This is a genomic window from Blautia segnis, from assembly GCF_014287535.1.
Taxonomy (GTDB): domain Bacteria; phylum Bacillota; class Clostridia; order Lachnospirales; family Lachnospiraceae; genus Blautia_A; species Blautia_A acetigignens.
On the sequence record NZ_JACOOT010000002.1, the window covers coordinates 57,672 to 115,342 of the forward strand.

The window sequence follows — 57,671 nt, forward strand, 5'->3', positions numbered from 1 at the left end:
GTGGGGGAAGAAGCTGGATATTTCCACAGTTGGGGAGCTGAATGACCAGATTACCAGCCAGGGAATCCAGAAAATCCTTCTTATGCAGGAGGCAATTCAGGAGTCTCAGATTTCCAGAATCGCGGAGCAGATCGCCCAGGCTGGAAATAAGAAGTTTGTAATGATTGCAGGCCCATCTTCTTCTGGCAAGACTACCTTTTCACACAGGCTGTCTATACAGCTGGCGGCTCACGGACTGAAGCCTCATCCTATTGCAGTGGACAATTATTTCGTGAACCGGGAGCATACCCCTCTTGATGAATTCGGGGAAAAGGATTATGAATGCCTGGAAGCCATTGATGTAGAGCAGTTTAACAAAGACATGCTGGCACTCCTTAAAGGGGAGCGCGTGGAGCTTCCGGTGTTTAATTTCAAGACAGGACAGAGGGAATATAAAGGGGATTTCCTTCAGCTTGGAAAAGAAGATATCCTGGTAATTGAGGGAATCCATGGGCTGAATGACAGGTTAAGCTATGCGCTTCCGAAGGAGAGCAAGTTTAAGATTTATATCAGCGCCCTGACCCAGTTGAATATTGACGAGCACAACCGGATTCCGACTACAGACGGCAGGCTGATCCGCAGGATTGTGCGGGATGCAAGAACAAGAGGTACTTCTGCCAAGGAGACCATTGCAAGGTGGCCTTCTGTGAGACGAGGAGAAGAGAAAAACATTTTCCCGTATCAGGAAGAGGCGGATGTAATGTTTAATTCTGCCCTGATTTATGAGCTGGCGTGCCTGAAAGTGTATGCGGAGCCGCTGCTCTTTGGAATTGCCAAGGAGGATCCGGAGTATCTGGAGGCCAACAGGCTTCTGAAATTCTTCGATTACTTTGTTCCGGTGCCAAGCGAGGAAGTGCCGAATAATTCCCTGCTTCGGGAATTTATTGGAGGAAGCTGCTTCAATACCTGATCGGTCACGGTTCAATATTTTAAAATTTAGGCTTTACAGAGCAAAGGAATAATGTTAGAATAGCAGTTGCGCAAGCAAGCCAGGTGATCGCGGCTGGACAGACGAAAGGGTTCAGACGAGGAAAGTCCGGGCTTCACAGGGCAGGATGCCGGATAACGTCCGGTGGAGGTGACTCCCAGACCAGTGCAACAGAAATAAACCGCCATGGCTTCCATGGTAAGGGTGGAAAGGCAGTGTAAGAGACTACCGCCGTCCTGGTAACAGGCCGGGCACATGTAAACTCCATTCGAAGCAAGACCGAGAAGAAAGCGATACGGCTGCCCGTCGTGCTTTCAGGTGGGTCGCTTGAGCCTTCTGGCAACGGAAGGCCTAGACAGATGATCACTCAACGACATAACCCGGCTTATCGGTTTGCTTGTGCAGCAAAAAAGAAATTCTGAGAAGATTTTGTGTATGCAGAGTCTTCTCATTTTTTTATTCCGTTTGCTGTCAGAAAATAAAAAAGTTCTCGCAGAAGCACTTTCATACTTCTACGGGAACTTTGTTAGTATTGTTATTAAATTGCGCAAATATAATCAAAAATTACTTATTTCTGTGACCTCTGTATTTCTCTTCGCAATATTTGCATCTGTAAACTTCGTTCTCCTCATCGGCAAGAACAAATACCTGGTCAAGGCCCTGCTCGATGGAAGTGATGCAGCGCGGGTTCTTGCATTTGATCACGTTGACAACCTGCTTCGGAAGACGAAGGTCTTTCTTCTCAACAATCTGCTCGTCCTTGATGATGTTTACGGTGATGTTGTGATCGATGAAGCCAAGGATGTCAAGATCCAGGTCTTCGATCGGGCATTCTACTTTGATAATGTCCTTTTTGCCCATCTTATTGCTGCGGGCGTTCTTGATGATCGCAACGGTACAGTCAAGCTTGTCCAGCTTCAGATCATGATAAATAGTCATGGCCTTTCCAGCTTTGATATGGTCTAATACGTAACCTTCACGAAGTGCTCCAACATTTAACATGGCAGTTCCACCTCCAATAATGTAAGAATCAGGGCCATACGTACATATACGCCGTACTGAGCCTGTTTGAAATATGCAGCTCTCGGATCATTGTCCACTTCAACGGCAATCTCGTTGACACGTGGAAGCGGATGAAGAATGTACATATCGTCTTTTGCAAGGGAAAGCTTCTGTTTGTCCAGTATGTAGAAGTCTTTCATGCGAACGTAATCCTCTTCGTTGAAGAAACGCTCCTTCTGAACACGGGTCATGTAAAGGATATCAAGATCCGGGATGGCATCCTCAAGACGCTCTTCCTCTACGAACTCGATGTTGTTTTTCTTCAGCACGTCCTCACGGATGTAGCTTGGGATGCGAAGCTCTTCCGGTGAGATCAGCACGAATTTTACATTCGGGTAGCGTACCAGCGCCTCGATCAGGGAGTGAACGGTACGGCCGAATTTCAGATCTCCGCACAGACCGATGGTAAGGTTGTCAAGACGGCCTTTTAAAGAACGGATAGTAAGTAAGTCTGTAAGAGTCTGAGTGGGATGCTGATGACCGCCGTCTCCGGCGTTGATAACAGGAATATTGGAAACCATAGAAGCTACTAACGGAGCACCCTCCTTCGGATGACGCATAGCACAGATATCTGCGTAACAGGAAACGACACGAATGGTATCGGAAACAGTTTCGCCTTTGGCTGCGGAACTGGAATCTGCGGATGAGAAACCAAGAACCTTGCCGCCAAGGTTCATCATAGCAGCTTCAAAACTGAGACGGGTACGGGTACTTGGCTCATAGAAAAGAGTGGCAAGACGTTTGTCGTCGCAGGTATGGGCGTATTTTTTGGGGTTTTTCTCAATATCGCTGGCAAGGTCCAGAAGCTTCTCAAGTTCCGGAACACTTAAGTCCAGCGGACTCATTAAGTGTCTCATGATCTACCTCCATTTGTAATCATTATTTTATAGTTCAAAATCTCTTCGACCTATCATATACTACTTGGGATGATTTTTCAAGAAGATTTTGTAAGTATTTTTTCAAAAAATAATCCGGTGAGAAACCACACGGGAAGATAGTCCAGACGGATGATTCCCCGGTACTGGTGAGGAGCACCGGAATAGTCCCAGGGGCACATGTGAAAAGCCTGCAAAATAGAGCCGCTGGTAAATTCCCCGAAGTAAAAACCGGCAGTATACAGGCATCCGCGAAGAAAAATGGGAAGATTTTTGATCCTGCGGTAAGCAGGGATGATCAGCGCCGCACAGCCGTAAATGGGGAACATAAGAAGGGATGTGGTGCCTTTCATGGCAGCATCTCCCCGAAGCAGGGAATGAAGTCCCGTCCAAAGTATTTCCAGACACCATCCGGTGAATCCGCAGAAGAGAAATGGATGTTTGTTCATTGGTAAGCCTCCCTCGTAAAAAGTTAAAATTAACATTCCCATTCTTGCCAATTTTATACGGTAAGGGTATAATGAAGGAAATATGCGAGGCGTAGCATCGGATATTTCCGCTACGCAAACGGAGCGAAGCGGAGTTCGCGGTTCCCGAAAAGCGAGGCGCAGCATCGCATATTTCCGACAGGAGGACTTTTTTATGAACTATCAGGAGTGCCGGGCATATATTGACGATTCGGCGAAATACGGTTCCGTACTGGGACTTGACAACATGCGGGAAATGTTAGGCAGACTGGGAAATCCTCAGGATGATGTTCCCTTTGTGCATGTAGCCGGAACAAATGGCAAAGGCTCGGTAATCGCATATTTATATACCACCCTTACAAGGGCAGGCTACCGCGTGGGCAGATACATATCCCCCACCTTATATTCCTACAGGGAACGTCTGGAGGTGGCAGGGGAGCGGATCTCCAGAGAGAAATTCGCCGGGCATGTTGCCAGGATCTCCCAGGTCATCACCCAGATGACAGACGCAGGCCTGAACCATCCCACCCCATTTGAAATCGAGACAGCGGCAGCATTTTTATATTTTAAAGAAGAAAATTGTGATCTTGTCCTTCTTGAGACAGGCATGGGCGGCAATCTGGATGCCACCAATATTATAAAAAACACCAAGCTTGCCGTACTGGTTTCCATCAGTATGGACCACATGTCATTTCTTGGAAATACCCTGGAAGAAATTGCACAGAAAAAAGCCGGCATTATCAAGCCAGGCTGCAGGACGGTAACCACCAGACAGGAGTCGGAAGCTATAAAGGTCATTACGAAAACCTGTGAGCAGCTGGGCGTTTCCTGTACAATAGCAGACCCGGACGAGGCAGTTCTGGAGCAGGAGAGCGTGTTCGGGCAGAGCTTTACTTATGAGGGACAAAAATTTGACATTTCCCTTGCGGGAGTTTACCAGAAGGAGAACGCGGTGCTGGCTCTTAAGGCACTTGAAATTCTGGATGAGCTGGGATGGCATACTACCATGGAACAGCGAAAGGATGGACTTTCCCATACAAGCTGGAAGGGAAGATTTACAGTGATCTGCCGGAAGCCTTTGTTTATTGTGGATGGTGCCCACAATGCCGGGGCAGCGGATAAGATGGAAGAATCCATCCGCCATTACTTCAATGGGAAAAAGCTGATCTACATTATGGGCGTTTTTGCAGACAAGGAGTACCGCACCGTTCTTGAGAAAACCGCTCATTTTGCAGAAAAAATCTACACCATAGAGACACCGGACAATCCCCGTGCACTGCCGGCGAAAGAACTGGCAAAAGCAGCAAGGGAATTCAATCCCGGCGCAGAGAGCACGAAGAGCATTGCAGACGCAGTGGAGAAGGCATTTGCTTATGCGGGGGATGATGAGAACAGCGTGATTCTGGCTTTTGGTTCCCTGTCCTTTATCGGGGATCTGACAAGAGCGGTAGAAGAGAGAATTTCATAAGAAACTGCCGTGTGCGTGCGGCGTATTACAACAGAAATTGAGAGGACACAACATGACAGATTTGCAGGAATGCAGACGGAAAATAGATGAGATCGACAACCAGATGGTAGAGCTTTTTGAGAAGCGGATGAAGGTCTGCGAGGAAGTGGCAGAGTACAAAATCCACACAGGAAAGAAAGTGCTGGATCCGGAAAGAGAGCATGCCAAATTAGAAGAAATTCGGAAAAAAGCCCACGGAGAGTTCAATGAGCTTGGCGCTCAGGAGCTTTTTCAGCAGATCATGGCCATCAGCCGGAAGCGTCAGTACCAGCTTCTTACTGAGCATGGTCCTAAGGAAGAGGAAGATTTTCAAATGGTAGAGGAGCTTCCCAGAAACAATGTGACCGTGGTTTTCCAGGGGGTAGAGGGGGCTTACAGTTATGGTGCTATGCGGGCTTATTTTGAGGAAGATATTAAGAGCTATCACGTGAAGCTGTTCCGGGATGCAATGGAAGAGGTGGCAGCCGGAAGGGCAGATTACGCGGTTCTTCCCATTGAGAACTCCACTGCTGGAATTGTGGCAGATATTTATGATCTTTTAACCGAATATAACCTGTTTATCGTTGGGGAGCAGGTACTGAAGGTAGAACATGTACTTCTTGGACTGCCGGAAGCTGAGCTTTCTGATATTTCCTGCGTTTACTCTCATCCTCAGGGACTGGCACAGTGCAAGGAATATCTGGAGGAGCACAGAAGCTGGAAACAGACGGCTGTGAGCAACACCGCTGCTGCGGCGAAGAAGGTCAGCGAAGAAAAAGACAGAACCCACGCAGCCATTGCAAGCAGGGATGCGGGAGAATTTTATAATCTGAAGGTACTGGCAGAGAACATCTGCAAAAATGACAGCAACGTAACCAGATTTATTATCCTGGCGAAAAAGCCTGTGTACGAGAACAACAGCTCCAAGATCAGCGTCTGCTTTGAGGCACGCCATGAAAGCGGAACCCTTTATAATGTGCTTTCCCACATGATCTACAACGGGCTGAACATGACCAAGATCGAGTCCCGCCCCATCCCCGGCAAAACCTGGGAATACCGGTTCTTCGTGGATTTCGAGGGAAATCTTCGGGACAGTGCTGTGAAAAACGCACTGCGGGGAATGGAAGCAGAGACAAGTTATTTGAAGATTCTTGGAAATTATTAGGGAAAAAGATACAGAGAATTTAAGAAGATTTTATCTGTTTTTAATATAACAAAAGTAAAATAGAAAAACGGCTGCAGAGGAAGGCTCTTTTTGAAGTGACAGATCGAGCCGTATCTGCACCATGAAATTGAGAGGAAACAAAAATGGCAAGAACACAGGAATGTATCCTTTACCGTGATTTTGAAAACGGTGAGATACTGGACACAATGACATCACTGATGAACAGCTATGAGGCAAAAGAAGAAGGCTTTGAAAACCGGAAGGAAGAATTTTTCCATATGGCAGGAAGCCTGGTGGAGATGGCTGGAATGTACGGATTTTCCGGGAATCTGTGGCACAATTACCTGACACAGCTTCTGGTAAACCACGAAAACGCATTCAGCACCGCTTCTGAGATCAGAGGCGCGGTGAAGGGCAGCATCAACCATCTGGCTATGCATGACTTTGAGATTTTCAAGGAACTTTACGATTATGATCTTGCTGTTTTTGACAAAGCTTTTGGAACAGACTGCACCGATTTTCTCTGCAATTATGTGAATACAGGATGCAACAGTAAGGTGTATAACCAGAGAATCTGCGACCGCATCTGTGACACGAGTAAACGTCTGGCAGAGGCTTCCACTGTGGAAGAATTTATGGCAGATATGGTGCAGTTTTATAAGGATTTCGGGGTTGGAAAGCTGGGCCTTAACAAGGCATTCCGCATTGAGCATGGCAAAGACGGGAAGTCGGTGATCGCGCCTATTACCAGAATCGCGCATGTGAACCTGGACGATCTGGTTGGCTACGAGATTCCCAAGCAGAAGCTGATCGAGAATACAGAAGCCTTTGTAAGAGGAAGAAAAGCCAACAACTGTCTGCTTTTCGGCGATGCGGGAACCGGTAAATCATCCAGTATTAAGGGAATTCTGAACCGCTACTATGACGAGGGACTTCGTATTATCGAGGTGTATAAGCATCAGTTCCAGGATCTGAATGATGTGATCGCCCAGATCAAGAACCGCAACTACAAATTTATTCTTTACATGGATGATCTTTCCTTTGAGGAATTTGAAATCGAATATAAATATCTGAAGGCTGTGATCGAGGGTGGCCTGGAGAAAAAGCCGGACAACATTCTGATCTATGCAACCAGCAACCGGCGTCATCTTGTGCGCGAGAAATCCGGAGACAAGTTTGAGGTAGCAGATGATGAAGATCTGCATTCCTCCGATACCGTACAGGAGAAGCTTTCCCTGGTTTACCGCTTTGGCGTGCGCATCTATTTCGGGGCGCCAAACAAGAAGGAATTCCAGAACATTGTTACGACTTTGGCAGAGCGTTACGGAGTCACGATGCCGACAGAGGAGCTTCTTATGAAAGCCAATGCCTGGGAACTTTCCCATGGCGGCCTGACGGGAAGAACCGCACAGCAGTTTATCGATCATATACTTGGTACCAGCGAAGAACAGTAATCCATATGTCAGACAAAGGCTGGCGGGGGAGTCGTGACCGGCAGCCAAGAAATAACCCTTGCAGGAGGAAATAAGGTATGGCAGTAACCACATTTGCGGCAATTGATATCAGTTCATACGAGATCAGTATGAAGATTTTTGAGTTTTCCAGGAAGGGCGGGTTCCGGACCGTTGACGATATCCGGTACCGCCTGAATCTTGGCGTGGGAGTATATTCTGGCGGAACCATGGAAGTAGACAAGGTAGATACCATCTGCGAAGTGTTAGGAGATTTTAAGCGGATCATGGCGGAGTACGGGGTAAAAGAATACCGCGCCTGCACCACCAGCGTTTTCCGGGAAATGAAAAATCCCATCATCATCATCGAGCAGATCTACAGAAGAACCGGAATCCACGTAGAGGTTTTAAGCAATGCGGAACAGCATTTCCTTGGCTACAAATCTATTGCAGCCATCGAAAACGGCTTCAAGAAAATGATCCAGAAAGGAACTGCCATCCTGGATGTAGGCGGAGGAAACCTGCAGATTTCCCTGTTTGACAAGGATGCCCTTGTGACTACCCAGAGCCTGAAAATGGGAAGCGTGCGTATCCGCCAGAGACTGAAGGAGCTGGAGAAAACCAACACCAACTACGCACAGCTAGTGGAAGAATTTATCCGCAACGACCTGACCGGATTCAAGCGGCTTTACCTGAAGGACCGGGACATTAAGAACGTGATTCTGATGGGAGATTTCCTTACCGAGACTCTTTTCAAAGAGGAACGGCAGGACAACATTATCACAAAGGCGGAGTTTTTAAACCGCTATGAAAAGACGGTTTACAAAACTGAGGAGGCACTGGCGGAGGAGATGGACATTGATCCGGAATATGCGGCTCTGATCGTGCCTACCATGGTCATCTGCAAGGACTTTATTGACCTGTTCAATGCAGAAGCCCTTTGGATGCCCGGTGTTTCCCTTCTGGACGGAATCGCCTATGATTTTGGGGAAAAGAAGAATTTCATCAAGAGTGTGCACAATTTTGAAAATGATATTCTGGTGGCAGCGCATAACATTGCAAAGCGCTATTCCACCGGAAAAGATCATATCAAAGGAACTACAGAACTGGCGCTGGCTATTTTTGACAGCATGAAGAAGGTACATGGAATGGGCGACCGGGAGCGGCTGCTTCTGCAGATTGCCGTACAGCTTCATGACTGCGGAAAATACATCAGCATGGGAGATGTGGCGGAGTGCTCCTATCGGATCATTATGGCAACAGAAATCATCGGACTATCCACAGAGGAGCGGCAGATCATTGCAAATGCAGTGCGCTACAACACAACGGAATTTGTTTACTACCAGGAGATTGCAGGGGAGATCGGAATGGACCGCTCTGTTTACCTGCTGATCGCCAAGCTGACTGCCATCCTTCGCATTGCCAATGCCATGGACCGCAGCCATTACCAGAAGGTCAAGAATATGAAAGCTGTGCTGAAGGACAGAACACTGCTTCTTACGGTTGATTCTGAGCAGGATATTTCCCTTGAGCTTGGACTTCTGATGGATAAAGTTGAATTTTTTGAAGAAGTATTTGGTATCCGCCTGGTATTCAGGCGGAAGAGAAAAGTGTGAGGAGGGGCACCATGGATCTGAAAAATTTTGAAAAACCGGAATATTTTGTGAACAGGGAGTTAAGCTGGCTGAAGTTTGACGACCGTGTTCTCTCAGAAGCAAGAGATAAAAGCCTGCCTTTGTTTGAAAGGCTGAAATTCACCAGTATTGTGTCTTCCAATCTGGATGAGTTTTATATGGTCCGTGTAGCGTCTTTGAAGGATCAGGTGCATGCAGGCTACGTCAAAACAGACATTGCAGGCATGAGCCCGAAGGAGCAGTTAAAGGAGATCAGCGCACAGACCCATGAGCTGGTGCGTTCCCAGTACAGCACCCTGAACCGTTCCCTTCTGCCTGCTCTTGAGAAGGTAGGGCTTCACCTTGTGATGGAGCATGAGAAGCTGAATGAGGAGCAGCAGGCGTATGTGGACCGTTATTTTGAGGATAATGTGTATCCGGTGCTTACCCCTATGGCAATGGATTCTTCCAGACCGTTTCCGCTGATCCGAAATAAGACTCTGAATATTGGAGCCCTGATTTCCAAAAAAGATAAGAAAAAAGGCAAGGAGGTTCTGGTGTTTGCCACTGTTCAGGTGCCTTCTGTGCTGCCCCGTGTGATTGTGATTCCTTCTGCAAAGAAAGGGGATACTACCGTGATCCTTCTGGAGGAGATCATCGAGCGGAACATTGACAAGCTTTTCCTTGGTTATGATGTGGTCTGCGCACATCCTTACCGTATTATGAGAAATGCAGACCTTTCCATTGACGAGGACGGAGCTGAGGATCTTCTGGTGGAGATCCAGAAGCAGCTGAAAAAGCGCCAGTGGGGCGAGGTGATCCGCCTGGAAGTGGAGGATAAGATCGATTCCAGACTTCTTGGCATTCTGAAAAAGGAATTTGACATTAAGGAAGAGGATATTTTCTACATCAACGGGCCGCTGGATCTGACTATGCTGATGAAGGTGTACGGCCAGGATGGCTTCGACCAGTATAAAGAGCCGAAATATACCCCTGCTGTAGTTCCTGCATTTGCGGATGCCGGCAAGGACATTTTCCAGGTGATCCGAGAGGGAGATGTGTTCCTTCACCATCCATATATGAGCTTTGACCCGGTTGTAAATTTCGTGCGCCAGGCTGCCAAGGATCCGGATGTTCTGGCCATCAAGCAGACTCTGTACCGTGTCAGCGGCAATTCTCCGATTATTGCGGCTCTCGCACAGGCAGCAGAGAACGGCAAGCAGGTTTCCGTTCTGGTGGAACTGAAGGCCCGTTTTGACGAGGAGCACAACATTGTGTGGGCGAAAATGCTGGAAAAAGCAGGCTGCCACGTTATTTACGGTCTGGTTGGACTGAAGACCCACAGCAAGATCACTCTGGTGGTGCGCCGTGAGGATACGGGAATCCGCCGTTATGTGCATCTTGCAACCGGTAACTACAATGATTCTACAGCCAAGCTGTATACAGACTGCGGTATTTTCACCTGCGATGAGCGGTTCGGGGAAGACGCAACTGCTGTATTCAACATGCTTTCCGGATATTCTGAGCCGAAGAGCTGGAACCGTCTGATCGTGGCGCCGATCTGGATGAAGGACCGTTTCCTGAAAATGATCGAGAGGGAAGCGGAGCATGCCAAAAAGGGAATGCCTGCCCTGATCGTGGCCAAGATGAACTCTCTTTGCGATCCCAAGATCATTGAGGCACTGTATCATGCATCCTCCTGCGGCGTGCAGATCTATCTTCTGATCCGTGGAATCTGCTGTCTGCGAGTGGGAATTCCAGGAGTCAGCGAGAACATTCACGTGCGCTCCATTGTAGGAAATTTCCTGGAACACAGCCGTATTTTCTACTTCAAAAACGGCGAGAGTGATGAGATTTACATGGGAAGTGCAGACTGGATGCCCCGTAACCTGGACCGTCGTGTGGAGATTGTTTTCCCGGTTGAGGACGAGCGGATCAAGGACGAGATCAAGCATGTTCTGGATCTGGAGTTCAGGGATAATGTGAAGGCTCATATTCTGCAGCCAGATGGAACTTATGAGAAGACAGACAGACGCGGAAAGGTGCAGATCAATTCCCAGATGGAATTTTGCAGGGAGGCCACAGAAAAAGCACGTGCCCTGAAGAAAAAGGAGAAGCATGAGAACTCCAGAGTGTTTATTCCGGCAGAGCCTGCAGAGGATATTGAGGAGTAAAAAATAGGTGGCTGCCGCGAAAAAATGAGCGGCAGCTAAGAATGTGAAACAGGGAGCAACGGTGAAGTGCGGGGATGATTTTTCAAACACGCTCTAATGACGGTTGTTCCCTTGTTTTGTTTCTAGGAAAATATTCGCAGAGCAAGAAACTGTCTGATGGAGCGTAAGTACGGCGTCCGCATATCTTTTTATACAACAAAAAAACTTCCGAATCACTTCGGAAGTTCCTAGCAGCCAGTACGAGAATCGAACTCGTGTTTTCGCCGTGAGAGGGCGACGTCTTAACCCCTTGACCAACTGGCCATGTAAGCAGTTTGCTTAACATCTGTATTCAATTTGTAGGAAAATGGAGCAGCCAGTACGAGAATCGAACTCGTGTTTTCGCCGTGAGAGGGCGACGTCTTAACCCCTTGACCAACTGGCCATGTAAGCGGTTTGCTTAACATCTGTATCAATTTGTCGGAAAATAAAGCAGCCAGTACGAGAATCGAACTCGTGTTTTCGCCGTGAGAGGGCGACGTCTTAACCCCTTGACCAACTGGCCTTGTCAACCGACTTGCATAGTATAGCCTACTTTCCGGAAGAATGCAAGTACTTTTTTCAAATTTTTTTAAATTTTTTCAAAAACTACGAAAAAACCCGGGAAACATGCGGGTTTCCGGGCACAAAAATTTTTCAAAAATTTCTTTCAAAAGACAAAAAAGCACTGTGGGCGGCCTGGAAAATTTTCTGCTTGCAAAATTACCATAAAGTGGGGTATTATATAGAACGAATGTTTGAACATAAGATAAGACCAGAAGAAGCGGACAGTTGTGTCCGCTTTTCATAACCATTGAAATGATGATGATATCAGGGGCCAAAGGTCTTTTGTCCCTAATTTGAAATCTATGCTGTCAAAGCAAAGAAAGGAAATAACACCATGGCAAAGAAAGACACTTACGACGCGGGGAGTATTTCCGTCCTGGAAGGACTGGAGGCTGTCCGGAAACGTCCGGGAATGTACATCGGAAGTGTATCCCGGAAGGGTCTGAACCATCTGATTTATGAGATTGTGGACAATGCGGTAGATGAGCATCTGGCTGGTTACTGCTCCAATATAGAAGTAACCCTGGAGAAGGACGGCTCCTGTACCGTAAAGGATAACGGACGAGGAATCCCTGTTGATATGCATGCAAAAGGCGTATCCGCAGAGCGTCTTGTATTTACCACGCTTCACGCTGGAGGCAAATTCGACAATTCTGCATACAAGACAAGCGGCGGTCTTCACGGCGTTGGATCTTCTGTTGTAAACGCCCTGTCTACCTATCTTGACATTAAGATCAGCCGTGACGGCTATGTGCATCACGACCACTATGAGAGAGGCGTTCCGACCATCGAGCTGGAGGAGGGACTTCTCCCCAAGCTTTCCAGAACCAGACAGACCGGAACCTGCGTCAATTTCCTTCCGGACCCGGAGATTTTTGAGAAAACAAGATTTTCCTCCACAGAGGTAAAGAGCCGTCTTCATGAGACTGCTTACCTGAACCCGGAGCTGACCATCCATTTTATGGATCTTCGCGGGGACACGCCGGAGGACATTACTTATCATGAGCCGGATGGAATCGTAGGCTATATTAAAGATCTGAACCATAATTCAGAAGCTCTTCACGAGCCAGTGTACCTGAAAGGGGAAGCGGACGGAATCCAGGTGGAAGCTGCATTTCAGTACACCAATGAATTCCGTGAGAATGTACTGGGCTTTTGCAACAATATTTACAATGCAGAGGGCGGCACCCATCTTACTGGATTTAAGACAACCTTTACCACCGTTATGAACAGTTACGCCCGTGAGATCGGCGTCCTGAAGGAAAAAGATGCCAACTTTACAGGTGCGGATATCCGTAACGGGATGACTGCCGTAGTTTCCATCAAGCACCCGGAACCCCGCTTTGAGGGACAGACCAAGACCAAGCTTGACAACCAGGACGCTGCCCGTGCAACAGGAAAAGTGATGTCAGAGCAGCTGGTGCTTTATTTCGACCGTAATCTGGAAACCCTTAAGACCATTTTGTCCTGCGCAGAGAAGGCTGCCAAGATCCGCAAAACAGAGGAGCGTGCCAAGACCAATCTTCTCACCAAGCAGAAATATTCTTTCGACTCCAACGGCAAGCTGGCCAACTGTGAGAAAAAGGATCCTTCCCTTTGCGAGATTTTCATTGTAGAGGGAGATTCCGCAGGCGGCTCCGCCAAAACAGCCAGAGACCGTAACTACCAGGCCATCCTTCCCATTAGGGGAAAAATCCTGAATGTTGAGAAGGCAACCATTGACAAGGTGCTGGCCAATGCGGAGATCAAGACCATGATCAATGCCTTTGGATGCGGATTTTCCGAAGGATACGGAAATGACTTTGATATCACCAAGCTTCGCTATGACAAGATCGTGATCATGGCAGATGCGGACGTGGACGGTGCCCATATTTCCACCCTTCTTCTGACTTTGTTCTACCGGTTTATGCCGGAGCTGATCTATGAGGGACATGTCTATATTGCTATGCCGCCTCTTTACAAGGTTATGCCAAAGAAGGGCGCGGAGGAGTACCTGTACGATGACAAGGCGCTGGAAAAATACCGCCGCAGCCACAAGCCGGGAAGCTTTACCCTTCAGAGATACAAAGGTCTTGGAGAGATGGATGCCCAGCAGCTCTGGGAGACCACACTGAACCCAGAGACCAGAAGAATGAAGCGTGTGGAAATTGAGGATGCCCGTATGGCATCCAGCGTTACAGAGATTCTTATGGGAAGCGATGTACCGCCGCGAAAAGCATTTATTTATGAGCATGCCACAGACGCAGAACTGGATATATAAAGAAGCGCACGCCTGGGAGGCCCAAAATGCCTGCAGGCTGCATCAGAGAGGAATATAAGCGATGGAAACAAAACAGGAAAATGTAATTGCCACGGACTATGCGGACGTGATGCAGAAATCCTATATTGATTATGCCATGAGCGTTATCATTTCCAGGGCACTTCCGGATGTGCGGGACGGCCTGAAGCCGGTACAGAGAAGAACCCTGTATGATATGTATGAGCTTGGAATCCGTTATGACCGACCCTACCGTAAATGCGCCCGTATTGTGGGAGATACCATGGGTAAATATCATCCACACGGCGACAGCTCTATTTACGAGGCACTGGTGGTGATGGCCCAGGATTTTAAGAAAGGCAAGATCCTGGTAGACGGCCACGGAAACTTCGGCTCTATTGAAGGCGACGGTGCCGCTGCCATGCGATATACAGAAGCAAGGCTGGAGAAGCTGACCCAGGAGGTTTTTTTGGCTGATCTGGACAAAAACGTGGTAGACTTTATGCCAAACTTCGATGAGACAGAGAAGGAGCCTGTGGTGCTTCCGGTAAAGGTTCCCAATCTTCTGGTAAACGGAGCAGACGGCATTGCAGTTGGTATGGCAACCAGCATTCCCCCTCACAATCTGGGAGAGGTTGTGGATGCGGTGAAAGCTTACATCAAGAATAATGACATCAGCGTCAAAGGCCTGATGCGTTATCTGAAGGGACCGGATTTCCCAACAGGAGGCCTTGTGGTCAATAAGGACGACCTTCTGAATATTTACGAGACCGGTTCCGGCAAGCTCCGTCTTCGCGGAAAAGTAGAAGTGGAGAAATTAAAGGGCGGCCGCCAGCAGCTGGTGATCACCGAGATCCCTTATACCATGATCGGAGCCAACATTGGAAAATTCTTAAATGATGTGGCATCCCTTGTGGAGACTAAGAAAACTACAGATATTGTGGATATTTCCAACCAGTCCTCCAAAGAGGGAATCCGCATTGTGCTGGAACTGAAAAGGGACGCAGATGTAGAGAACCTTACCAACATGCTCTACAAGAAAACCAGACTTGAGGATACCTTCGGGGTAAACATGCTGGCTGTTGCAAACGGCCGGCCGGAGACATTAAGCCTGAAGCAGATCATCGAGCATCATGTGGATTTTGTGTTTGAGGTAACCACCCGAAAATACAAAACCCTTCTTGGGAAAGAACTGGAGAAAAAAGAGATTCAGGAAGGTCTGATCAAGGCCTGCGATGTGATCGACCTGATCATCGAAATCCTTCGTGGAAGCAAGAACCGGGAGCAGGTAAAGAAATGTCTGGTGGAGGGCATCACAGAGGGAATCAAATTCAAGTCCAAGGCAAGCGAGAAGGCTGCGAAGAATCTGAAATTTACAGAGAACCAGGCAACTGCCATTCTGGAGATGCGTCTGTACCGTCTTATCGGACTGGAGATTGAAGCGCTTCAGGCGGAGTATGATCAGACCATGAAGAACATTGCTTCTTATGAAGATATTCTGAACAACTATGATTCCATGAGCAATGTGATCATCGAGGAACTGGATGGAATCAAAAAAGAGTACGGCACAAAGAGACGCACCGTTATTGAGAACGCAGAGGAAGCTGTATACGAAGAGAAGAAAATGGAAGAGACAGAAGTCTGCTTCCTTATGGACCGCTTCGGCTATATGCGTGTTATTGACAGGAATGCCTATGAGCGCAACAAAGAGGCAGCCCATGCAGAGAACAAATTCGTATTTACCTGCATGAATACAGATAAGATCTGTATTTTCACAGATATGGGTCGGATGCATTCCATTAAGGTTGTGGATATTCCGCTGGTACGCTTCCGGGATAAGGGAACTCCGGTTGATAATCTGAGCAACTATGACAGCACCCAGGAGCAGATCCTTTATGTGGTCCCTGTGGGACAGGTGAAGCTTTCCAGCCTTCTGTTTGTCACAAAGACTTCCATGTGCAAGCTTGTGGCTGGAAGCGAGTTTGATGTTTCCAAGAGAACCATTGCTTCCACAAAGCTTGGGGAAGAGGATGCGCTGATCTTTGTAGGACCTGCAGATGAGATGGAGCAGATCGTTTTCCAGAGCCAGGGCGGCTATTTCCTTCGCATTCTGAAAAACGATGTATCTGCAATGAAGAAAACCTCCGTGGGTGTAAGAGGCATGAAGCTTGCAGAAGGGGATGTGCTGGAGCACGCTTACCTCATCGAGCCCCGCCAGGAATACACCATCACCTATCACGACAAGCCTTACTCTCTGAATAAGGTAAAGCTTGCCAAGCGTGACACCAAGGGCACAAAACCCAGAATTTGAAAATAGCCCTTGCAATTTGGATATAAAGGTGTTAGAATGAAGAAAATCAGAACTTGTTGACAGAGGAGTGGGCGTGAGCCCACTCCTTTTGCTGATAAGGATCGCTGTGCGGCACGAAAAGCGTTACTGGTCAGGAGTGAACAGTAATGTTTGCTGCGGGCTACAGCCACTGACATGGAAAGGCAGGTGGGAAAAATGAGCAGAAAAGAAGAGTACGAACAGAAAGCAGAAGCAATGCTGGCACCCATCGTTGAGAGCAACGGATTCGAGTTGGTCGATGTAGAATATGTGAAGGAAGCAGGAACCTGGTACCTGCGAGGCTACATTGACAAACCCGGCGGAATCACAGTGAATGACTGCGAGACAGTAAGCAGAGCTTTCAGCGACAAGCTGGACGAGGATGATTTCATCGAAGACAGCTACATTATGGAGATCAGCTCTCCGGGACTTGACAGACCGCTGAAGAAAGAAAAGGATTTTGCCAGAAGCATTGGCAAACTGGTAGAAATCAGAACCTACCGGCCAATCGAAAAGCAAAAAGAATTTTGCGGTGAACTAACAGCATATGATAATAACAGTGTGACCATCGACGAGGAAGGAACTCCCCGCACCTTTGACAAGAAGGACATTGCACTGGTACGTCTGGCAATTGATTTCTAAAAGGACCTGTCGCTTTTGCGGCAGTCTGATGAGCGATTAAACTGGAAAGCAAAAAGGAGGAAATAAGAAAAATGAACAAGGAGTTAATGGGTGCTCTGGATGAACTGGAACGCGACAAAAACATCAGCAAGGAAACTCTGCTGGATGCCATTGAGCAGTCCCTGATCCAGGCATACAAGAATCATTTTGGAAAAGCTGACAATGTACACGTAACCATCAACAGAGAGACCGGTGATTTCAGCGTATTTGCAGACCGTACCGTTGTGGAGTTTGTAGACGATCCTGCAGAAGAGATTTCCCTGGCGGAAGCACAGAAGCAGAACACCAATGCTGAGATCGGCGACATTATTAAGGTTCCGATCCATTCTGACAAATTCGGCCGTATCGCCACACAGAATGCGAAGAACGTTATCCTTCAGAAGATCCGCGAGGAAGAGCGCAAGGTTCTCTTTGACCAGTACCACGGCAATGAGAAAGAGGTTGTAACCGGTATCGTGCAGCGTGTGGTTGGACACAATGTGAGCGTAAACCTTGGAAAAGCAGACGCTATCCTTGGTGAGAACGAGCAGGTAAAGGGTGAGACCTTCAAGCCTACTGAGAGAATCAAAGTGTACATTCTGGAAGTGAAGGATACCCCGAAAGGACCGCGCATCCTGGTATCCAGAACACATCCGGGCCTTGTAAAACGTCTTTTTGAATCCGAAGTAGCAGAGGTAAAGGACGGAACTGTTGAGATCAAGAGCATTGCACGTGAGGCTGGATCCCGTACCAAGCTTGCTGTATGGAGCAACGATCCTGACGTAGATCCGGTTGGAGCATGCGTTGGTGTAAACGGAGCCCGTGTCAGCGCCATCGTAAACGAGCTTCGCGGCGAGAAGATCGACATCATCAACTGGGATGAGAACCCGGCCATTCTCATTGAGAACGCATTAAGCCCGGCGAAGGTAATCGCTGTTATGGCGGATCCGGATGAGAAGACTGCACTGGTTGTAGTACCGGATTACCAGCTTTCCCTTGCAATCGGCAAGGAAGGACAGAATGCCCGCCTTGCAGCCCGCCTGACAGGCTTTAAGATTGATATCAAGAGTGAGACTCAGGCAAGAGAATCCGGCGACTTCTATGATTATGATGAGGAAGATGACGAGTACTACGATGAGGATGAGTACGAGGAAGCCTCCGAAGAAGCAGCTGCAGATGAGGAGGCAGAAGCTCCTGCCCAGGATGAGTCTGAGGTAACTGAGGACGCAGCAGAGAATGAAGACGAAGAATAAGATTCCCATGCGCCAGTGTACTGGCTGCAGAGAAATGAAAAATAAAAAAGAAATGATCAGGGTATTAAAAACCGCTGAGGATGAGATCGTTCTGGATGTTACAGGCAAGAAAAACGGTCGGGGAGCCTACATCTGCTTTTCCCGGGAATGCCTGGAAAAAGCAAGAAAGAACCACGGACTGGAGCGTTCTTTGAAGGCGTCTATTCCGGAAGAGGTTTATGAAAGCCTTGAGAAGGAGTTTGATAGTATTGGAGAACAATAAAGCATTATCCCTGATCGGACTGGCAACGAAGGCGGGAAAAACCGTCAGCGGAGAATTTTCCACCGAGAAATCCGTGAAGACAGGCAAAGGATACCTGGCCATTGTAGCAGGGGATTCTTCCGAGAATACAAAGAAGAAGTTCCGGAATATGTGTACCTACTACGAAGTGCCTTTATACATCCTTTCTGACAAAGAGGCCCTTGGCCATGCCATGGGCAAAGAATTTCGTGCCAGCCTTGCCGTGCAGGATGCCAATTTTGCACAGGCTATCATGAAAGTTCTGGGAAAAGAAGGCAGAGAGTGCTGAAAACCTGACACCAAAGAGGAAAAAGTATTCCCGGGAATGCTTTTAAGAGTTCCTGGTGAATAGTTTGGATTCTGGTGAAAGGGAGGCATGGCAGATGACCATCAAAAGGAGCATGTCTGCACAGGACGAAAGACCATTAAAACGAGTAGATAAGAAAAACAGACCTAAAAAAGAGATAGATACGGGAAAGGAGAAAGGAATAACATTGGAGACTCCTAAGACAGAAGAGCAGAAAGTATCAGTAAAGAAAGAAGGCGACGGTGCAGAGGCACCGAAGAAGAAAAAGAATATTATCCGCGTATACCATGCACAGAATGCAAGTGACGGCGGAAAGAACAGAAAGAAACCGGCAGGAGAGAAGAAGGCCCGTCCACAGGGCGCCCGTCCTGCAGCACAGGCAGGCACACCAGCCAAAGCTGAAGCACCTGCAAAGCCAGTGGCACAGACAAGCGCACCAAAGGCAGAGCAGCCTGTAAAGGCCCAGAGTGCACCAGCTAAGACTGAGGCTCCAAAAGCTGCAGCACAGGCAAGCGCACCAAAGGCAGAGCAGCCTGCAAAGACTCAGAATGCACAGCCGGCCAAAGCGCAGAATGAAGCATCTGCAAAACCGGCAGGCCAGCAGAACAGAAATGAGAATGGATCACGCCAGGGCGGCCAGAATTCTGATAACAGAAACGGCCAGCAGGGCGGACGAGGTTTCCGTCAGGGAGAGAACCGCGACAACAACCGTGACAACCGAGGCGGAAACGGCGGCAGATTCGGTCAGGGAAGATCCCAGGGCGGCCAGGGACAGTTCCGCGGAAACAGAAACGGTGACGGCCAGGGAAGACCTGCAAGACAGGGCGATTCCCAGAACAGAGGCCCGCGTCAGGGTGATGGAAACGGACGTAATTTCCGTCAGGGAGATAATCGTGACAACCGTAATGGAAATGGAGGCAGATTTGGCCAGGGAAGACCACAGGGCGGCCAGGGACGTTTCGGAGGCAAGGACGAAGGACGCAGTGAGGGACGCTTCGGCGGACAGAACCACCAGGGCGGCCAGCGTTCCGGCGGCGCAAGAAGAAGCGGAGGATCCGATGCCATCTTCACACCGGAGCTGACCAAGACATCCAAGGACAGCAAGCGTGAGCGCGACAGAGAGAATAAGAACAAGAAGAAAGATTTTGATAAGACCTCAGGCGGCGGACACAGACCGAACCAGGGCGGAAGAAATCAGATGTCCAGAATTCCGAAAGCCCTTCAGAAGCCAGCTCCGCAGCCAAAGCAGGAAGAGAAGAAGCCAGAGATCAAGGAGATCACAATTCCGGAGAAGCTTACCATCCGCGAGCTTGCTGAGGCTATGAAGATGCAGCCATCTGCAATCGTGAAGAAGTTGTTTATGGAAGGCCAGATGGTAACTGTAAACCATGAGATCGATTTCGAGCAGGCAGAGGAGATCGCTCTTGGATTTGATATTATTGCAGAGAAAGAGGAGAAGGTAGACGTTATCGAGGAGCTTCTGAAAGAGGAAGAGGAAGATGAGTCCACAATGGTTTCCAGACCGCCTGTAGTCTGCGTTATGGGTCATGTTGACCATGGTAAAACCTCCCTTCTGGATGCAATCCGTAAGACAAATGTAACAAGAGGCGAGGCCGGCGGAATCACACAGCACATCGGTGCTTATGTAGTTGACATCAACGGCCAGAAGATCACCTTCCTTGATACACCTGGACATGAGGCATTTACTGCCATGCGTATGCGTGGAGCAAACTCCACAGATATCGCAGTCCTTGTAGTAGCAGCAGACGATGGTGTCATGCCTCAGACTGTAGAGGCGATCAGCCATGCAAAGGCAGCTGGCGTAGAGATCATCGTTGCCATCAACAAGATCGATAAGCCAAGCGCAAACATCGAGCGTGTAAAACAGGAGCTTTCCGAGTATGAGCTGATTCCGGAAGACTGGGGCGGAACTACCCCGTTCGTACCGGTATCTGCAAAGACTGGTGAGGGAATCGATGACCTTCTTGAGATGATCCTGTTAACTGCAGAGGTTTCCGAGCTGAAAGCCAACCCGAACCGTGCAGCAAGAGGTCTTGTCATTGAGGCTCAGCTGGATAAGGGTAAAGGACCGGTTGCCACCATCCTTGTACAGAAGGGTACCCTTCATGTAGGAGATTTTATTGCAGCAGGCGCATGCAGCGGTAAAGTACGTGCCATGATGGATGATAAGGGACGCCGTGTAAAACAGGCTGGCCCGTCTACTCCGGTAGAGATCCTTGGCCTTGGCGATGTGCCAAACGCAGGTGAGGTTCTCATGTCCTTTGAGAACGATAAAGAAGCAAAGAACTTTGCAGCAGCATTTGTTTCCGAGAACAAGAACCGTCTTCTTGAGGAAACCAAAGGCAAGCTTTCCCTGGATAATCTGTTTGACCAGATCCAGGCAAGCGATCTGAAAGAGCTTCCGATCATTGTCAAAGCCGATGTTCAGGGTTCTGTAGAGGCTGTTAAGCAGAGTCTTGTGAAGCTTTCCAATGAGGAAGTTGTAGTAAGAGTGATCCATGGCGGTGTTGGTGCCATCAATGAGTCCGATGTCAGCCTTGCTGCTACCTCAAATGCCATCATCATCGGATTTAACGTACGTCCGGATACCACAGCGAAGCAGCTTGCTGAGCAGGAGGGCGTAGACCTTCGTCTGTACAAGGTTATCTACCAGGCAATCGAGGATGTGGAAGCTGCCATGAAGGGTATGCTGGATCCGGTATTCGAGGAGAAGGTAATCGGCCATGCAGAGGTTCGTCAGCTGTTCAAGGCTTCCGGTGTCGGAACCATCGCAGGAAGCTATGTGCTTGACGGTACCTTCCAGAGAGGCTGCAAGGTCCGCATCAGCAGAGGAGAGGACCAGATTTACGAAGGCGAGCTGGCTTCCCTTAAGAGATTTAAAGATGATGTCAAGGAAGTTCGTGCGGGATATGAGTGCGGTCTTGTATTCCAGGATTTCAACGACGTAAAAGAAGAAGACAAAGTAGAAGCATATATTATGGTTGAGGTGCCGCGCTAGAGCCTGTTTGAAAAATAAAAATTGGGGGCAATGGGTATTTGCTCCCAATTTTTCATATGCTACGGGCGCACCTGTATAGGAGAGACCAATCATGAGAAAAAACAGTATCAAAAATACCAGGATCAATGCAGAGGTTCAAAAAGAACTGAGCAATATCATCCGCGGTGAGATCAAGGACCCGCGCATCCATCCCATGACATCTGTGATGGCTGTGGAGGTTGCACCGGACCTTAAGACCTGCAAGGCTTTTATCAGCGTGCTTGGCAGTGAGGAATCCAAGAAATCCACCATCAGCGGCCTGAAAAGCGCAGAAGGCTACATCCGCCGTCAGCTTGCAAAGAACCTGAATCTTCGCAACACTCCGGAGATCCGTTTTATCCTGGACGAGTCCATTGAGTACGGCGTAAATATGTCCAAGCTGATCGATGATGTGATCGAGCATGATCACTTAAGAAGCGGCGAGGAAGAAGCAGCAGACGCAAACGAGGAATAGTTCAGCAGAAGAGTGTGAAACTACAGTGTGCATGATTTTTGTGCATCGTGAAACGGCGGCCAGCGGTCAAGTGGCTGGCCGCCGCGATGAGAATAATGAGGTGAAGGAATGGAAAGAATCGAAGAAATCCTGGATGGTGTGAAGACTATGGGAATCGGCGGACATGTGCGCCCGGACGGCGACTGCGTAGGTTCCTGCATGGCACTTTATCTGTATATCAAAAAGTGGTATCCGAAGATTCACGCAGACATTTATCTGGAGAAGCCAAAGCCGGTATTCGGACATATTGCCTGCATGGATGAAGTGAAATATGAGGCAGGGGAAGAGAAGGAATATGATCTTTTTGTAACCTGCGACGTAAGTGCACTGGACCGTCTGGCTGTGGCAAGGGAGCATTTTGCCCATGCGAAAAAGACAGTCTGCATTGACCATCATATCAGCAATCCGGGCTTTGCAGATACCAATCATGTAAAGGGCGAGATCAGCTCCGCAAGTGAGGTACTGTACAGCCTTCTGGACAAAGAGAAGATCGACCTGGACATTGCAACTGCCATCTATACGGGAATGATCCACGACACAGGCGTGTTCCAGTATTCTTCCACATCCCCGGACACCATGCGCATTGCAGGTGACCTGATGGCAAAAGGTGTGGATTTCTCCAACATTATCGACCAGTCCTTTTACCAGAAGAGCTATATCCAGAACCAGGTTATGGGACGTGTGCTGGCAGAGAGCATTATGCTTCTGGACGGCAAATGCATTGTGGGCTACATGAAAATGCGTGATATGGAGTTCTACGGCGTACAGCCTGCTGACCTGGACGGAATCGTAAGCCAGCTTCGCCTGACAAAGGGCGTGGAAGTGGCAATGTTTATCTATGAGCATGCAAGCCAGCTGTTCAAGGTGTCACTTCGTTCCAATGGAAAAGTGGATGTAAGCAAGATCGCATCCTACTTTGGCGGCGGCGGCCATATCAGGGCTGCAGGCTGCGACCTGGCTGGCTCCATGTATGATGTAATCAACAATATTTCAGAACAGATCGAAAAACAGCTTTTAGGACAGGATGAGTAATGGCAGAATTTCAGGGAATTATTGTAATCCATAAAGAAAAAGGCTTTACCTCTCACGACGTGGTGGCCAAGCTTCGGGGAATCCTCCATATGAAGAAGATCGGCCATACAGGCACCCTGGACCCGGACGCTACAGGCGTGCTTCCTGTGGCGCTGGGCAAGGGAACCAAGCTGGTGGATCTTCTCACAGACAAGGAGAAAACCTATGAGGCTGTGCTTCATCTTGGCATCACCACAGACACCCAGGACATGTCGGGGGCAGTCCTGAAGGAAAGGGAGGTGTCTGTCACAGAGGAAGAAGTAAAAGAAGTGCTGAGAAGCTTTGTAGGGGAGCAGATGCAGGTTCCGCCTATGTATTCCGCCCTGAAGGTGGATGGAAAGAAGCTTTATGAGCTGGCAAGAGAGGGCAAAACCGTAGAGAGAAAGGCACGTCCGGTGTGCTTTTATGAGATAGAGCCGCTGGAAATCCATCTTCCCCTGGTGAAAATCCGGGTAACCTGCAGCAAAGGAACCTACATCCGCACCCTGTGCCATGATGTGGGGGAGAAGCTTGGCTGCGGCGGCTGCATGGAAGAGCTGCTCCGCACAAAGGTGGGCAGATTTTCCCTGGAAGAGAGCCACACCCTTTCAGAGGTACAGGCAGCTATGGAAGAAGGAACCATCCAGGATCAGATCTATCCGGTGGAACAGGTTCTGGCGGATTATCCCGCAGTTTATGCGGATTCCTACGGGGACAGGCTTTTGTTAAACGGCAATCCGCTGTCTGAGAATCTGGTAAGTCCCCAGCACAAAGAGGGCTGGGTGCGCATGTATGCCAGTGATAAAACATTTACAGGTATTTTTCAGTGGGACAAGGGGAAAAAGAAATATTATCCGGTAAAGATGTTTTGACAGGAGGATATATGGAATACCTGAAGATAGAGGGTGAGTTTCCGAAACTTGCCAACTGTGCAGTAACAATGGGAAAATTTGACGGGATCCACCGCGGGCACCGCAAGCTGGTAGAGAAGATCAAGGAGCGAAAGGCACTTGGGGAGCAGGCAGTCCTGTTTGCCATCGATGCTTCCAGCAACATGATCCTGACCAGTGCGGAGCGGGCTTCCCTTCTTGAAAAGCTTGGCGTGGATGTGCTGGTGGAATGTCAGCTGGATGACAGGATCCGGCATATGAAGGCTGAGAATTTTATAAAAGAGATTTTGATGGGAGATCTGGGGGCTTCCTATGTGGTAGTCGGGGAAGACAACCGTTTCGGCTTTGAGCGCAAAGGCACCCCAAAGCTTCTGGAAGAATTTGGAAGCAAATATGGCTTCCAGGTGGAAATCCTCTCCAAGGAGATGGACGGCCGCCGGAAAATCAGCAGTACCTTTATCAGGGAAGAACTGAAAAAGGGAAATATGGAAAAAGTAAGCTCTCTGATGGGAGCGGATTATTTTGTGGAGGGCCAGGTAGTCCACGGGCGTGGGATGGGGCATAAAGTCCTTCTTCCCACCACCAATCTTGTTCCCCCAAAGAGCAAGATCCTGCCGCCAAACGGCGTGTACGTGACAAGCTCCTATTTCGGGGAAAAGGTTTACCACGGAATCACCAACATTGGCTATAAGCCTACGGTAGGTGAGAGCTTTGTTGGTGTGGAGACTTATCTTTTTGACTGCGAGGAAGACCTCTACGGAGAAAACTGCCGTGTTGATTTTAAAAAGTTCCTGCGTCCTGAGAGGAAATTTTCCTCTCTCGAGGCGTTAAAAGCCAGACTTCTGGCAGATGCCGAAGATGGCAGGGCTTATTTTAATGAGGGAGATCATAATTAATGGCAGAAATCATACTTGGATTAATGGGCGGATTGGGACTTTTCCTGTATGGAATGCGCCTGATGAGCGACAGCCTGGAAAAGGCCGCAGGAGCCAAAATGCGAAGTATTCTGGAATTTTTTACCAAGACTCCCCTTCGTGGGATCCTGGTAGGAACCTTTTTTACCGCAATTATCCAGTCCTCAAGTGCAGCCACGGTTATGGCAGTGAGCTTCGTCAACTCGGGGCTTATGAACCTGTATCAGGCTGCGGGCGTGATTATGGGAGCCAACATCGGTACGACCATTACCTCCCAGCTGATCGCCTTTAACTTATCGGAGCTGGCGCCTGTGATCATTATGGCAGGAATCTTCATGCTGATGTTTTCCAGGAAGACCAGGGTTCAGAGAGCCGGCGAGGTGCTGGTGGGCTTTGGCATTTTGTTCATGGGGCTTACCTCCATGTCCTCTGCCATGAGTGTTCTGAAGGAATCCCCGCAGGTGGTAAATGCCATGGGTTCCCTGAACAGCCATTCCCTGGCACTTGTTACAGGCATGGCAGTAACTGCAGTACTGCAGAGCTCTTCTGCAACTGTGGGAATTATCCTGCTGCTTGCTAACCAGGGACTTCTGGATATGCGGATCTGCTTCTTTATTATCCTGGGCTGCAACATTGGAGCCTGCGTGTCTGCCTTGATCGCGGGACTTAGCGGGAAACGGGATGCCAAGAGGGCAGCTCTGATCCATCTGTTTTTTAATATCATCGGCACTGCCATCATGTATGTGGTGATTTCCATTGGGCTGGAGCCCATCACTCATTTCATAGAAACCATTTCCGGACACAATCCGGGACGTGAGGTGGCAAATGCCCATACCTTGATCAAGATCGTGGAGGTGCTGATGCTGGCACCCTTTACCAGACAGATCGTAAAGCTTACCGGCTTCTTTGTAAAAAAGGAAGAGACAAAGAACCAGGATGGCTTCTGCCTGCAGTATATTGGGGAAAAATCCGTTTATTCTCCCACAACGGCAGTGTTTGATGCTATTCAGGAGATGAGCCGCATGGGACAGCTGGCCGTTACCAATCTGGAACGCGCTATGAATGCCCTGATCACCCTGGACGAGGCGGATATCGGGGAAGTTTATGTGGTGGAAAAGCAGATTGATTTTCTCAACCATGAGATTACCAGCTATCTGGTCAAGGTGAACCAGACCACCCTTCCGGCAGAGGATGCCAAAAGCATTGGCGGCCTGTTTCATATTGTAAATGATATTGAGCGCATCGGAGACCATGCGGAAAACGTTGCAGATGCGGCAAAAGTGAGGCTGAATCAGAAAATTGAGTTCAGTCCACAGGCAAGGGCAGAGCTTTCCGCCATGCTGGATCTGGTTATTAAGGTCACGACTTATTCACTGGATATGTTTGCACATAACAATCTGACCCATATGCAGGATATTCTGGATCTGGAGGATCAGGTGGACCAGATGGAAAAGGATCTGCAGGAGTCCCATGTTCTGCGTCTGACAAGGGGAGAATGCACGGCAGAGGCGGGAATGATCTTTTCGGATATTATTTCCGGCCTGGAAAGAGTCTCAGACCATGCCACAAATATTGCCTTTTACCTTTTGGATGAGGATCATGTGGAACGGCAGAAGGAGAAGCGGGAAGACCGCTGGAAAGATTTCTGAGTAATTTTGTGAAAAAGTGGTTTACAGAAGTTTTTTGGTATGCTATACTAGGCAAGGTGTGAACAGGAATTTTTTTGTTCACCATACAAGAGAACAGCCCATATTCAGGGGTTGGAGACTCCGACCGTCTCTTAATATGCGGCGATTACGTCCCCGCAGGAATACCTGCATGGGAGACCACTAAAATATAAGGAGGAAATCAAAATGATTTCAAAAGAAAAGAAAGCAGCAATCATGAAAGAGTATGCAAGATGTGAGGGAGATACTGGTTCACCAGAGGTACAGGTAGCTGTTCTTACTGCAAGAATCCAGGAGCTTACTGAGCATTTACAGAACAACCACAAGGATCATCATTCCAGACGTGGTCTGCTGAAAATGGTAGGTCAGAGACGTGGACTGTTAGCTTACTTAAAGAAAACAGACATCGAAAGATACCGTGCACTGATTGAGAAATTAGGCTTAAGAAAATAATTAGTATGCGGAAGGGGCGGATTTCCATCCGCCCCATTTTAAGATGTAAAGCCAGAATTTCCGAGACTTCTGAAAAGGACATTTGGTCTGAAGTGTGTTTTTCAGTCGTTTCGGACTTGTGTTCTGGCAGATGAAGATTTTATATTGAAAAGGAGAGAAGACATGTACAAAAGTTATTCCATGGAATTAGCTGGAAGAACACTTACCGTAGATATCGGACGTGTTGCGAAACAGGCCAATGGCGCAGCACTGATGCATTATGGTGATACCACCGTACTTGCTACAGCAACTGCTTCCAAGGAGCCAAGAGAGGGAATCGACTTTTTCCCGTTAAGCGTTGAATATGAAGAGAAAATGTACGCCGTAGGAAAGATCCCGGGCGGTTTCAATAAGAGAGAGGGAAAGGCAAGCGAGCATGCGATCCTTACCTCTCGTGTTATCGACAGACCGATGCGTCCTCTGTTCCCGAAGGATTACAGAAATGACGTCACACTGGTAGACATGGTTATGTCCGTTGATCCGGAGTGCAATCCGGAGATCCCGGCTATGCTTGGTTCTTCCCTTGCAACCTGCATTTCCGATATTCCGTTTGATGGTCCATGCGCAACTACACAGATCGGTCTTATTAATGGAGAGTTCATTGTGAACCCTACACTGGCACAGAAGGATGTTTCTGACCTTCAGCTGACCGTTGCTTCCACAAGAGACAAGGTTATCATGATCGAGGCTGGTGCCAATGAGGTTCCGGAGGATCAGATGATCGAAGCCATCTATAAGGCACACGAAGTAAACCAGGAAATCATCAAATTCTTCGACCAGATCATTGCTGAGTGCGGCAAAGAGAAGCACAGCTATGAGTCCTGCGCAGTTCCGCAGGAGCTGTTTGACGCCATCAAAGAGATTGTTCCTCCGGAAGAGATGGAGGTTGCGGTATTCTCCGATGACAAGCAGACAAGAGAGAACAACATCGCACAGATCACAGACAAGCTGAAAGAGGCTTTCGCAGAAAAAGAAGAGTGGCTTGCAGTTCTTGGCGAGGCGGTTTACCAGTATCAGAAAAAGACCGTTCGCAAGATGATCCTCAAGGATCACAAGCGTCCGGACGGCCGTGCCATCACACAGATCCGTCCTCTGGCTGCAGAGGTTGACATCATCCCGAGAGTACATGGCTCTGCTATGTTTACCCGTGGACAGACTCAAATCTGCACCATCACGACTCTGGCACCTCTTGCAGAGGCTCAGAGACTTGACGGACTTGACGAGTTCGAGACAACCAAGAGATATATGCATCATTACAACTTCCCGTCCTACTCTGTAGGTGAGACCAAGCCGTCCAGAGGACCGGGACGCCGTGAGATCGGACATGGAGCACTGGCTGAGAGAGCACTTGTTCCGGTACTTCCAAGCGTAGAGGAATTCCCATATGCGATTCGTACAGTATCCGAGACTTTTGAGTCCAACGGATCTACTTCCCAGGCAAGTATCTGTGCGTCCACTATGTCCCTTGAGGCAGCCGGCGTACCGATCAAGAAACCGGTTGCAGGTATTTCCTGCGGTCTGGTTACAGGTGATACAGATGATGACTATATCGTTCTTACCGATATCCAGGGTCTTGAGGACTTCTTCGGCGACATGGACTTCAAGGTAGCCGGAACTCATGACGGTATCACTGCAATCCAGATGGATATTAAGATCCACGGTCTTACAAGACAGATCGTAGAGGAAGCAATCAGACGTACCAAGGAAGCAAGAGAGTATATCCTCAATGAGGTTATTGAGAAATGCATTCCTGCACCTCGTACTTCTGTTGGCAAATTTGCTCCGAAGATCATCCAGATCCAGATCGATCCTCAGAAGATCGGTGATGTGGTTGGTCAGAGAGGAAAGACAATCAACACCATTATCGAGCGCACAGGCGTGAAGATCGACATCACAGACGAGGGTGCTGTATCTATCTGCGGTGTAGACGATAAGAATATGCAGGAAGCAAAGCGCATGGTTGAGATCATCGCTTCTGACTTCGAGCAGGGACAGATCCTTACCGGACAGGTTGTAAGCATCAAAGAGTTCGGTGCATTTGTTGAGTTTGCACCTGGCAAAGAGGGAATGGTTCACATTTCCAAGATCTGCAAGGAGAGAATCAACCGTGTAGAGGATGTTCTCACACTTGGTGATAAAGTGACTGTAATCTGCCTTGGAAAAGACAAGATGGGAAGAATGAGCTTCAGCATCAAGGATGTTCCGGCAGATGCCAAATAAGAATAAGATTTCACATTGCTGAGAGAATTTTAAGCAGCGATAATTTTAGAATGCCGGACAAAATGCCCGGCATTCTTTATATCTTGTAGGCATCATCCTGATACGAGGGATAAAAACGCGTTTAGGGCATGCACTGAATGAAATGAGGTAGGTGCAGCATAGGGCCTGCACAGCATGAATTATGTGATTTACAGGAGGAATTATGAAGAGAATCGGGAAATTTCATAAAGTAAGTAAAGAGCGCTTCGTGGCAGACTGGATGGATGCTTTTGAGGGTGCTACTGTGGAGGAAGCAGAGAAGATTTACGAGGGAATCCGTCTGCCAAGACGTGCCACAGCAGGAAGTGCGGGTTATGATTTCTTTTCCCCGGTGGATTTTACTATCAAGCCGGGTGAGACAGTCAAGTTCCCAACAGGAATCCGTGTGGAGATGGATCAGGAGTGGGTGCTGAAATGCTATCCAAGAAGCGGTCTTGGATTCAAATACCGCCTGCAGCTGAACAATACCGTTGGAATTATTGACAGCGATTATTTCTATTCTGACAACGAAGGCCATATTTTCGCCAAGCTGACCAATGACACCAATGAGAATAAGGTGGTGGAGTTAAAGGCGGACACCGGGTTCATGCAGGGAATCTTTGTGGAGTATGGAATCACAGTGGATGATGATGTGACAGATGTGAGAAACGGCGGATTCGGAAGTACTACGAAGTAAGAAAAATCAGTGAGCAAAGTCCGCGGGAAATGTGAGTAAATCAGCGGATTTCGAATATTATAAACCATAAAAGCAGGCAATGTGAAAGAGTTATCAATCACAGAGCCTGCTTTTTGATTGCTTAAAAATTTTTGAAAAAGAAAATCCGGGAAATTACTCTAACGGTATTCCGGCAGCCTCTGCCTCTTTCGCATTCTGCAGTACTGTGTCAAATGCGATGGCAGCCTTATTGTACTCCTCGTCGCTCTCGATATTGGAAAGCATAGGAGCGCCTGTCTCGGTGCGGGCGAAGGAATACAGATAAACCTCGCCGTCGTGGTTCTGTCCGTTCTCATCAAGTGGAAGAAGGGCAATATACTCCTTGGCATCTACCGGGAAAATGGTCAGGATGGCGCATTCTACCTCGGTGTCGTCCTCCATGGTCAGGGTAATGGTGCTGTGCTGGTTCGGATCTGTGCTGCAGCCGCCGCAGGTGGAGCAGTCAGAACCGCCGCAGGATGCGCTGCTTCCACAGCTTCCGCAGGAATTATTCACATCTAAATCACTCATTTGAAATACCTCGCTTTATTTTTGATCAAACTGCCCAAGGCGCCTTAGAGCCTGTTTGAAAAATCATTCCTGCAGAAAGCCTTTTTCAAACACGCTCTAGGGCAGGGCAATTCGTGAATATTAAGATTGTACCAGAAAAATAAGGTTTTGTGAATAGGGAAAACTGTGTTATAATGAAGAAAGTGTTAGAATATAATTATTGTTCACAGACAATAACGGACAAAGAGTGTGATTGTGAAATATGTGAGCAATAACCATAATTTTTACAGATTGGAGAATAACATGAAGCTTGTATCATGGAACGTAAATGGAATCCGCGCATGTATCACCAAGGGCTTTGAGGAGAGCTTTGCAAAGCTGGACGCAGATATTTTCTGTCTGCAGGAGACCAAATGCCAGGAGAATCAGGTGAAGCTGGAACTTCCGGGCTATCATCAGTACTGGAACTATGCCAACCGCAAAGGCTATTCCGGAACCGCCGTATTCACGAAGAAGGAGCCGCTGTCCGTGACCTACGGACTTGGAATAGAAGAGCATGACAAGGAAGGCCGTGTGATCAACGCCGAGATGGAGGATTTTTATCTGGTGACCGTGTACACGCCCAATTCCCAGTCCGAGCTTCGCAGGCTGGAATACCGCATGGAATGGGAGCGGGATTTCCTTGCCTATCTTCTGAAGCTGCAGGAGAAGAAGCCTGTGATCTGCTGCGGGGACATGAATGTGGCACACCAGGAAATCGACCTGAAGAACCCCAAGACCAATCGGATGAATGCCGGCTTCACAGACGAGGAGCGTGCCTGCTTTACCAAAGTGCTGGAAGCTGGATTTATCGATACCTTCCGCTATTTTTACCCGGATCTGGAGGGCGCGTATTCCTGGTGGTCTTATCGTTTCAAGGCTAGGGAGAAGAACGCCGGATGGAGAATCGACTATTTTATTACGTCTCCATCGCTGAAAGAAAAGCTGGAAGATGCGAAGATCCACAGCGACATTATGGGATCTGATCATTGCCCGGTGGAACTGGATCTGAAATTTTAGATTCAAACAAGCTCTGGCAGGAAAAAAGCCTGAAACATTTAGCCGGGACGGGACATCAGACAAAGACAGGAGGGCATTAAAAGTGGCAATACCGGGAAATAAGAGCGTGGTTGTAACATCCGGTTCTCCCCTTTTACTTGGGGCAAGCCAGATGATCGATGGATATAATTTTGCAGTGGAAGCAGATGAGGACGCCAAGGTCTTTTTGCTTCTTTACAGAAAGAATGGAAAGGAGCCATTTTACGAGCTTCTTCTGGATGAGAAATACCGGACAGGACGTATTTTTTCTGTCTTTATGAAAAAATTAAATGTAAACAGCCTGGAATACAATTTTAGGATCAACGGGGAAATCTGCCTGGATCCCTGTGCCAGCAGAATCAGCGGAAGAGAGCACTTCGGGGCTCCCTGGGATACCGATCCCCACAAGGTACGCTGCGGATTCTGGTCCGGGGAAGGGTACGACTGGGAGGATGAGAAATCACCGGAAACGGATTTCGGGGACATGATCCTTTACAAGGTTCACGTCCGGGGTTATACCAAGCAGTCCAAGCTTCCTGCGAAGCTTCGGGGAACCTTTGAAGGCCTGATCCAGATGATCCCATACTGGCAGGAACTTGGAATTAACACCGTAGAGCTGATGCCTGCCTATGAATTTATGGAAATCAGCCGGCAAAAGGAGCCGGAGGGGCTGGTTTCCACAAAGGGCAAGAAGGATGAAGTAAACTACTGGGGCTATGGAAATGGACTCTATTTTGCGCCAAAGCGCTCTTACTGCGCAACGAAAGATCCCCACAGGGAATTCTGCGATATGATCAAGGCTTTCCATAAGGCGGGAATCAGCTGTATGATGGAAATGTATTTCCCGGCGGAGGCCAATCCTCTGATGGCTCTTCGGGCGCTGCAGTTCTGGAAACAGAATTACCATGTGGACGGCTTCCATGTGTTAGGCGCGGGGGCACCGCTTGCTCTGATCATGAAGGATGGCCTGCTTGCAGGAACCAAAATTCTGGCAGACGGAATGGACACAGCTACTCTTTATAAGCACCAGAAACAGAAGAAACGCTGCTTTGCAGAGTACAATCTGGGCTTTTTGCAGGATATGAGAAGATTCCTAAAAAGCGATGAGGATATGGTCCCGGCGGTGCAGTACCGGATCCGTCACAACCCGGATGACCACGGGGTGATCAATTACATTACCTGCCAGGACGGTTTTACTTTGAATGACCTTGTTTCCTATAATTACAAGCACAATGAGGCAAACGGAGAGGGCAATAACGACGGCTGCAGCTATAATTATTCCTGGAACTGCGGCATAGAAGGGCCAAGCCGGAAGCAGTGGATCCGTCAGATGCGGGAGCGCCAGATGCGGGCTGCCTTTGCAATGCTGCTGTTTTCCCAGGGGGTTCCCATGATTTACGGCGGCGACGAGATCGGCAATTCCCAGGAGGGCAATAACAATGCCTACTGCCAGGACAATCCCATTGGCTGGATCGACTGGCGGGGCCTTCGGAAAAATGCCAGCATGCTTGCCTTTGTGAAAAAGGCAGTGGCTCTTCGAAAAACCCATCCGGTTTTCCATATGAACGAGAGCATGAAAGAGGCAGATTATCTGGGCAAAGGTTTCCCGGACCTGTCCTTCCACGGTGAGCGGGCATGGTTCTGCAATATGGAAAACACCAGCCGCATGATCGGCATGATGCTGTGCGGGGAGTATGCACGGCAGGCAGATGGAACTGGAGATGACTTCCTCTATGTAGGCTTTAATTTCCACTGGGAGACAAGAAGCATGGCCCTTCCCAATCTTCCGGAGGGAATGGAGTGGAAGAAAGTAATGGATACCGGAGATCTGACCTGCGATGGCTTTTACGGGGAAAATGGCCAGGTTTATGAAAGAAGCGTGGAAGTTGGCCCCCGTACTGTGGTGGTGCTTCAGGGCGTGAAGAAACCGGAACCGGAGAAGAAACATAAGGGAAAAGGAAAGAAAAGCGAAAATCCGGTATTATCAGATGCTGGAAAAGGAGCGCTGACTGGGAATTTCGTGAAAGAAGAAAGTGTGGAAATCCCGGCAGCAGATGAGGCGAAACCAGAAAAGCCTGCAGATTCAGCTGAAAATGTAAATGGAAAGGAGGCTGGATGAGGATGCATCCGTGGCTTCACTTTAAAACTATTACCAAGCATAAGCTTATGGTCATGAGATACTGCTTCCGCATCGGGCTTTACAAGCAGGGACTGCTTCACGACCTTTCCAAGTATTCCCCGGCAGAGTTCCTGGTGGGCTGCAAATATTATCAGGGGACAAGAAGCCCAAATAACGCGGAGCGGGAGGACATCGGCGTGTCCACCGCGTGGCTGCATCATAAGGGCCGTAACAAGCACCACTATGAGCATTGGGTGGACTATGCCATAAACGATCCGGAGCACGTGATCATGGGGGCCAGGATGCCCCGCAGATATGTGGCAGAGATGGTGATGGACCGGATCAGCGCCTCCAGAACTTATCTTGGAGATGCCTATGACAATCACCAGCCGCTTGAATATTTCCTCAAAAGCAAGCCTAAGCTGTGGTTCGTCCATCCCCAGACAAAGAAGGAATTAGAAGGGCTTCTTCGCATCCTTTCTGACAAGGGCGAAGACAAGGCTCTGTGGTACATCAAAAATGTGTATCTCAAAAAAGGAAAAAAATAAATAATATAGCTTGCGCTTTTATACTCTTCTGTGGTAAAGTAGTAAATATGTAATTTGGCTGTCTGCAGACAGCAGCAACAGAGGAGGAGAAAAAGTGGTTACTACAACAGCAATAATTTTGACAGCTTTTGTGTTTTACCTGGCAATGATGATCGTCATTGGCGCGGTTTACATGAAAAAGACCTCCAGCTCAGAGGATTATTTCCTTGGAGGAAGAGGACTGAACGGATGGGTGGCAGCACTTTCCGCACAGGCTTCTGATATGAGCGGGTGGCTTCTGATGGGGCTTCCGGGAGCAATTTATTCTCTGGGATCCGGGCAGATCTGGATTGCGGTGGGACTGTTTATCGGCACCGTTCTGAACTGGGTATGCATTTCAGGAAGACTTCGTAAATACACCATCGTGGCTAATAATTCCATGACTATCCCGGCATTTTTTGAGAATCGGTACCGTGATAAGAAAAAGATTCTGCTTCTGATCTCATCTATTGTTATCGTAGTCTTTTTTCTGGTATATACAGCATCTGCCCTGGCAGCAGGCGGAAAACTGTTTAACACCGTATTCGGACTGGATTACCATGTGGCACTTGCCATTGGAGCAGCAGTTATCCTCTGCTACACCTTTATGGGAGGATTTATGGCAGTGTGCGTCACAGACTTTGTACAGGGTACTCTGATGCTTATTGGCCTTCTGGTCGTACCATTGGTAGCATATTTCCTGCTTCCTGGCAATCTGACAGATCTGATCACACAAAGTGGTGTCACTGGGGGCGCAAATGCTTACCTGAATCCTTTTATAAATGGAGACAGACCATATACCTTTGTGGAAATCTTTTCCCAGCTGGCATGGGGCTTCGGATACTGCGGAATGCCTCACGTTCTGGTAAGATTTATGGCAGTCAGAAGTGAGAAAGAGCTGAAGAAGTCTTGGGTGATCGCCATTATATGGGATTTACTTTCTCTGACAGCTGCATTTGCCATTGCGGTCATCGGCAGAGCTTACCTGCTTCCAACCATTCTTGGTGAAAATGGAGCTGCTTCTTCTGAAAGCGTATTTATTGAAATGATTCGCAAGGTATTTACTTCTCAGCTGGCACTGCCATTTATCGGCGGACTGTTCCTTTGCGGAATTCTGGCAGCAATTATGTCTACCGCAGATTCCCAGCTTCTGGTAACGGCGTCTGCAGTGTCTGAGGATCTGTATCATAACTTTATCAAGAAGGATGCAGATTCTAAGGAGATTTTAAGGGTAAGCCGTATTACGGTTATTGTGATCGCAATAATTGCTTTTGCAATCGCATGGGATCCTAACAGCAGCATTATGGGACTGGTGTCCAATGCATGGGCAGGTCTTGGAGCCGCATTTGGACCGATTGTGGTAATGTCTCTGTTCTGGAGAAGAACCAACCTTCAGGGTGCCATTGCAGGAATGGTGACAGGCGGTCTTACCGTTATCATCTGGGACTATATCCCGCTGGTGGGTGGACAGACACTTGGAACCTATACAGGGCTTTATTCTCTGGCAGTAGGTTTCCTTCTTAGCCTTGTGGTGATCGTGATAGTCAGTCTTCTTACAAAAGCGCCTTCCAAAGAAATTACAGATGAGTTTGATAAGGTTGCTGCGAAATAATAAAGTTCAAATCTAAAACTTTTATAAAAAAAGGTAGTCCTGACAGTAAAGGGCTACCTTTTTTTCTGAAAATTTGTTATAATGATATTATCTTTAGTCGGAAAGGGGCAACACAAGATGAAAAAATATGACTATTTGATCGTAGGAGCCGGACTGTTTGGAGCTGTATTTGCCCATGAGGCCACCAAAAAGGGAAAGACCTGTCTGGTAATCGACAAGCGTGATCATATCGGAGGCAACATTTACACAGAGGATGTGGAGGGAATCCAGGTGCACAGATACGGCGCACATATTTTCCACACCTCCAAGAAGGAAATCTGGGACTATGTGAACCAGTTTACAGAGTTTAACCATTTCGTGAATTCACCTATCGCAGTGTATAAGGACGAGCTGTATAACCTTCCGTTTAACATGAACACCTTCCATCAGCTGTGGGGTGTGAAGACACCTGCACAGGCCAAGGCGAAGATCCAGGAGCAGATCAGCCGCATGCACATCACGCATCCGAAGAACCTGGAGGAGCAGGCTCTGGCGCTGGTAGGACAGGATGTGTATGAGAAGCTGGTAGAGGGCTACACAAGAAAGCAGTGGGGAAGAGAGTGCAAGGATCTTCCTGCATTTATCATTAAGAGACTGCCGCTTCGCTACACCTATGACAACAACTATTTCAAAGATCCTTACCAGGGTATCCCCAAGGGCGGATACACACGCATTATCAAGAAGCTTCTTGAGGGCGTACAGGTATGCTTAAAGACCGATTTCTTTGACAACAGGGAAGAGCTTAGCGCACAGGCAGACAAGATCCTGTTTACCGGAATGATCGATGAGTTCTACAACTACTGCTATGGCGAGCTGGAATACCGTTCCCTGCGCTTTGAGACCGAGGTTCTGGATATGGGCAATTATCAGGGCAATGCGGTTGTGAATTATACCGATTATGAGGTGCCGTACACCAGAATTATTGAGCACAAGCACTTTGAGTTCGGCACACAGCCGAAGACCGTGATCACCAGAGAATATCCGGCAGCATGGGAGAAGGGCAAGGAGCCTTATTATCCGATCAACGACCCCAAGAATGACGAGCTGTTTGATAAATATGAGCGCCTGGCACTGGAAGAGAAGAATGTGCTGTTTGGCGGACGCCTTGGCATGTACCGCTATATGGACATGGATAAGGTCATTGAGGAGGCTCTGAATATGGCTGAGACAGAGCTGACCTACGAAGAGGCATAAAGGAGAAAATTATGGATACCCCAACTATTACACAATACTACAGAGAAGCGGACCCGGCGAAGCGTCTGGCGCTTTTAAACATGTCCATTGAGGCAGGAGAGGAGCCAGAGCTGAACAAGATCCGCAGGGAGCTTTGGGACATCCGTTATCAGGACAAATCCGAGCTTGGAGGGGATACCCGTGCAGACGGCCTGATCGCGCTGTGGATGCTTATGGAGTTTAACCGGGACAGCGCCAAGCGTTTTATGGGCGTGCGCGGCGGCCGCAAGGAGATCTTAAAGCAGCTGGATAAGATGAAATTTCAGGAGATCCGCGCCAAAGGCAAGGATTACGAGGATATGCTTTACCGGGAGTGCTGCCATATGGTGAAGACTTATATGGAGTTAAGTGAGTCTGACAAGGCATACAACAGCACGTTGTTCGGTATTCTCAAGATGAGCAGCGAGCAGGCGAAGGACAAGCTGAAAGCTGACATTTACCACACCGCAGTGGAGCTTCCCCAGACACTGAAGCTGGAGGAAGAATTGGGTATGATTACACGGGCTGCCCGTGAGATGTATGAGCTTCATTTCCCGGGAGAGGGAAGCCTGAGAGCCTGAAAGATTCCTGCATCTGTATGCCGCAGGAATCTGAATATGAATAAGTATCTGATTAATACCGCAGCAGTCTCCGGATCTGGAGCTGGCTGCGGTATTTATTATGCAGTTCCAGGCCAAGGCTGGCTTCGCAGGCTGCAAGAAGAGAATCATAGTAGGTGAACTGATAAATGTTGCCGGCGATCTGCATGCAGTTGTAGTTCAGAAGGGACGATATGATCTGATCCCTGGAAAAGGTGAAATCCAACTTTGCCTCAAGGAGGCGCAGAATGGTAAAGGCAGTAAAGCTGATGATAACCTGGGCGCTGACTGCCTGTCCAACCTCTTCAGAAGAAGCTGCCGGCATAGTGCTTTTGGAAATGGCAAGGGCAGATTCCATGTATGTATAAAATTCTGAGGCGGTATCTTCCACGGATGGCCGGAAGACAAATTCCTCAGGGCTCTGCCCGCTTAGATGATCCCGGCTGATGCGCCTTGCCGCGTTGGAAATCGACTGGTTCAACATAGTACCACGGATAGAAAGGTCATATGCAAGGGGAATTCCCTGCTGATCTGTGAGAAACTCCATGTGGATGGCAGAGGCACTTTGCCGGGAAACTGATTTTCTCGCAGAAGCACTGCCGGTTTGGCGTGAAAATGCATAATCTGCTTCTTCATGGTGTATTCTGCTGAAATTACAGGAAATTACATTGGCAGAATGGTCATACAGCCATTTCTGAATGTCTCTTTGGTATTTCTGGATGAGCTGGAGTGCCTTTAAGAGGTCTTCCTCCTGAAATGGCGTCAGATTCTCGAAATAAGGCACCTGATTTATGGCGTCCTTCCATGGAAGCTGCGGATAGAGGATCTGGGAAATGATCAGCAGGCGGAAGATTTCTTCTATATTGTAGGAAAGGGAGAGATTCCATGTTTTGGTGCGCCAGAAAATATCAAGCTGCAGTTCCTTGTAAATGTGCTTCAAAACGCCGTAGCCTGCATTTTTCAAAGTGCGCTCGCCTGGGGAGAGGGCAGCAGTAAGGTCTACGTAAACCACAGAATTCTTCTTCTCTTCCCGTTCCTGGTTCATGTCTGCCACAACCTTTTCAAAGTAGGCAATGGGATCTGGAAATTCCTTCCGAAGCTCCTCCAGATAACCAAGGCCCATAATGGTTTTCTGCCTGGTAGCTTTTTTCTCTTTATCATAATAGGACTCTGTGATGGCCAGATAAGTGCCTTTTGGCTTTGGGGTTTTCTTTAGAAACATATGTGCGGCCTCCTTTTTTCTTTTATTTTACCATGAATTCGAAAATACAACAAGATACATCATAGAAAATGCAATAATTTTTTAGAAAAAGGCATTTCCAGGCAGGCAAGGTAAATTTAAGAGATTTGCTATTTAACGAAAAAAAGTCGATTGACAACCAGCTATTTGTATGTTATACATAATGTACTGACGTTAGGAAAGACTAATCAAATGGAAGCAAAAAGAGGGGATTCGTTCCCCCCTTTTTTTACTGCCTGTATTAGAATTAGCTAACTAAAGTTGCAGAACAAGAAAAAGAGTTCGGGGGAACAAGTATGATTGATAAAGACTTGCTAAGACTTTTAGGTGATAAGAAGAAGTACATTGTATATACGGTCATCAGTATGGTGATCGGGCTATGTGCCAATCTGGGAATCACCATGTGTATCTGCCAGGCGATCCGTCTGATGCTGGAACACGCAGCACCGGGGGACTATGTGCCAACGCTGCTGACTGGCATCGCGGCTTTGCTAATCCGCTACGCCTGCACCAGATGCACAGCCCGTCTGAAGGATAGTATCGGACGTGAGGTAAAACGAGATCTGCGTGCCAGAACCTACAACAAAATGATCTGTCTGGGTATGAAAAGCACCAGCGAAATGAGTATGGCAGGTCTGACCCAGGTAAGTATGGAAGGAATCGAGCAGTTGGATCTGTATTTTTCCAATTATATTCCTCAATTTTTTTATGCCATGCTGGCTCCGGTAATCTTATTTATTGTAACCGTAAGGCTGGATGCAAAAGTAGCTATTGTGCTGCTGTGCTGCGTGCCGTTGATTCCGGTGTCCATTATTGCGGTGTCCAAGTGGGCAAAGAAAATCTTTGCCAAATACTGGGATAAATACACTGCCATGGGAGATTATTTCCTGGACAACGTACAGGGCTTAAAAGAACTGAAGATTTTTAAGGCAGATGCAAGACAGCATGAAAAAATGAATCAGAATGCAGAAGAGTTCCGTGAGATTACCATGAAGGTTCTTACCATGCAGCTGGCCAGCACCACCATTATGGATTTGGTGGCTTACGGTGGAGCGGGAGCCGGAATTGCATTTGCAGTAAGAGATCTGGCAGACGGAAGGATCACCGTGATGTCCGCAGTATTTCTGATGCTGGTGGCCGTAGACTTTTTCCTTCCCCTTCGTGCCTTCGGAAGTGCCTTCCATGTGGCCATGAACGGTGTAAGTGCAGGGAAGAAGATTATTTCCCTGTTGGAAATGGAAGAACCCAGGTGGGGAAGCGAATCCGTAACCGGAAATGAGGTTGTGCTGGATCACGTAAGCTTTTCTTATGATGGAAAAAGAGAAGTATTAAAAGATGTGAACATGACTTTCCCGGAAAAAGGAATGACTGCGATCGTAGGCGAGTCCGGTTGCGGCAAATCCACCATTGTAGGATTGATGAATGGAAACCTGATACCGCAAAAAGGCTCTGTATCAGTGGGAAACACAAAACTTGGCCAGCTGTCACGGGCAGACTATTATAGCCATCTGGCTGTGGTTAGCTGTAATACCTATATTTTTAATGATACTGTGCGAAACAACTTCTGTCTGGCATCTCCATGGGCTACGGACGAGCAGATGGAAGCTGCCTTAAATAAAGTGAATCTGTGGAAATTCATAGAAGAAAACGGTGGGCTGGACAAGAGCATTTCCGAGGATGCAGCCAACATCTCCGGGGGACAGAAGCAAAGACTGGCACTGGCTGTAAATCTTGTGGCAGATAAAGACATTTACATCTTCGATGAGGCCACCAGCAACATCGACATCGAAAGTGAAGAGATCATTATGAAAAACATCAAGGCACTTTCCAAAGAAAAGAATGTGATTGTCATTTCCCACCGTCTGGAAAATATCGTACCTGCTGACAGAATCTATTATATGGAAAGCAAAGAAGTAAAAGAATGTGGAAATCACCAGTCCCTGATGGATGCAAAGGGTGGCTATGCAATGCTTTACCGCAGACAGAAAGAACTGGAAAAGGGATATGCGGAGGTGAGCGCATGAATCAGGTAAAACAGACACTTCGAAGAAGTGGAATCAGTATTATGGCCCATCTGATCAGTCTTCTGGGAAGCTTTGCGGCAGTCCTGATCCTGGCTGTCATAAACGGAAGCATCGGTTATCTTTGCGCCATGAGCGTAACACTGTTCGGCGCACTGGGCGTAGCCAAGGCACTGGGGGAACCTATCTGGCTTTCTTATGAATGGATCATCGCTCTTGCAGTAGGATGCGGAATTCTCCGCGGACTGCTTCGCTATATTGAGCAGTACAGCAACCATTACATTGCCTTTCATCTGCTGGCCATTTTGAGAGACAAAATTTTCGGTGTACTTCGAAAGCTCTGTCCGGCCAAGCTGGAAAGCAAGCAAAAGGGAAGCATCATTGCCATGCTCACATCTGATATTGAAACACTGGAAGTATTTTATGCCCATACCCTGTCACCAATCTGCATTGCCATTCTTGTATCTTTTAGCGTATGTTTGTTTACCTGGCTTGCGGCAAGCCCGTGGCTGGCACTGGTGGCACTGATCGGTTATCTGGTGATCGGCATTGTGGTGCCTATGATTTCTTCCGCAGCATTAAAAGAGCCTGGTGTTACCTATCGAAAAGAGTTTGCTTCTTTTAATGCCTATTATCTGGACAGTATTAAGGGAATTAAAGACATTTTGTTCCACAATGCAGGAGAAAAAAGAGAGCAGGAAGTCAACCGCAGATCAGAATGTCTTCTGGAAGAGACAAGGAAAATGAAAGAGGAAACCGGAAAAGCGTCAGCAATCACAGAACTGGCTGTTTCCGTTTTTGTAATGCTCACATTGATCGCAGGAATCGTTCTGGTCTATACCGGCAATTTGACTTCTGGAAAAATGATCATTGGCGTGGTTGCCATATTTGGAAGCTTCGGACCGGTAGTGGCCATTTCCGCTCTGCCTGGTAATCTGACCCAGACCTTTGCCAGTGGTGACCGTGTCCTGAATCTTCTGGAGGAGGTACCAGCAGTAGAAGAGATTACAGATGGAAAAAATATTACATACGAAAATCTGGAAGTGAGGAAGCTTTCCTTTGCCTACCAGAAAAATGAACCTGTCTTAAAAGATGTGTGTATGCAGGCACAAAAAGGCGAGATCGTAGGAATCATCGGAGAAAGCGGCTGCGGAAAATCCACACTGTTAAAGCTTTTGCTTCGTTTCTGGTCAAAAGACAGCGGGGAAATCCTGTTTAACGGAACCGACATCGAAAAGATCAACAGTGACAATCTTCTGGACAATGTGACCATGGTAAGCCAGGTGACCTATCTGTTTGACGATACCATCGAAGAAAACTTAAGGATTGCAAAGCCGGATGCTACCCAGGTGGAAATGGAACAGGCCTGCCGTCTGGCATCGGTGCATGACTTTGTTATGAGTCTTCCAAATGGCTATCAGACGAGAGTGGGAGCCATGGGAGATGCCTTATCCTCCGGTGAAAAACAAAGACTGGGACTGGCAAGAGCATTCCTTGGCGGACGGCAGCTGATTCTGCTGGACGAGCCAACCAGCAACGTGGACAGTATCAATGAGGGAATCATTCTCAAGGCACTGGCACAGCAGAAGAGCAAAAAGAGCATTATTCTGGTTTCACACCGGGAATCCACAATGGCTATTGCAGACCGGATTTATAAAGTGGAAAACGGTTATATGACAGAAGCTACAAAATAAAAAAGAGAGGAACCTAAAATGAAGAACAGCGCATTTAGAACCATGATAGTAACAGGAGTACTGTGATGTCCGGCGGAAGCGGCCAGACAATGGAAGGAAAGATCACAGGCGTTCAGGCAGTATCTGTAACACGTAAGGTGTGCGGAATGGCAATGTCCAATGTAGAACTGTCCTTAACCTATGGCCTTACCCCAGCTGTACAGATGGACGCTGCAGCAGAAGAAGCAAAAGTGGAAACAGAAGAAGCTACAGAAGAAGCTGCAGAAGAAAAAGCTGAGCCAGAAACAACCTCTGCAGAAAAAGAGCAGTAAAGAAATTTAACCAACCATATGGCGGCTGTCCGATTACATCGTGCAGCCTGCCATACTTTTTATTCTCGCGCCTGAAATTTTAAATATAAGATGGAAGAAAACAGGAAAGTATGATATATTAGTAGAAAAGGAGAAATATGTGACATTGAGGTTTGAATGGGACGAAGAAAAGAATCAGATTAATCAGAAAAAACATAAGATATCCTTTGAAACAGCAGCATACGTATTTGAAGATGAAAATTACATTGAAATGTACGATTTCGAACATAGTATAGAGGAAGACCGTTATATAGCAATTGGGTGTGTCGGTGATGTATTATTTGTTGTTTTTACTGAGAGAAAAGACAATATCCGGCTAATATCCGCAAGGCTTGCGACAGAGACTGAAAGGAGGCTTTATTATGACCAGAACATTTACTATTGAAAAAGGACAGAAACCAACACAGGAACAGCTGAAAGAGGTTATGGAAGCCAAAAAGTATCCAATCGTAGCAGATGAAGATGCCCCGGAATTATCTCCTGCAATGTATAAAGCTTTAAAAAGCTGTGTGATACAACGCAACAGAAAGAAAAATGCATAGCCAAAATGACAGGGATCCGGCATTGCCGGGTCCCCAATTATTTATATTGCGCTTATCAGCGCGAAGATGGTATAATATACCTTATGAATAAAGTCCGGGCATAGTTTTTGCAGGCCTGGATATGATAGAAAATAAAACCAATCTGGCGGCATTGTCTCCAGACTGGACTTTTGGAGGAAAAAATGAAAATAGAAAACATTCCTGCATACGAAATTGTAACACAAGAAAATCTTACAGACATCCATTCCACAGGCTATCTGCTCCGCCACAAGAAAACCGGAGCAAGACTGATCCTGATCGAGAACGATGATGAGAACAAGGTATTTTCCATTGCGTTTCGCACCCCTCCTGCCAACAGCACAGGAGTTCCACACATTCTGGAGCACAGCGTACTCTGCGGTTCCCGTGAGTTCCCGCTGAAGGATCCATTTGTAGAGCTGGTAAAGGGTTCTTTGAACACCTTTTTAAATGCCATGACCTACCCGGACAAGACCTGCTATCCGGTAGCAAGCTGCAATGACCAGGATTTCCAGAACCTGATGCATGTGTATCTGGATGCTGTTTTTTATCCCAATATCTATAAGAAAGAAGAAATCTTCCGTCAGGAAGGCTGGAGCTATCATCTTGAGAATAAAGAAGGTCCTTTGACCTACAATGGCGTTGTATACAATGAGATGAAGGGGGCATTTTCTTCCCCTGACGAGGTTCTGGACAGGCAGATTAAGAGCAGCCTTTTCCCGGATAATACTTATGGCGTGGAATCCGGAGGCGACCCGGAGAATATTCCAGAGCTTTCCTATGAGGAGTTCCTGAATTTCCACCGCACATATTATCATCCTTCCAACAGCTATATATATCTTTACGGAAATATGGATATGGAGGAGAAGCTGCGTTTTATCGATGAAAAATATCTTTCCGCTTTTGATGCTCTTGCTGTGGATTCCCGCATTTTGGAGCAGGCTCCATTTTCTCAGGTGAAGGATCTTGAGGAAGAGTATCCTGTGGCTGAGAATGAGGAAGAAGAGGATAATACTTATCTTTCCTTTAATATGGTTGTGGGAAATGCTATGGACAGCATGCTTGGAGTAGCATTTGATGTGCTGGATTATGCACTTCTTAGCGCTCCGGGAGCTCCGCTGAAGAAAGCACTTCTGGATGCACAGATCGGTAAGGATATTTATGGCTCTTATGACGATGGAGTTTTGCAGCCATTCTTCTCTATTGTGGCAAAAGGTGCCAAGACCAGCCAGAAAGAAGAATTTGTATCCACTATCCGAAAATGTCTTCAGGACATTGTGAAGAATGGAGTTGACAAAAAAGCGATTCTTGCGGGAATCAATTATATGGAATTCCGTTACCGCGAGGCTGATTTCGGTTCCTATCCAAAGGGACTGATGTACGGTCTTGATATTTTGGGAAGCTGGCTCTATGATGATGAAAATCCTTTTGCCCAGGTGAAGCTTCTTGCCATTTATGACAGACTGAAGGAAGCAGTTAACGAGGGATACTTTGAAGAAATTATCCGGAAATGGCTTCTTGATAATACCCACGGCACCATCCTTACCCTGATTCCAAAGCGTGGCCTTGCTGCCAAAAGAGAGAAGGATCTGGAGGAGATGCTTGAGAAGTACAGAAGCAGCCTTTCTGATGCAGAGCTGGAGGAACTGGTAAGAAAAACAAAAGCTCTTGAAGCATATCAGGAATCTGAGGAGAATCCGGAGGATCTGGAATGCATCCCTATGCTTAAACGCTCCGATATCCGAAGAGAGGTTGAGGGATTTTCCAACGAAGAGCTTGCAGTGGACGACAGCCTGTTTTTGTATCAGGATGTATGTACCAATGGAATCGGCTATGTGAATGTGATGTTCGAAATCCGGGATATGGAAGTGGAGAAGGTGCATTACCTTGGTCTTCTGAAATCCGTTCTTGGCTATGTGGACACCAAGGACTACACCTACGGACAGCTGTTCAATGAAATCAATGCCAGAACAGGTGGAATCCAGTGCGGTGTCGATGTTTTTGACAAGGCAAATGATCCGGAAGTATTCCGCACCATGTTCACTATCCGAGGCAAAGCGCTTTATTCCCAGATGGATTTTCTTTTCCAGATGATGGGAGAGATCTTAAATACATCCAGGCTTACGGATATCAAACGTCTCCGTGAGATCATCGGAGAACTCAAGTCCAGAGGACAGGCTTCCCTGATCGGCGCAGGCCATCAGACTGCTGTGCTCCGCGGCAGCTCCTACGCATCTCCTATGGCGAAATTCCAGGACGAGATGGCTGGAGTGGGCTATTACAAATTTGTGGAGGATCTGGATAAGAACTTCCAGGAGAAAAAAGACGAGATCGTGGCAGGTCTTTTGAACGCAGTGGAGGAGATCATCCGTCCGGACAGCTTTATGGTAAGCTACACAGGAGAAAGAGAATCTGTGGAGCAGATCCAGAAGCTTTGCGGGGAACTGAAAAAGAGCCTTCCACAGCGTACCAGCCAGGTTCCTTCCGTTTCCATTACCTGTGAGAAAAAGAATGAGGGCTTCAAGACCTCCGGCCAGGTGCAGTACGTGGCAAAATGCGGCAACTTTGTAAAGAAGGGCTACGCTTATACCGGTGCCCTTGAGATTCTGAAGGTGGCTTTAAGCTACGATTATCTCTGGATCAACCTTCGCGTGAAGGGCGGCGCATACGGCTGCATGAGCGGATTCAGAAGAAGCGGTGAGAGCTATTTCGTGTCCTACAGAGATCCTCACCTTCGCCGTACTCTGGAAGTTTATCAGGGCGTACCGGAGTATGTCCGCACCTTCCAGGCAGATGAGCGTGAACTGACCAAATACATTATCGGAACCATCAGCGGCAAGGATGTTCCAAGAACACCGCAGTCCCAGGGGGCACTTGGCAGAATGGCATATTTCCGCGGCCTGACTGTAGAGATGCTGCAGAAGGAAAGAGATCAGATCTTAGACGCCACAGTGGAGGACATCCATGCACTGGCACCGCTGATCGAAGCCATTCTTGCAGACGACCAGATCTGCGTTGTGGGAAGCGAGAGCGCAGTGGAGAAGGCGAAAGACGTATTTATGGAGACAAAGCCGCTGGTAAGCTGCTAAGTACAGCGCAGCAGATAAAAGGTACCTTTTGCCTGCTGCGTCCATTTGTTAAGAAAGAAGAGGATATATTTTCATGACACCAGATTTTAAATCCGGATTTGTAGCAATTATCGGGCGTCCGAATGTGGGCAAGTCTACCCTGATGAACCATCTCATCGGGCAGAAGATCGCCATCACATCCAAGAAGCCCCAGACCACAAGGAACCGTATCCAGACCGTTTACACCTGCGACAAGGGACAGATCGTTTTCCTGGATACCCCAGGTATCCACAAGGCGAAGAACAAGCTTGGAGAGTATATGGTCGCAGTGGCAGAGCGCACTCTGAAAGAGGTGGATGCCATTATGTGGCTGGTAGAGCCTTCTACCTTTATCGGAGCAGGTGAGCGCCACATTGCCGAGCAGCTTCAGGGCGTTGGCGTGCCGGTAATTCTGATCATCAACAAGATTGATACAGTAAAGAAGGAAGAAATCCTTCCGGCAATTGATACTTACCGCAAGATCTGCGACTTTGCAGAGATCATTCCCTGCTCAGCACTTCGGGGACAGAATACAGAGGACATTATCGACAGCATTCTGAAATACCTTCCATACGGACCAATGTTCTATGACGAGGACACTGTGACAGACCAGCCTCAGCGCCAGATCGTGGCAGAGGTGATCCGTGAGAAGGCCCTTCATGCACTGGATGCGGAGATCCCTCACGGAATTGCTGTGGCCATCGATAAGATGAAGGAGCGCCCGGGCAAAAATCCTATGGTGGATATTGAAGCCACCATTATCTGCGAGCGGGATTCCCACAAGGGCATCATCATCGGAAAAGGCGGCGCCATGCTGAAAAAGATCGGCAGCAACGCCAGATTCGAGCTGGAGCGCATGCTGGACTCCAAGGTGAACTTAAAGCTTTGGGTAAAGGTAAAGAAAGACTGGCGCGACAGCGACTTTATGATCAAAAACTTTGGATACGATAAGAAGGAAATCTGAAAATGAGTGATCTGATCACGGTACAGGGAGTGGTGTTATCTGCCCAGCCCGTGGGAGAGTATGACAAGCGGATCGTTCTTCTTACCAGGGAGCGGGGAAAAATTTCCGCTTTTGCAAAGGGGGCAAGACGGCAGAACAGTCCATTTATGGCAGCAGCCAATCCCTTTGTATTCGGGAATTTTACCCTTTTTGAGGGGCGCAGCAGCTACAATCTGAACCAGGTGACCGTGACCCATCATTTTGTGGAACTGGCATCCAGGCAGCCGGGAATCTACTATGGATATTATTTCCTGGAGCTTGCGGATTACTTCGGACATGAGGGGACGGATGAGAAGAATATGATGAATCTTCTTTACCTGACTGTGAAAGCCCTTCTGAATCCGGAGCTGGATCCGCGGCTGGTGCGGTGCATTTTTGAGCTTCGCACTATGGCGGAGCAGGGACTGATGCCGGAGCTTTTTCGCTGTGTGCACTGCGGCGAGGAAATCGCGGGCAAAGAGAATCTGTTTTTTTCCCAGGAGGCACATGGAATTCTGGATGGAGACTGTCTGAGAAAGGCGGATGCGGCGGAGGCAAGAAGCGCAAGGCGGATTTCCCCAGCAGTGCTTTATACCATGCAGTATATTGTTAGTTCGCCTATGACCCGGCTTTATAATTTCACGGTGACAAAGGAAGTGCTGCGGGAACTGGAGCACCACATCCGCACCTACGTGGCCGCAAACACGGACAAAAGGTTCAAAAGCCTGCAGATTCTGGAGGTTATGATCTAACAAAGTGCCGGAATGTACGGAATTGAGTACGCGTTATAACTTTACAAAAGCAGAAGTAACGAGTATAATGATTAAAAATCATCTATCAAACAATGAGGAGAGATATCATGGAAAAAACAATGGACAAGATTATTGCTCTGGCGAAAGCAAGAGGATTTGTTTACCCGGGTTCTGAGATTTATGGCGGCCTTGCCAATACATGGGACTACGGAAACCTTGGCGTAGAGCTTAAAAATAACGTAAAGCGTGCATGGTGGCAGAAATTCATTCAGGAATCTCCATACAATGTAGGTGTTGACTGTGCCATTCTGATGAACCCGCAGACCTGGATCGCTTCCGGACATCTTGGCAGCTTCTCCGATCCTCTTATGGACTGTAAAGAATGCCACGAGCGTTTCCGTGCAGACAAGATTATCGAGGACTACAGCCAGGAGAACGACATTACACTTGAGAGCTCTGTAGACGGCTGGTCCCAGGAAGAGATGAAGAATTTCATCGAGAAACACAATGTTCCATGTCCTTCCTGCGGAAAACACAATTTCACAGATATCCGTCAGTTCAACCTGATGTTCAAGACCTTCCAGGGTGTAACAGAGGATGCTAAGAATACTGTATATTTAAGACCGGAAACAGCTCAGGGTATTTTCGTAAACTTCAAGAACGTACAGAGAACCTCCCGTAAGAAGATTCCGTTTGGTATCGGCCAGATCGGTAAATCCTTCCGTAACGAGATTACACCTGGAAACTTCACCTTCCGTACCCGTGAGTTCGAGCAGATGGAGCTTGAATTCTTCTGCGAGCCAGACACAGACCTTGAGTGGTTTGCATACTGGAAGAGCTTCTGCCTGAACTGGCTGCATTCTCTTGGCCTGAAGGATGAGGAAGTTCGTTACCGTGACCATGACAAAGAGGAGCTGAGCTTCTACAGCAAGGCTACCACAGACGTTGAGTTCCTTTTCCCATTTGGATGGGGCGAGCTCTGGGGAATCGCTGACAGAACAGACTATGACCTGACTCAGCATCAGAACGTATCCGGACAGGATCTTACCTATTTCGACGATGAGAAGAAGCAGAAATACATTCCATATGTAATCGAGCCGTCACTTGGTGCTGATCGTGTGGTCCTGGCATTCCTTTGCAGCGCATATGACGAGGAAGTCCTGGATGCAGAGAAGAACGATGTTCGTACTGTCCTTCATTTCCATCCGGCACTTGCTCCGGTTAAGATCGGTGTGCTTCCGCTTTCCAAGAAGCTGAACGAGGGCGCTGAGAAGATCTATGCGCAGTTATCCAAGAAATACAACTGCGAGTTCGACGATCGTGGAAACATCGGAAAACGTTACAGAAGACAGGATGAGATTGGTACTCCGTTCTGCGTAACCTACGATTTCGATTCTGAGACAGATGGAATGGTAACAGTCCGTGACCGTGATTCCATGGAGCAGGTTCGTATTAAGATCGACGAGCTGGATGCTTACTTCGCAGATAAATTTACATTCTAAGATGAGGAAAACCCATTTAGCTGCACTGTGAATTGTTTAATGCGGTCAGGCATTTTGTAATGCGCGGACGGACCAATAAAGTGAATGAAAGGGGGCTGACTTTCTATCTGTATGGGAGGTTAGTCCCTTTCATCTGTTATGAAATACCATGGATGAAACTTAGCTGGATATATTTATGGCGTTGTCCGTAGTGGCAGTTAAGTTCTTTGGATTTTGGGAGTTATGAGGAAATGAAGAAACAACGTTGGACGTGTATTGATATTTTGAAATGTCTTGCTGCTCTTGCTGTTGTGGAGATTCATAAGCCACTGAAGGTGCAAAGCGGAGCGGAACTTTTGATTCTGTGTCGGTTTGCAGTGCCGGTTTTCTTTATGATCACTGGTTTCTTTTACTCAGAAACAGTGGCACACAGGCGGGAGCTTAAGCAGATTGGAAAAATCCTTACGATTACCATAGGAGCTAATCTGTTTTACTTGATCTGGAAGGTTCTGTTGGCTCTGGAAAATGGAAATAATATAAAAGATGCACTGCTGGCCAGGTTTGAAGAAAGAATGCCAGAAGATTTCATTTTATGGAATTTTTCCCCACTGTCCCCACATTTGTGGTATTTACAGGCGCTTGTGTATGTGCTGGTGATCGCATTTATTGTAGAACATTTAGGCTTAAGGAAGCTTGCATATCTGGCAGTTCCGGTACTGTTGGCAGGAAACCTGATAAAGGGAAATTATTCTCTGCTCCTTCTGGGAAAAGATTATTGCCATGTTTATTATGCGAGAAATTTTCTGTATTGTGGCCTGCCCTTTTTCTGGCTGGGCTGCCTGTTTGGAGAGAGAAAAGAAGCTTTGGAGGGCTGTCTTGACAAAAAGAAAATGACATTGCTTTTGGGCGGTATTCTGGTTTTCTGGAACATGGCACTTATGGAGCAAAGATGGCTTACGAAAATGAATGCTCTTGGAACAGAAGAAGAGTATGGTGGAACCATTTTTCTGGCAGTCTGTATCTTCCTTCTTTTTATAGGATGGCAGAATTTTTATAAGGAAAATGTGGTAACCCGGATAATGGCAAAAATCGGGAAAGATTATTCTATGCTGATCTATGTTTTGCATTATGCGGTGCTGCAGGCGCTATCAAAGTGCTTTAAAGGCAGGCATACTATGCTGGCAAGAGGATACAGACAGTATGGGATGATGTTTGTTTTTGCGGCTACCGTGGTATTGGTGGCGGCTTATGGAGCTGCGAAGAGAAAATTGAGGGAGAATTCTACTGTTAAAGTAGGGAATGCTGTACTGGAGCGTGTTTGAAAAAACATTCCTGTAAGTAGACAATAAAAATATCCTGAACAAGTGATAAAATCTGTGTAATGGGCAGTGCACTTGTCAGGATATTTTGTATTTTTATATTGTTTGCAGGCTGCTTTGAACAACAGTATTTGCAGTTTGTGTGCAGAAGGCCTTTTTAAAACGGGTTTTAGAACACCTCAATGGTATACGCAGTCTCAAACATCTCGTCCATTTTCAGATGGTTGATAAATGGTTTTTCAGAAAGATCCCCTGTAAATCCACAGTCATCACAGCGGCCCATCCATGGCTCCAGGCATACAAAGGGTGCGTCCTGGGAAGCGGACCAGATGCCGAAGTTCGGGAAGCCCAAGCAGCGCATTTCCAGATAAGGAGTGCCGTCCGGAAGTGCAATTCCGGCCTTGGTGATCTGGTTGTCAAATACCAGCGCATCATGGTCAAACATATGGTCATCAATCTGACAGGTACCATTCTCCAGTTTGAGAGTGGCTTCTTCATCTGCCTTGGCTGTGCCGGTCTCAGGATCCAGAAGAAGGTAGGTAAGGCTGTCCTGTCCGTCAAAGGTCAGGCGGTAATCGCTTCTCTTGGTGTCTGGCAGAACCGGGACATTAAACGCCGGATGTCCGCCGATGGCGAAATACATGTCCCCTTCGCTGTTGTTTGCCACCTTCCAGCTGACGGTAAGAGTGTGGCCCTTCAGAATGTGGCGGATGCGCAGCACGAAGTCAAAAGGATAAACCTTACGGGTGTCTTCGGTAGAACGGATCTGATGGGTCACGGAATCCGGTGTGGAATCAATGCAGGTGAAATCCGTATCCCTGGCAAATCCGTGCTGCTTGGAAGCATATTCCTGTCCGTGAATGCGATAATGGTTGTTGTAATGCTTTCCTACATTAGGGAATAGAACCGGCGCATGACGTCCCCAGAATTTGGGATCTCCCTGCCAGATCACTTCCCTGTCTTTTTCTTTATCATAGATACTTACAAGCTCAGCGCCATGGTCGTCGATGGTCACTTTCAGAAAATCATTTTCGATAATTCGTTTCATGATGAAAAACCTCCGTGTGTGATGTTGGGTATATTATACTACGGCGGGTGAAATTTGTATATCCTATTTAAATATATATGTATTTTATATTTATGTGCAAAATGATAATATAATTGTATGGATACCTTGAAAAGAACGGAAACAAACTTTAATTGCGAAGCTATTCATTATCTGCTATATTTTATGGTAGAGATAACGGAGGAGAAACATGATACATATAGCTATTGTAGAAGATGAAGAGAAGTATAGAAAACAGCTGAGGGAATATATTGAACAGTATTGTGAGAAATCCGGTAAGCAGATACAGACTTCTTTTTTTCAGGACGGGGAAGACATAATCGAAAATTATACAGCGGATTTTGACCTGATTTTCATGGATATTCAGATGCGCTTTATGGATGGAATGACAGCTGCCCGTGAAATCCGAAAATTAGACAAAAAAGTAATTCTGATGTTTATTATCAGCATAGCAACCTACGCCATTGAAGGTTATGAAGTAGATGCTCTGGATTATATTCTGAAACCATTGTCCTACAATATGTTTGAGCAGAAGCTGAACCGTGCTCTTTTAAGAGTGGATGGACAGGAAGAACATTATTTTCTCATTCAGACAAGTGAGGAAACATTAAGGATTAAGGTAACGGAGATCCATTATATAGAAAGCCACAGCCACATTATGGCCTATCATCTTCCTGACAGAATCCTGGAAAGCAGGGGAAGATTAGATGATCTTGAAGAACAGCTTTCCCCCTATGGATTTTACCGCAGTAACCGGGGATATCTGATCAATCTTCATTATGTGACCGGGGTTTCAGACGGCTGTTGTATAATAGACGGAAACATGCTTCCGGTAAGCCGAAGGAAAAAGGCAGAGTTCATGGAGAAGCTGTCACAGATACTTTAATTTTACCCAGAGGAGGTCTTAGCATGGAAAAAATGCCGCTTCTTGGTGCGCCGGGGTATTATTGTGCCCTGGGTTACTGGATGGCAGCTGTATTATTTGGCTATGAGAATAAAAGGAAACATACAGCCGGCATCACCGTACTGCTGCAGATTGTATTTCTTGTCTGCATCATAATCTTTTCAGTTGTGACGGACACAAACCTTGCAATTTATTTTTTGCCCTGCTTTGCGTTTGCCATATTGCTGCTGTTTTTGATGCTGTATCTGACATGTGAGATGCCGCTGAATAATATATGCTATTTTACAATCCGGTCATTCATTCTCGGAGAATTTACATCGTCCCTGGAATGGCAGCTGGAAATCTATTTCCGTGAGAAAATCGCGCCGGGAAATACAATCCTTTTTAGCGCTGTTTTCTTGCTGGCAGTACATAGCGGTTCTGTGGTGATCGTAAATCTCTTCGAGAAGAGATACAAAGAGAGCAACTTCAGGCTGCACATCGGGAAAAAAGAACTGGCACATGCATCCCTGATCGCAGTATCCTTTTTTCTCTTCAGTAATATCAGTAATATATTTAAGAATACACCCTTCAGCAGCAGTGTCCTGTCGGAAATTCTTCTGATCCGGACGCTTGTAACCTTGGGAGGGGTTATTATGCTGTATGCCTATCATATGCAGCTGCAGGATATTAAGGATAAACTGGAGATTCAGATGCTTCGGCAGACTATGGATGCACAGTATGCCAATTATCAGATGTCCGAGCAGAGTGTTGCTCTGATCAATCAGAAATATCATGACCTGAAACATCAGATCGAATTTCTGAAATCTGATATTTCCTCCGATGAGAAAATGCAGTATCTGAATGAAATGGAACAGGATATCCAGGCTTTTGAAGCGCAGAACCATACGGGAAACCACATTCTTGACACAATCCTTACTGCCAAAAGCCTTCAGTGCCAGAACGAAAATATACAGCTCACCTGTGTGGCAAATGGAAAATATATTGAATTCATGAATCCCATGGATATCAGTGCGCTTTTTGGAAATATGCTTGATAATGCAATCGAAGGTGTTTCTAAAGTAGAAGAGAAAGACAAGCGCTGGATTCATGTAAGTATACGCAGAAAAATGGATTTTTTGGTCATTTGTGTAAGCAATAGCTATCAGGGGGACATTTCATTTTCTCATGGAATGCCGGTCACACAGAAAGAGGATAAACGTTACCATGGATATGGCACCAAGAGTATCCGGAATATTGTCAGTCAATATGGCGGGACAGTAGTTTTTCGCGCTGAAAAAGGATGGTTTGAAGTGAAAGCTACATATGATTTTAATTCACTGAATCAAGCAGGTCAGCTATAAACTGGTCTGCTTTTTTTGTCTTTATTTACCATTGGGGACACAAAGGATGCCATTGGGGTAATTTCCCGCAGGAGTACTTGAGATATGCTATAAAAGATACATAAAATATATTCCTGGGAAGAATTTTTTACATCAATTATTGAGGAGGAGAAAATAATGCCCCATGCAAAATTATGGAGAGCAGTGATACAGAAACGGTTTATGTAAAAACCTAGTGGCAGAATACAATTCTGGGTGTGGAAATCGGACTGGGCATACTGACAACTGTATTTGGAATTTTATATGTTTTACAATTATGGAAAAAGAAAAAGGAGCAGGCGTAATTATGAGGGAACATCTTGCAAATCATACATTTGGATTTTATCTGTCAATATCAGCCGGTATTTTATCTGTTGTCAGCCTGCTGTTTTATCTTGGAGCCGACAATCAGGGAGCTGCTGTGCTGCCGCTGATCGTATGCTCAATTCTTGCAGAAGTGGCAGGAATTGCGATTAACAGATTTACCGGCAAAGCCGGAGTGCTTATGCTGATACCAACTGTGAATGCATTGCTTTTTTCGGCGGCTATTATTTTAAGTATCATTCCGCAGGTTGACAGTTTGGGATATCTGGTTTCAGGTTTATACAGTTTTGAAGATATGAAAGCATTTATCCTTTATGCAGTATTTGCGATTCTTACATGGCTGGGATATCTGGCGGCATCCTTTATGGATATGCAGAAATAAAATATTTGAAGGGGTTTGGCTTATGTTACGTATTAATGAATTTAAAATCGAAAATCTGTCATCAGATTGCTTTACAGACAATCCGGCACCTGTATTTTCTTTTTCCATGATAAGCTCAGAGAAAAATGTTTTACTGAAAAAGGCAATTCTGTCTGTGAATAACTGGATGGAAGTGTTTGAGAGACAAACCGGGCTTGTTTATGAAGGACCTGAGCTGACTCCCTTTACCAAATATCTGGCAATACTGGAAATTACGGACGATCATGGGGAAACTGCGAAAGCTTCCCTGGAATTTGAAACCGGTTTTATGGAAAGTAAGTGGAAGGCTGCCTGGATAACAGATGGTTCCTATCAGTTTAAAGAGCGGAAAAAATCGCCAAGACCGATGACCTTCAAAAAGGATTTTTCCATAAAAGGAGAAATTGAGCAGGCGAGAATTTATTCTACAGCTCTTGGAATCTATGAACTGGAACTCAATGGGCGTAAAGTTGGTGATGAATATTTTGCACCTGGCTATACCTCCTATAAAAATCAGCTGCAGTATCAGATGTATGATATTACAGAATATCTTCAAAAGCAGAACCTGCTTATGGTAATTGTAGGTGGAGGCTGGGCTGTGGGTTCATACACCTACAAAAGAATGAACCGGATTTATGCAAAGCGTCAGGCATTTCTTGGGGAGATACATATCCGGTATAAGGACGGCAGCCATGAGATCATTGGCACAGATGAGACATGGAAGGTTACAGAAGAGGGAAATTTTCTGGAAGCAGAGTTTTATGACGGAGAAGTCTATGATGCAACTGTGAAGCTGGAAAACAGTTCTTTTCATAATGCCGGTATTGAAAAAATGAAAATCGAACCACAGCTTCTGGTACAGTATGGAAGCCCGGTAAAAGCGCACGAGCAGTTTGAACCCGTATCCTGTGAGTTATCGCCATCCGGTATGCTGATCTATGATTTTGGCCAAAATATGGCGGGCGTGATTGAGGCTGACATACAGGGCAGGGCGGGGGAAAAAATAGTTTTTTATCATGCAGAGGTTCTTTTAAACGGAGAACTCTATACTAAGCCGCTGCGCAGTGCAAAGCAGCAAGCTGTCTATATCTGTAAAGAAGGCAGTCAGCAGTACTCTCCCCGTATGACCTATATGGGATTTAGGTATGTAGGAGTAAGTGGTATTTCGGCAGACAAAATAAAATTAAAGGCAACCGCGTTGTATTCTGACATTTCAAAAAACGGCAGTTTTTCCTGTTCCGAGCCGATGCTGAATAAGCTTCAGGACTGTATTGAATGGAGTGCAAAATCTAATTTTGTAGATATTCCGACGGATTGTCCGCAAAGGGATGAACGCCTTGGCTGGACCGGTGACATTGCGCTTTTTGCATCAACAGCCGCTTATAACTTTGATATGAGTCGTTTTTTTGATAAGTGGCTGAAGGATATGCGGGCAGAGCAGAATCCGGGAGGCGGGATTCCCATGATCATCCCTATGGTAAAAATTCCGGGGCAGCTTGAAATGCTGTTCCCGTTAGCTGTGGATCACTGGGGGGACGCCTGTATTCTTGTGCCGTGGGCCGAATATATGGCCCGGGGTGATATAGAGCTTTTGAGAAAAATGTATCCTTCTATGAAAAAATATATAAAAGCCTGTAAATTCTGGGCAGGACTTTTTTCTGCGCAGAAAAAGAAGAGGATATGGAGTCTGCTGTTTCATTATGGGGACTGGTGTGCACCGGATATGACCTATAAAGAGTGGATGAAGCGGGGGAAATGGACCGGAACTGCCTGTCTTGCACACTCATCTGCAATACTTTCGGAAATCGCAGGGATTTTGGGAGAAAAAGAGGATGAAGAGGTTTACCGGAAACTGAGCCTGGAAACGGCTCAGGCTTATCGGAATATTCTGATGAATGAAAATTGCCATATAAAAGGCGGCGATTTTC

Annotated in this window: 47 protein-coding genes, 3 tRNA genes and 1 other RNA gene (2 of these 51 cut by a window edge); 42 read left to right on the top strand and 9 right to left on the bottom strand. The window is 47.1% G+C overall.

Annotated features, from left to right (window positions below):
• Together H8S54_RS00425 and rnpB are read left to right on the top strand one after the other, a co-directional pair.
• Positions 1 to 949 carry the 3' portion of a nucleoside kinase gene (locus H8S54_RS00425; protein ID WP_021924991.1) on the top strand. It extends 716 nt beyond the left edge of the window, so only the last 949 of its 1,665 coding nucleotides appear in the window; its start codon lies off the left edge, out of view; its stop codon occupies positions 947 to 949.
• 71 nt (positions 950 to 1,020) lie between these two features.
• Positions 1,021 to 1,371, top strand: an RNA gene (rnpB, locus tag H8S54_RS00430) — RNase P RNA component class A.
• A gap of 160 nt (positions 1,372 to 1,531) precedes the next feature.
• Here the strand turns inward: rnpB and H8S54_RS00435 are convergent.
• The 3 genes from H8S54_RS00435 to H8S54_RS00445 form a co-directional block, all read right to left on the bottom strand.
• Positions 1,532 to 1,969 (bottom strand): aspartate carbamoyltransferase regulatory subunit, encoded by a 438-nt coding sequence (locus H8S54_RS00435; protein ID WP_021926459.1) that lies wholly within the window; start codon positions 1,967 to 1,969, stop codon positions 1,532 to 1,534.
• Entirely contained in the window at positions 1,963 to 2,886 is a 924-nt protein-coding gene (gene pyrB, locus H8S54_RS00440; protein ID WP_117853487.1) for an aspartate carbamoyltransferase, read from the bottom strand. The genes H8S54_RS00435 and pyrB overlap by 7 nt, the downstream gene beginning before the upstream one ends.
• A 77-nt stretch (positions 2,887 to 2,963) precedes the next feature.
• Complete coding sequence (locus H8S54_RS00445; RefSeq protein WP_021926461.1) at positions 2,964 to 3,353, bottom strand: putative ABC transporter permease; 390 nt, start codon at positions 3,351 to 3,353, stop codon at positions 2,964 to 2,966.
• 193 nt (positions 3,354 to 3,546) lie between these two features.
• Between H8S54_RS00445 and H8S54_RS00450 the strand changes: the two genes are divergently transcribed.
• From H8S54_RS00450 to H8S54_RS00470, 5 genes are all read left to right on the top strand, one after another.
• Entirely contained in the window at positions 3,547 to 4,839 is a 1,293-nt protein-coding gene (locus H8S54_RS00450) for a bifunctional folylpolyglutamate synthase/dihydrofolate synthase (RefSeq protein ID WP_021926462.1), read from the top strand.
• A 52-nt stretch (positions 4,840 to 4,891) separates the two neighbouring features.
• Complete coding sequence (gene pheA / locus H8S54_RS00455) at positions 4,892 to 6,022, top strand: prephenate dehydratase (protein ID WP_117853484.1); 1,131 nt, start codon at positions 4,892 to 4,894, stop codon at positions 6,020 to 6,022.
• A 143-nt stretch (positions 6,023 to 6,165) separates the two neighbouring features.
• The gene (locus H8S54_RS00460) at positions 6,166 to 7,476 is read left to right on the top strand and encodes an ATP-binding protein (RefSeq protein ID WP_186900679.1); all 1,311 of its coding nucleotides are present in this window, start codon (positions 6,166 to 6,168) and stop codon (positions 7,474 to 7,476) included.
• 77 nt (positions 7,477 to 7,553) lie between these two features.
• On the top strand, positions 7,554 to 9,089 hold the full coding sequence (locus tag H8S54_RS00465) for a Ppx/GppA phosphatase family protein (RefSeq protein WP_021926466.1): 1,536 nt from the start codon (positions 7,554 to 7,556) through the stop codon (positions 9,087 to 9,089).
• Positions 9,090 to 9,100: 11 nt separating this feature from the next.
• A complete protein-coding gene (locus H8S54_RS00470) occupies positions 9,101 to 11,260 on the top strand; it encodes an RNA degradosome polyphosphate kinase (RefSeq protein ID WP_186900680.1) in 2,160 nt (719 codons plus the stop codon).
• A 231-nt stretch (positions 11,261 to 11,491) separates the two neighbouring features.
• On the opposite strand, the gene H8S54_RS00475 is transcribed toward H8S54_RS00470, so the two are convergent.
• From H8S54_RS00475 to H8S54_RS00485, 3 genes are all read right to left on the bottom strand, one after another.
• Positions 11,492 to 11,563 (bottom strand) — tRNA-Glu (locus tag H8S54_RS00475).
• A gap of 49 nt (positions 11,564 to 11,612) precedes the next feature.
• Positions 11,613 to 11,684, bottom strand: a tRNA-Glu gene (locus tag H8S54_RS00480).
• A 48-nt stretch (positions 11,685 to 11,732) separates the two neighbouring features.
• Positions 11,733 to 11,804 (bottom strand) — tRNA-Glu (locus H8S54_RS00485).
• A gap of 375 nt (positions 11,805 to 12,179) precedes the next feature.
• Between H8S54_RS00485 and H8S54_RS00490 the strand changes: the two genes are divergently transcribed.
• From H8S54_RS00490 to H8S54_RS00560, 15 genes are all read left to right on the top strand, one after another.
• A complete protein-coding gene (locus tag H8S54_RS00490; protein ID WP_021926468.1) occupies positions 12,180 to 14,105 on the top strand; it encodes a DNA gyrase/topoisomerase IV subunit B in 1,926 nt (641 codons plus the stop codon).
• A 61-nt stretch (positions 14,106 to 14,166) separates the two neighbouring features.
• Positions 14,167 to 16,413 carry a DNA gyrase/topoisomerase IV subunit A gene (locus H8S54_RS00495; RefSeq protein ID WP_186900681.1) on the top strand — a complete coding sequence of 749 codons (2,247 nt, stop codon included), beginning with the start codon at positions 14,167 to 14,169 and terminating at the stop codon, positions 16,411 to 16,413.
• A gap of 195 nt (positions 16,414 to 16,608) precedes the next feature.
• Complete coding sequence (locus H8S54_RS00500) at positions 16,609 to 17,073, top strand: ribosome maturation factor RimP (protein WP_186900682.1); 465 nt, start codon at positions 16,609 to 16,611, stop codon at positions 17,071 to 17,073.
• Positions 17,074 to 17,144: 71 nt separating this feature from the next.
• Entirely contained in the window at positions 17,145 to 18,344 is a 1,200-nt protein-coding gene (nusA, locus tag H8S54_RS00505; RefSeq protein WP_186900683.1) for a transcription termination factor NusA, read from the top strand.
• Positions 18,328 to 18,606 carry an RNase P modulator RnpM gene (gene rnpM / locus H8S54_RS00510; protein ID WP_021926472.1) on the top strand — a complete coding sequence of 93 codons (279 nt, stop codon included), beginning with the start codon at positions 18,328 to 18,330 and terminating at the stop codon, positions 18,604 to 18,606. The genes nusA and rnpM overlap by 17 nt, the downstream gene beginning before the upstream one ends.
• Positions 18,593 to 18,913 carry a L7Ae/L30e/S12e/Gadd45 family ribosomal protein gene (locus H8S54_RS00515; protein WP_021926473.1) on the top strand — a complete coding sequence of 107 codons (321 nt, stop codon included), beginning with the start codon at positions 18,593 to 18,595 and terminating at the stop codon, positions 18,911 to 18,913. The genes rnpM and H8S54_RS00515 overlap by 14 nt, the downstream gene beginning before the upstream one ends.
• 94 nt (positions 18,914 to 19,007) lie before the next feature.
• Positions 19,008 to 21,950 (top strand): translation initiation factor IF-2, encoded by a 2,943-nt coding sequence (gene infB / locus H8S54_RS00520; RefSeq protein WP_186900684.1) that lies wholly within the window; start codon positions 19,008 to 19,010, stop codon positions 21,948 to 21,950.
• Positions 21,951 to 22,041: 91 nt separating this feature from the next.
• Complete coding sequence (gene rbfA, locus H8S54_RS00525) at positions 22,042 to 22,443, top strand: 30S ribosome-binding factor RbfA (protein WP_021925744.1); 402 nt, start codon at positions 22,042 to 22,044, stop codon at positions 22,441 to 22,443.
• Between the two features lie 108 nt (positions 22,444 to 22,551).
• On the top strand, positions 22,552 to 23,514 hold the full coding sequence (locus H8S54_RS00530; protein ID WP_021925745.1) for a DHH family phosphoesterase: 963 nt from the start codon (positions 22,552 to 22,554) through the stop codon (positions 23,512 to 23,514).
• On the top strand, positions 23,514 to 24,404 hold the full coding sequence (truB, locus tag H8S54_RS00535) for a tRNA pseudouridine(55) synthase TruB (RefSeq protein WP_021925746.1): 891 nt from the start codon (positions 23,514 to 23,516) through the stop codon (positions 24,402 to 24,404). The genes H8S54_RS00530 and truB overlap by 1 nt, the downstream gene beginning before the upstream one ends.
• 11 nt (positions 24,405 to 24,415) lie before the next feature.
• Positions 24,416 to 25,318, top strand: coding sequence for a bifunctional riboflavin kinase/FAD synthetase (locus tag H8S54_RS00540; RefSeq protein ID WP_117853476.1), 903 nt, complete (start codon positions 24,416 to 24,418; stop codon positions 25,316 to 25,318).
• Positions 25,318 to 26,985 (top strand): Na/Pi cotransporter family protein, encoded by a 1,668-nt coding sequence (locus tag H8S54_RS00545; protein WP_021925748.1) that lies wholly within the window; start codon positions 25,318 to 25,320, stop codon positions 26,983 to 26,985. Before H8S54_RS00540 ends, H8S54_RS00545 begins: the two co-directional genes overlap by 1 nt.
• 204 nt (positions 26,986 to 27,189) lie before the next feature.
• The gene (gene rpsO, locus H8S54_RS00550; protein ID WP_117853474.1) at positions 27,190 to 27,456 is read left to right on the top strand and encodes a 30S ribosomal protein S15; all 267 of its coding nucleotides are present in this window, start codon (positions 27,190 to 27,192) and stop codon (positions 27,454 to 27,456) included.
• Positions 27,457 to 27,618: 162 nt separating this feature from the next.
• Positions 27,619 to 29,715 carry a polyribonucleotide nucleotidyltransferase gene (locus H8S54_RS00555; protein WP_117853471.1) on the top strand — a complete coding sequence of 699 codons (2,097 nt, stop codon included), beginning with the start codon at positions 27,619 to 27,621 and terminating at the stop codon, positions 29,713 to 29,715.
• 202 nt (positions 29,716 to 29,917) lie between these two features.
• Positions 29,918 to 30,430, top strand: coding sequence for a dCTP deaminase/dUTPase family protein (locus H8S54_RS00560; RefSeq protein ID WP_021925353.1), 513 nt, complete (start codon positions 29,918 to 29,920; stop codon positions 30,428 to 30,430).
• 153 nt (positions 30,431 to 30,583) lie between these two features.
• On the opposite strand, the gene H8S54_RS00565 is transcribed toward H8S54_RS00560, so the two are convergent.
• Positions 30,584 to 30,979 carry a DUF1292 domain-containing protein gene (locus tag H8S54_RS00565; protein WP_021925354.1) on the bottom strand — a complete coding sequence of 132 codons (396 nt, stop codon included), beginning with the start codon at positions 30,977 to 30,979 and terminating at the stop codon, positions 30,584 to 30,586.
• Between the two features lie 282 nt (positions 30,980 to 31,261).
• On the opposite strand from H8S54_RS00565, the gene H8S54_RS00570 reads away from it, so the two are divergent.
• The 6 genes from H8S54_RS00570 to H8S54_RS00595 all read left to right on the top strand — a co-directional run bounded on the left by H8S54_RS00570 (position 31,262) and on the right by H8S54_RS00595 (position 38,164).
• Positions 31,262 to 32,017: an exodeoxyribonuclease III gene (locus H8S54_RS00570; protein WP_186900685.1), complete on the top strand. Its 756-nt coding sequence runs from the start codon at positions 31,262 to 31,264 to the stop codon at positions 32,015 to 32,017.
• 82 nt (positions 32,018 to 32,099) lie between these two features.
• The gene (locus H8S54_RS00575; protein WP_186900686.1) at positions 32,100 to 34,154 is read left to right on the top strand and encodes a Type II secretory pathway, pullulanase PulA and related glycosidase; all 2,055 of its coding nucleotides are present in this window, start codon (positions 32,100 to 32,102) and stop codon (positions 34,152 to 34,154) included.
• Positions 34,155 to 34,156: 2 nt separating this feature from the next.
• Positions 34,157 to 34,702 (top strand): DUF5662 family protein, encoded by a 546-nt coding sequence (locus tag H8S54_RS00580; RefSeq protein ID WP_021925357.1) that lies wholly within the window; start codon positions 34,157 to 34,159, stop codon positions 34,700 to 34,702.
• Positions 34,703 to 34,796: 94 nt separating this feature from the next.
• Positions 34,797 to 36,332 (top strand): sodium/proline symporter PutP, encoded by a 1,536-nt coding sequence (putP, locus tag H8S54_RS00585; protein WP_117853468.1) that lies wholly within the window; start codon positions 34,797 to 34,799, stop codon positions 36,330 to 36,332.
• Between the two features lie 117 nt (positions 36,333 to 36,449).
• Positions 36,450 to 37,565: a UDP-galactopyranose mutase gene (gene glf / locus H8S54_RS00590; protein WP_021925359.1), complete on the top strand. Its 1,116-nt coding sequence runs from the start codon at positions 36,450 to 36,452 to the stop codon at positions 37,563 to 37,565.
• Between the two features lie 11 nt (positions 37,566 to 37,576).
• Positions 37,577 to 38,164 carry a DUF6553 family protein gene (locus H8S54_RS00595; protein ID WP_021925360.1) on the top strand — a complete coding sequence of 196 codons (588 nt, stop codon included), beginning with the start codon at positions 37,577 to 37,579 and terminating at the stop codon, positions 38,162 to 38,164.
• A gap of 52 nt (positions 38,165 to 38,216) precedes the next feature.
• Here the strand turns inward: H8S54_RS00595 and H8S54_RS00600 are convergent, their stop codons facing one another.
• Positions 38,217 to 39,404 (bottom strand): hypothetical protein, encoded by a 1,188-nt coding sequence (locus tag H8S54_RS00600; RefSeq protein WP_186900687.1) that lies wholly within the window; start codon positions 39,402 to 39,404, stop codon positions 38,217 to 38,219.
• A gap of 314 nt (positions 39,405 to 39,718) precedes the next feature.
• On the opposite strand from H8S54_RS00600, the gene H8S54_RS00605 reads away from it, so the two are divergent.
• From H8S54_RS00605 to H8S54_RS00650, 10 genes are all read left to right on the top strand, one after another.
• Positions 39,719 to 41,446 carry an ABC transporter ATP-binding protein/permease gene (locus tag H8S54_RS00605; RefSeq protein ID WP_186900688.1) on the top strand — a complete coding sequence of 576 codons (1,728 nt, stop codon included), beginning with the start codon at positions 39,719 to 39,721 and terminating at the stop codon, positions 41,444 to 41,446.
• Positions 41,443 to 43,137, top strand: coding sequence for an amino acid ABC transporter ATP-binding/permease protein (locus H8S54_RS00610; RefSeq protein ID WP_186900689.1), 1,695 nt, complete (start codon positions 41,443 to 41,445; stop codon positions 43,135 to 43,137). The genes H8S54_RS00605 and H8S54_RS00610 overlap by 4 nt, the downstream gene beginning before the upstream one ends.
• Positions 43,138 to 43,202: 65 nt before the next feature.
• The gene (locus H8S54_RS00615; RefSeq protein ID WP_173765784.1) at positions 43,203 to 43,448 is read left to right on the top strand and encodes a hypothetical protein; all 246 of its coding nucleotides are present in this window, start codon (positions 43,203 to 43,205) and stop codon (positions 43,446 to 43,448) included.
• Positions 43,449 to 43,593: 145 nt separating this feature from the next.
• Positions 43,594 to 43,872, top strand: coding sequence for a BrnT family toxin (locus H8S54_RS00620; protein ID WP_202031031.1), 279 nt, complete (start codon positions 43,594 to 43,596; stop codon positions 43,870 to 43,872).
• Positions 43,850 to 44,029: a hypothetical protein gene (locus tag H8S54_RS00625; RefSeq protein WP_021925365.1), complete on the top strand. Its 180-nt coding sequence runs from the start codon at positions 43,850 to 43,852 to the stop codon at positions 44,027 to 44,029. Before H8S54_RS00620 ends, H8S54_RS00625 begins: the two co-directional genes overlap by 23 nt.
• Positions 44,030 to 44,211: 182 nt before the next feature.
• Positions 44,212 to 47,136: an insulinase family protein gene (locus tag H8S54_RS00630; RefSeq protein ID WP_186900690.1), complete on the top strand. Its 2,925-nt coding sequence runs from the start codon at positions 44,212 to 44,214 to the stop codon at positions 47,134 to 47,136.
• A gap of 73 nt (positions 47,137 to 47,209) precedes the next feature.
• Entirely contained in the window at positions 47,210 to 48,118 is a 909-nt protein-coding gene (era, locus tag H8S54_RS00635) for a GTPase Era (protein WP_021925367.1), read from the top strand.
• Between the two features lie 2 nt (positions 48,119 to 48,120).
• A complete protein-coding gene (gene recO, locus H8S54_RS00640; protein WP_021925368.1) occupies positions 48,121 to 48,888 on the top strand; it encodes a DNA repair protein RecO in 768 nt (255 codons plus the stop codon).
• Between the two features lie 107 nt (positions 48,889 to 48,995).
• Positions 48,996 to 50,390: a glycine--tRNA ligase gene (locus tag H8S54_RS00645; protein ID WP_117853454.1), complete on the top strand. Its 1,395-nt coding sequence runs from the start codon at positions 48,996 to 48,998 to the stop codon at positions 50,388 to 50,390.
• A gap of 230 nt (positions 50,391 to 50,620) precedes the next feature.
• The gene (locus tag H8S54_RS00650) at positions 50,621 to 51,691 is read left to right on the top strand and encodes an acyltransferase family protein (RefSeq protein WP_117853451.1); all 1,071 of its coding nucleotides are present in this window, start codon (positions 50,621 to 50,623) and stop codon (positions 51,689 to 51,691) included.
• A 166-nt stretch (positions 51,692 to 51,857) separates the two neighbouring features.
• Here the strand turns inward: H8S54_RS00650 and H8S54_RS00655 are convergent, their stop codons facing one another.
• Positions 51,858 to 52,736 carry an aldose 1-epimerase family protein gene (locus H8S54_RS00655; RefSeq protein WP_117853449.1) on the bottom strand — a complete coding sequence of 293 codons (879 nt, stop codon included), beginning with the start codon at positions 52,734 to 52,736 and terminating at the stop codon, positions 51,858 to 51,860.
• Between the two features lie 208 nt (positions 52,737 to 52,944).
• On the opposite strand from H8S54_RS00655, the gene H8S54_RS00660 reads away from it, so the two are divergent.
• From H8S54_RS00660 to H8S54_RS00675, 4 genes are all read left to right on the top strand, one after another.
• Complete coding sequence (locus tag H8S54_RS00660) at positions 52,945 to 53,640, top strand: LytR/AlgR family response regulator transcription factor (RefSeq protein WP_186900691.1); 696 nt, start codon at positions 52,945 to 52,947, stop codon at positions 53,638 to 53,640.
• A 23-nt stretch (positions 53,641 to 53,663) separates the two neighbouring features.
• Entirely contained in the window at positions 53,664 to 55,001 is a 1,338-nt protein-coding gene (locus tag H8S54_RS00665) for a sensor histidine kinase (RefSeq protein ID WP_021924675.1), read from the top strand.
• Positions 55,002 to 55,326: 325 nt separating this feature from the next.
• Complete coding sequence (locus H8S54_RS00670) at positions 55,327 to 55,725, top strand: hypothetical protein (RefSeq protein ID WP_021924674.1); 399 nt, start codon at positions 55,327 to 55,329, stop codon at positions 55,723 to 55,725.
• A gap of 22 nt (positions 55,726 to 55,747) precedes the next feature.
• Positions 55,748 to 57,671, top strand: the 5' portion of a protein-coding gene (locus tag H8S54_RS00675; RefSeq protein WP_021924673.1) for a family 78 glycoside hydrolase catalytic domain. 629 nt of this gene lie beyond the right edge of the window; only the first 1,924 of its 2,553 coding nucleotides appear in the window; the start codon lies at positions 55,748 to 55,750; its stop codon lies beyond the right edge, outside the window.

What these genes read in the sequence shown, in the direction of transcription:
- infB (WP_186900684.1), top strand. Translation starts at nt 19,008, where the DNA reads ATGACCATCAAAAGGAGCATGTCTGCACAGGACGAAAGACCATTAAAA.
- rnpM (WP_021926472.1), top strand. Translation starts at nt 18,328, where the DNA reads ATGAAGACGAAGAATAAGATTCCCATGCGCCAGTGTACTGGCTGCAGA.
- nusA (WP_186900683.1), top strand. Translation starts at nt 17,145, where the DNA reads ATGAACAAGGAGTTAATGGGTGCTCTGGATGAACTGGAACGCGACAAA.
- pheA (WP_117853484.1), top strand. Translation starts at nt 4,892, where the DNA reads ATGACAGATTTGCAGGAATGCAGACGGAAAATAGATGAGATCGACAAC.
- pyrB (WP_117853487.1), bottom strand. Translation starts at nt 2,886, where the DNA reads ATGAGACACTTAATGAGTCCGCTGGACTTAAGTGTTCCGGAACTTGAG.
- H8S54_RS00555 (WP_117853471.1), top strand. Translation starts at nt 27,619, where the DNA reads ATGTACAAAAGTTATTCCATGGAATTAGCTGGAAGAACACTTACCGTA.
- H8S54_RS00600 (WP_186900687.1), bottom strand. Translation starts at nt 39,404, where the DNA reads ATGTTTCTAAAGAAAACCCCAAAGCCAAAAGGCACTTATCTGGCCATC.
- H8S54_RS00560 (WP_021925353.1), top strand. Translation starts at nt 29,918, where the DNA reads ATGAAGAGAATCGGGAAATTTCATAAAGTAAGTAAAGAGCGCTTCGTG.
- H8S54_RS00645 (WP_117853454.1), top strand. Translation starts at nt 48,996, where the DNA reads ATGGAAAAAACAATGGACAAGATTATTGCTCTGGCGAAAGCAAGAGGA.
- recO (WP_021925368.1), top strand. Translation starts at nt 48,121, where the DNA reads ATGAGTGATCTGATCACGGTACAGGGAGTGGTGTTATCTGCCCAGCCC.
- rpsO (WP_117853474.1), top strand. Translation starts at nt 27,190, where the DNA reads ATGATTTCAAAAGAAAAGAAAGCAGCAATCATGAAAGAGTATGCAAGA.
- H8S54_RS00540 (WP_117853476.1), top strand. Translation starts at nt 24,416, where the DNA reads ATGGAATACCTGAAGATAGAGGGTGAGTTTCCGAAACTTGCCAACTGT.
- H8S54_RS00655 (WP_117853449.1), bottom strand. Translation starts at nt 52,736, where the DNA reads ATGAAACGAATTATCGAAAATGATTTTCTGAAAGTGACCATCGACGAC.
- H8S54_RS00530 (WP_021925745.1), top strand. Translation starts at nt 22,552, where the DNA reads ATGGAAAGAATCGAAGAAATCCTGGATGGTGTGAAGACTATGGGAATC.
- H8S54_RS00450 (WP_021926462.1), top strand. Translation starts at nt 3,547, where the DNA reads ATGAACTATCAGGAGTGCCGGGCATATATTGACGATTCGGCGAAATAC.
- H8S54_RS00625 (WP_021925365.1), top strand. Translation starts at nt 43,850, where the DNA reads ATGACCAGAACATTTACTATTGAAAAAGGACAGAAACCAACACAGGAA.
- H8S54_RS00495 (WP_186900681.1), top strand. Translation starts at nt 14,167, where the DNA reads ATGGAAACAAAACAGGAAAATGTAATTGCCACGGACTATGCGGACGTG.
- H8S54_RS00470 (WP_186900680.1), top strand. Translation starts at nt 9,101, where the DNA reads ATGGATCTGAAAAATTTTGAAAAACCGGAATATTTTGTGAACAGGGAG.
- H8S54_RS00460 (WP_186900679.1), top strand. Translation starts at nt 6,166, where the DNA reads ATGGCAAGAACACAGGAATGTATCCTTTACCGTGATTTTGAAAACGGT.
- truB (WP_021925746.1), top strand. Translation starts at nt 23,514, where the DNA reads ATGGCAGAATTTCAGGGAATTATTGTAATCCATAAAGAAAAAGGCTTT.
- H8S54_RS00665 (WP_021924675.1), top strand. Translation starts at nt 53,664, where the DNA reads ATGGAAAAAATGCCGCTTCTTGGTGCGCCGGGGTATTATTGTGCCCTG.
- H8S54_RS00445 (WP_021926461.1), bottom strand. Translation starts at nt 3,353, where the DNA reads ATGAACAAACATCCATTTCTCTTCTGCGGATTCACCGGATGGTGTCTG.
- H8S54_RS00660 (WP_186900691.1), top strand. Translation starts at nt 52,945, where the DNA reads ATGATACATATAGCTATTGTAGAAGATGAAGAGAAGTATAGAAAACAG.
- H8S54_RS00580 (WP_021925357.1), top strand. Translation starts at nt 34,157, where the DNA reads ATGCATCCGTGGCTTCACTTTAAAACTATTACCAAGCATAAGCTTATG.
- H8S54_RS00500 (WP_186900682.1), top strand. Translation starts at nt 16,609, where the DNA reads ATGAGCAGAAAAGAAGAGTACGAACAGAAAGCAGAAGCAATGCTGGCA.
- H8S54_RS00465 (WP_021926466.1), top strand. Translation starts at nt 7,554, where the DNA reads ATGGCAGTAACCACATTTGCGGCAATTGATATCAGTTCATACGAGATC.
- H8S54_RS00670 (WP_021924674.1), top strand. Translation starts at nt 55,327, where the DNA reads ATGAGGGAACATCTTGCAAATCATACATTTGGATTTTATCTGTCAATA.
- H8S54_RS00545 (WP_021925748.1), top strand. Translation starts at nt 25,318, where the DNA reads ATGGCAGAAATCATACTTGGATTAATGGGCGGATTGGGACTTTTCCTG.
- H8S54_RS00610 (WP_186900689.1), top strand. Translation starts at nt 41,443, where the DNA reads ATGAATCAGGTAAAACAGACACTTCGAAGAAGTGGAATCAGTATTATG.
- H8S54_RS00595 (WP_021925360.1), top strand. Translation starts at nt 37,577, where the DNA reads ATGGATACCCCAACTATTACACAATACTACAGAGAAGCGGACCCGGCG.
- H8S54_RS00565 (WP_021925354.1), bottom strand. Translation starts at nt 30,979, where the DNA reads ATGAGTGATTTAGATGTGAATAATTCCTGCGGAAGCTGTGGAAGCAGC.
- H8S54_RS00435 (WP_021926459.1), bottom strand. Translation starts at nt 1,969, where the DNA reads ATGTTAAATGTTGGAGCACTTCGTGAAGGTTACGTATTAGACCATATC.
- glf (WP_021925359.1), top strand. Translation starts at nt 36,450, where the DNA reads ATGAAAAAATATGACTATTTGATCGTAGGAGCCGGACTGTTTGGAGCT.
- H8S54_RS00630 (WP_186900690.1), top strand. Translation starts at nt 44,212, where the DNA reads ATGAAAATAGAAAACATTCCTGCATACGAAATTGTAACACAAGAAAAT.
- H8S54_RS00570 (WP_186900685.1), top strand. Translation starts at nt 31,262, where the DNA reads ATGAAGCTTGTATCATGGAACGTAAATGGAATCCGCGCATGTATCACC.
- H8S54_RS00615 (WP_173765784.1), top strand. Translation starts at nt 43,203, where the DNA reads ATGTCCGGCGGAAGCGGCCAGACAATGGAAGGAAAGATCACAGGCGTT.
- era (WP_021925367.1), top strand. Translation starts at nt 47,210, where the DNA reads ATGACACCAGATTTTAAATCCGGATTTGTAGCAATTATCGGGCGTCCG.
- H8S54_RS00490 (WP_021926468.1), top strand. Translation starts at nt 12,180, where the DNA reads ATGGCAAAGAAAGACACTTACGACGCGGGGAGTATTTCCGTCCTGGAA.
- H8S54_RS00605 (WP_186900688.1), top strand. Translation starts at nt 39,719, where the DNA reads ATGATTGATAAAGACTTGCTAAGACTTTTAGGTGATAAGAAGAAGTAC.
- rbfA (WP_021925744.1), top strand. Translation starts at nt 22,042, where the DNA reads ATGAGAAAAAACAGTATCAAAAATACCAGGATCAATGCAGAGGTTCAA.
- H8S54_RS00650 (WP_117853451.1), top strand. Translation starts at nt 50,621, where the DNA reads ATGAAGAAACAACGTTGGACGTGTATTGATATTTTGAAATGTCTTGCT.